Origin of the sequence: Streptomyces polyasparticus (assembly GCF_014493765.1) — a bacterium.
Lineage (GTDB): Bacteria > Actinomycetota > Actinomycetes > Streptomycetales > Streptomycetaceae > Streptomyces > Streptomyces polyasparticus.
The window spans coordinates 55,489-104,446 of the sequence record NZ_JACTVJ010000021.1; the positions used below are offsets into that span (position 1 = coordinate 55,489).

At 65.0% G+C, this 48,958-nt stretch carries 48 protein-coding genes and 2 tRNA genes (1 of these 50 cut by a window edge); 20 read left to right on the top strand and 30 right to left on the bottom strand.

What is annotated here, in order from left to right; genetic code table 11:
* Together H9Y04_RS35385 and H9Y04_RS35390 are read left to right on the top strand one after the other, a co-directional pair.
* Positions 1-24, top strand: partial view of an ABC transporter ATP-binding protein gene (locus H9Y04_RS35385; RefSeq protein ID WP_187818318.1) — the end only. Its footprint begins 1,899 nt before the window's first position; 24 of the gene's 1,923 nt are visible here — the last part of the coding sequence; the start codon falls outside the window, past its left edge; its stop codon occupies positions 22-24.
* Between the two features lie 187 nt (positions 25-211).
* Positions 212-1,648: a DNA phosphorothioation-associated putative methyltransferase gene (locus H9Y04_RS35390; protein ID WP_187818275.1), complete on the top strand. Its 1,437-nt coding sequence runs from the start codon at positions 212-214 to the stop codon at positions 1,646-1,648.
* An 18-nt stretch (positions 1,649-1,666) separates the two neighbouring features.
* On the opposite strand, the gene dndA is transcribed toward H9Y04_RS35390, so the two are convergent.
* On the bottom strand, positions 1,667-2,818 hold the full coding sequence (dndA, locus tag H9Y04_RS35395; protein ID WP_308801537.1) for a cysteine desulfurase DndA: 1,152 nt from the start codon (positions 2,816-2,818) through the stop codon (positions 1,667-1,669).
* 188 nt (positions 2,819-3,006) lie between these two features.
* On the opposite strand from dndA, the gene dndB reads away from it, so the two are divergent.
* Genes dndB through dndE form a run of 4 tightly spaced genes read left to right on the top strand, consistent with a single transcriptional unit; the run spans position 3,007 to position 8,167 of the window.
* Positions 3,007-4,188, top strand: a complete 1,182-nt coding sequence (gene dndB, locus H9Y04_RS35400; RefSeq protein WP_236071866.1) for a DNA sulfur modification protein DndB — start codon at positions 3,007-3,009, stop codon at positions 4,186-4,188.
* The gene (gene dndC / locus H9Y04_RS35405) at positions 4,185-5,783 is read left to right on the top strand and encodes a DNA phosphorothioation system sulfurtransferase DndC (protein WP_187818276.1); all 1,599 of its coding nucleotides are present in this window, start codon (positions 4,185-4,187) and stop codon (positions 5,781-5,783) included. Before dndB ends, dndC begins: the two co-directional genes overlap by 4 nt.
* Positions 5,770-7,797 (top strand): DNA sulfur modification protein DndD, encoded by a 2,028-nt coding sequence (gene dndD / locus H9Y04_RS35410; protein ID WP_187818277.1) that lies wholly within the window; start codon positions 5,770-5,772, stop codon positions 7,795-7,797. The genes dndC and dndD overlap by 14 nt, the downstream gene beginning before the upstream one ends.
* Complete coding sequence (dndE, locus tag H9Y04_RS35415; protein ID WP_187818278.1) at positions 7,787-8,167, top strand: DNA sulfur modification protein DndE; 381 nt, start codon at positions 7,787-7,789, stop codon at positions 8,165-8,167. The genes dndD and dndE overlap by 11 nt, the downstream gene beginning before the upstream one ends.
* A gap of 76 nt (positions 8,168-8,243) precedes the next feature.
* Here the strand turns inward: dndE and H9Y04_RS35420 are convergent, their stop codons facing one another.
* The 12 genes from H9Y04_RS35420 to H9Y04_RS35475 all read right to left on the bottom strand — a co-directional run bounded on the left by H9Y04_RS35420 (position 8,244) and on the right by H9Y04_RS35475 (position 20,789).
* Positions 8,244-8,711: a DNA phosphorothioation-associated protein 4 gene (locus tag H9Y04_RS35420; protein ID WP_187818279.1), complete on the bottom strand. Its 468-nt coding sequence runs from the start codon at positions 8,709-8,711 to the stop codon at positions 8,244-8,246.
* On the bottom strand, positions 8,711-10,765 hold the full coding sequence (locus H9Y04_RS35425; RefSeq protein WP_187818280.1) for an AAA family ATPase: 2,055 nt from the start codon (positions 10,763-10,765) through the stop codon (positions 8,711-8,713). Before H9Y04_RS35425 ends, H9Y04_RS35420 begins: the two co-directional genes overlap by 1 nt.
* Positions 10,762-10,926: a hypothetical protein gene (locus tag H9Y04_RS35430; RefSeq protein ID WP_187818281.1), complete on the bottom strand. Its 165-nt coding sequence runs from the start codon at positions 10,924-10,926 to the stop codon at positions 10,762-10,764. The genes H9Y04_RS35425 and H9Y04_RS35430 overlap by 4 nt, the downstream gene beginning before the upstream one ends.
* A gap of 38 nt (positions 10,927-10,964) precedes the next feature.
* Entirely contained in the window at positions 10,965-12,911 is a 1,947-nt protein-coding gene (locus H9Y04_RS35435; protein ID WP_368858444.1) for a DNA phosphorothioation system restriction enzyme, read from the bottom strand.
* Between the two features lie 197 nt (positions 12,912-13,108).
* On the bottom strand, positions 13,109-14,923 hold the full coding sequence (locus H9Y04_RS46270; protein ID WP_214661953.1) for an Lsr2 family DNA-binding protein: 1,815 nt from the start codon (positions 14,921-14,923) through the stop codon (positions 13,109-13,111).
* A gap of 307 nt (positions 14,924-15,230) precedes the next feature.
* Positions 15,231-16,967, bottom strand: a complete 1,737-nt coding sequence (locus H9Y04_RS35445) for an ATP-binding protein (protein WP_187818283.1) — start codon at positions 16,965-16,967, stop codon at positions 15,231-15,233.
* 190 nt (positions 16,968-17,157) lie between these two features.
* Positions 17,158-17,694 (bottom strand): hypothetical protein, encoded by a 537-nt coding sequence (locus H9Y04_RS35450; RefSeq protein ID WP_236071868.1) that lies wholly within the window; start codon positions 17,692-17,694, stop codon positions 17,158-17,160.
* A gap of 282 nt (positions 17,695-17,976) precedes the next feature.
* Complete coding sequence (locus H9Y04_RS35455) at positions 17,977-18,282, bottom strand: hypothetical protein (protein WP_187818284.1); 306 nt, start codon at positions 18,280-18,282, stop codon at positions 17,977-17,979.
* Positions 18,279-18,485 (bottom strand): hypothetical protein, encoded by a 207-nt coding sequence (locus tag H9Y04_RS35460; protein WP_187818285.1) that lies wholly within the window; start codon positions 18,483-18,485, stop codon positions 18,279-18,281. Before H9Y04_RS35460 ends, H9Y04_RS35455 begins: the two co-directional genes overlap by 4 nt.
* Before the next feature lies 1 nt (position 18,486).
* Positions 18,487-19,533 carry a major capsid protein gene (locus H9Y04_RS35465; RefSeq protein ID WP_187818286.1) on the bottom strand — a complete coding sequence of 349 codons (1,047 nt, stop codon included), beginning with the start codon at positions 19,531-19,533 and terminating at the stop codon, positions 18,487-18,489.
* Positions 19,534-19,560: 27 nt separating this feature from the next.
* Complete coding sequence (locus H9Y04_RS35470) at positions 19,561-19,971, bottom strand: head decoration protein (RefSeq protein WP_187818287.1); 411 nt, start codon at positions 19,969-19,971, stop codon at positions 19,561-19,563.
* A 101-nt stretch (positions 19,972-20,072) separates the two neighbouring features.
* The gene (locus tag H9Y04_RS35475) at positions 20,073-20,789 is read right to left on the bottom strand and encodes a hypothetical protein (protein ID WP_187818288.1); all 717 of its coding nucleotides are present in this window, start codon (positions 20,787-20,789) and stop codon (positions 20,073-20,075) included.
* Between the two features lie 333 nt (positions 20,790-21,122).
* Between H9Y04_RS35475 and H9Y04_RS35480 the strand changes: the two genes are divergently transcribed.
* From H9Y04_RS35480 to H9Y04_RS35490, 3 genes are all read left to right on the top strand, one after another.
* Positions 21,123-21,260: a hypothetical protein gene (locus tag H9Y04_RS35480; protein WP_187818289.1), complete on the top strand. Its 138-nt coding sequence runs from the start codon at positions 21,123-21,125 to the stop codon at positions 21,258-21,260.
* Between the two features lie 254 nt (positions 21,261-21,514).
* Positions 21,515-22,474, top strand: a complete 960-nt coding sequence (locus H9Y04_RS35485) for a hypothetical protein (RefSeq protein ID WP_187818290.1) — start codon at positions 21,515-21,517, stop codon at positions 22,472-22,474.
* Positions 22,475-22,553: 79 nt separating this feature from the next.
* The gene (locus tag H9Y04_RS35490) at positions 22,554-23,735 is read left to right on the top strand and encodes an MraY family glycosyltransferase (protein ID WP_187818291.1); all 1,182 of its coding nucleotides are present in this window, start codon (positions 22,554-22,556) and stop codon (positions 23,733-23,735) included.
* A gap of 20 nt (positions 23,736-23,755) precedes the next feature.
* Here the strand turns inward: H9Y04_RS35490 and H9Y04_RS35495 are convergent, their stop codons facing one another.
* Together H9Y04_RS35495 and H9Y04_RS35500 are read right to left on the bottom strand one after the other, a co-directional pair.
* Complete coding sequence (locus H9Y04_RS35495; RefSeq protein WP_187818292.1) at positions 23,756-24,010, bottom strand: DUF6332 family protein; 255 nt, start codon at positions 24,008-24,010, stop codon at positions 23,756-23,758.
* A 188-nt stretch (positions 24,011-24,198) separates the two neighbouring features.
* The gene (locus H9Y04_RS35500) at positions 24,199-25,875 is read right to left on the bottom strand and encodes a hypothetical protein (protein ID WP_187818293.1); all 1,677 of its coding nucleotides are present in this window, start codon (positions 25,873-25,875) and stop codon (positions 24,199-24,201) included.
* Positions 25,876-26,102: 227 nt separating this feature from the next.
* Between H9Y04_RS35500 and H9Y04_RS35505 the strand changes: the two genes are divergently transcribed.
* Genes H9Y04_RS35505 through H9Y04_RS35535 form a run of 7 tightly spaced genes read left to right on the top strand, consistent with a single transcriptional unit; the run spans position 26,103 to position 32,066 of the window.
* On the top strand, positions 26,103-26,435 hold the full coding sequence (locus H9Y04_RS35505; RefSeq protein ID WP_187818294.1) for a hypothetical protein: 333 nt from the start codon (positions 26,103-26,105) through the stop codon (positions 26,433-26,435).
* Positions 26,436-26,455: 20 nt separating this feature from the next.
* Entirely contained in the window at positions 26,456-26,767 is a 312-nt protein-coding gene (locus tag H9Y04_RS35510) for a pore-forming ESAT-6 family protein (RefSeq protein ID WP_187818295.1), read from the top strand.
* An 11-nt stretch (positions 26,768-26,778) separates the two neighbouring features.
* The gene (locus H9Y04_RS35515) at positions 26,779-27,162 is read left to right on the top strand and encodes a DUF6507 family protein (RefSeq protein ID WP_187818296.1); all 384 of its coding nucleotides are present in this window, start codon (positions 26,779-26,781) and stop codon (positions 27,160-27,162) included.
* Positions 27,159-29,549: a hypothetical protein gene (locus H9Y04_RS35520; RefSeq protein WP_187818297.1), complete on the top strand. Its 2,391-nt coding sequence runs from the start codon at positions 27,159-27,161 to the stop codon at positions 29,547-29,549. Before H9Y04_RS35515 ends, H9Y04_RS35520 begins: the two co-directional genes overlap by 4 nt.
* Positions 29,550-29,558: 9 nt before the next feature.
* Positions 29,559-30,203, top strand: coding sequence for a hypothetical protein (locus tag H9Y04_RS35525; protein WP_187818298.1), 645 nt, complete (start codon positions 29,559-29,561; stop codon positions 30,201-30,203).
* Positions 30,204-30,647: a hypothetical protein gene (locus H9Y04_RS35530; RefSeq protein ID WP_187818299.1), complete on the top strand. Its 444-nt coding sequence runs from the start codon at positions 30,204-30,206 to the stop codon at positions 30,645-30,647.
* 27 nt (positions 30,648-30,674) lie between these two features.
* Positions 30,675-32,066, top strand: coding sequence for a DUF6177 family protein (locus H9Y04_RS35535; protein ID WP_187818300.1), 1,392 nt, complete (start codon positions 30,675-30,677; stop codon positions 32,064-32,066).
* 46 nt (positions 32,067-32,112) lie between these two features.
* Here H9Y04_RS35535 and H9Y04_RS35540 read toward each other — a convergent pair whose 3' ends face one another.
* The 13 genes from H9Y04_RS35540 to H9Y04_RS35600 all read right to left on the bottom strand — a co-directional run bounded on the left by H9Y04_RS35540 (position 32,113) and on the right by H9Y04_RS35600 (position 41,951).
* A complete protein-coding gene (locus H9Y04_RS35540; RefSeq protein ID WP_187818301.1) occupies positions 32,113-33,585 on the bottom strand; it encodes a terminase large subunit domain-containing protein in 1,473 nt (490 codons plus the stop codon).
* A complete protein-coding gene (locus H9Y04_RS35545) occupies positions 33,582-34,127 on the bottom strand; it encodes a hypothetical protein (protein ID WP_187818302.1) in 546 nt (181 codons plus the stop codon). Before H9Y04_RS35545 ends, H9Y04_RS35540 begins: the two co-directional genes overlap by 4 nt.
* A 69-nt stretch (positions 34,128-34,196) precedes the next feature.
* Positions 34,197-34,376: a hypothetical protein gene (locus H9Y04_RS35550; RefSeq protein WP_187818324.1), complete on the bottom strand. Its 180-nt coding sequence runs from the start codon at positions 34,374-34,376 to the stop codon at positions 34,197-34,199.
* Positions 34,373-34,588, bottom strand: a complete 216-nt coding sequence (locus H9Y04_RS35555; RefSeq protein ID WP_187818303.1) for a hypothetical protein — start codon at positions 34,586-34,588, stop codon at positions 34,373-34,375. Before H9Y04_RS35555 ends, H9Y04_RS35550 begins: the two co-directional genes overlap by 4 nt.
* Entirely contained in the window at positions 34,585-35,046 is a 462-nt protein-coding gene (locus H9Y04_RS35560) for a VRR-NUC domain-containing protein (protein ID WP_187818304.1), read from the bottom strand. The genes H9Y04_RS35555 and H9Y04_RS35560 overlap by 4 nt, the downstream gene beginning before the upstream one ends.
* 238 nt (positions 35,047-35,284) lie before the next feature.
* Positions 35,285-36,193, bottom strand: a complete 909-nt coding sequence (locus H9Y04_RS35565; RefSeq protein ID WP_308801545.1) for a ParB/Srx family N-terminal domain-containing protein — start codon at positions 36,191-36,193, stop codon at positions 35,285-35,287.
* Positions 36,190-37,548, bottom strand: a complete 1,359-nt coding sequence (locus tag H9Y04_RS35570; RefSeq protein WP_187818305.1) for a putative antirestriction adenine methyltransferase — start codon at positions 37,546-37,548, stop codon at positions 36,190-36,192. Before H9Y04_RS35570 ends, H9Y04_RS35565 begins: the two co-directional genes overlap by 4 nt.
* A gap of 190 nt (positions 37,549-37,738) precedes the next feature.
* Positions 37,739-37,810 (bottom strand) — tRNA-Gly (locus H9Y04_RS35575).
* 129 nt (positions 37,811-37,939) lie between these two features.
* Positions 37,940-38,116 (bottom strand): hypothetical protein, encoded by a 177-nt coding sequence (locus H9Y04_RS35580; protein WP_187818306.1) that lies wholly within the window; start codon positions 38,114-38,116, stop codon positions 37,940-37,942.
* 32 nt (positions 38,117-38,148) lie between these two features.
* Positions 38,149-38,502, bottom strand: coding sequence for a DUF488 family protein (locus H9Y04_RS35585; RefSeq protein ID WP_187818307.1), 354 nt, complete (start codon positions 38,500-38,502; stop codon positions 38,149-38,151).
* Positions 38,503-38,764: 262 nt separating this feature from the next.
* Positions 38,765-39,772, bottom strand: a complete 1,008-nt coding sequence (locus H9Y04_RS35590) for a ParB/RepB/Spo0J family partition protein (RefSeq protein ID WP_187818308.1) — start codon at positions 39,770-39,772, stop codon at positions 38,765-38,767.
* Between the two features lie 572 nt (positions 39,773-40,344).
* A complete protein-coding gene (locus H9Y04_RS35595) occupies positions 40,345-41,259 on the bottom strand; it encodes a recombinase family protein (protein WP_187818309.1) in 915 nt (304 codons plus the stop codon).
* Between the two features lie 497 nt (positions 41,260-41,756).
* The gene (locus H9Y04_RS35600; protein WP_187818310.1) at positions 41,757-41,951 is read right to left on the bottom strand and encodes a hypothetical protein; all 195 of its coding nucleotides are present in this window, start codon (positions 41,949-41,951) and stop codon (positions 41,757-41,759) included.
* 275 nt (positions 41,952-42,226) lie between these two features.
* On the opposite strand from H9Y04_RS35600, the gene H9Y04_RS35605 reads away from it, so the two are divergent.
* The gene (locus tag H9Y04_RS35605) at positions 42,227-43,759 is read left to right on the top strand and encodes a site-specific integrase (protein WP_187818311.1); all 1,533 of its coding nucleotides are present in this window, start codon (positions 42,227-42,229) and stop codon (positions 43,757-43,759) included.
* Between the two features lie 175 nt (positions 43,760-43,934).
* Here H9Y04_RS35605 and H9Y04_RS35610 read toward each other — a convergent pair.
* Positions 43,935-44,008: transfer RNA gene (locus H9Y04_RS35610), tRNA-Thr, on the bottom strand.
* A gap of 286 nt (positions 44,009-44,294) precedes the next feature.
* On the opposite strand from H9Y04_RS35610, the gene H9Y04_RS35615 reads away from it, so the two are divergent.
* Positions 44,295-44,810, top strand: coding sequence for a SigE family RNA polymerase sigma factor (locus H9Y04_RS35615; protein ID WP_187818312.1), 516 nt, complete (start codon positions 44,295-44,297; stop codon positions 44,808-44,810).
* A 156-nt stretch (positions 44,811-44,966) separates the two neighbouring features.
* Positions 44,967-46,358, top strand: coding sequence for a hypothetical protein (locus H9Y04_RS35620; RefSeq protein WP_187818313.1), 1,392 nt, complete (start codon positions 44,967-44,969; stop codon positions 46,356-46,358).
* Positions 46,359-46,460: 102 nt separating this feature from the next.
* Here the strand turns inward: H9Y04_RS35620 and H9Y04_RS35625 are convergent, their stop codons facing one another.
* Positions 46,461-47,294, bottom strand: a complete 834-nt coding sequence (locus tag H9Y04_RS35625) for a TetR/AcrR family transcriptional regulator (protein WP_187818314.1) — start codon at positions 47,292-47,294, stop codon at positions 46,461-46,463.
* A 179-nt stretch (positions 47,295-47,473) separates the two neighbouring features.
* Between H9Y04_RS35625 and H9Y04_RS35630 the strand changes: the two genes are divergently transcribed.
* Positions 47,474-48,826 carry a lipase family protein gene (locus tag H9Y04_RS35630; RefSeq protein WP_187818315.1) on the top strand — a complete coding sequence of 451 codons (1,353 nt, stop codon included), beginning with the start codon at positions 47,474-47,476 and terminating at the stop codon, positions 48,824-48,826.
* Positions 48,827-48,958: the final 132 nt, after the last annotated feature.

The following is a 48,958-nucleotide window of genomic DNA, read 5'->3' on the forward strand; positions in this document are numbered from 1 at the left end:
GTGGCTGACACCTCAAGTAGTTGACGTGTAAGCGGCTTTGAGTAGAGCTGGGACCAGGAGGGCTCAGGGATCTCCTGGTCCCAGGAGTCCCACGGACCAATCTCGCACTGCTGCGCCGATCTCCTTGAAGGTGCCATCTTGGCCAACTCGGCCAACTCGGCCAACTCGCGTGACTACTCTGCCATTAGTACGCGAGACGCAGCGAGGCTCGATGCAGCAGACCTGGAACAGTGATCGCCGCCGTACGGCAATTGGCCGCGCTGTCCTGTCCGTTCCCGCTCGCCAGGCGCTCGCCGACAGACAGCTCACCCCAGACCGCACCGTCCTCGATTACGGCTGCGGCCGTGGCGACGACGTCCGAGCGCTGGAACGGCTTGATTGCACGATCGCCGGCTGGGACCCGTACTACCGATCCGACGTCCGTGCGGAGCCCTCATCCGTAGTCCTGCTCACCTACGTGTTGAACGTGATCGAGGATCCTGCAGAGCGTCGAGAGACCTTGAAACGGGCATGGGAGCTCGCACAGACCGTCCTGGTCGTGTCCGCCCGATTGACCTGGGAGAAATCCAAGGTCCGCGGTGAGGCGTTTGGCGATGGCCTTCTCACCAGCCGCCAGACGTTCCAGCACCTCTATGGCGCCAGCGAACTGCGCTCCTACGTGGAAGAAGTGACGGGTGCGCGAGTCGTCTCGGCAGCACCTGGCATCGTCTACGCCTTCAAAGACGACACAGCCCGACTGGGTTACCTTGCGCAGCGCATCGTCCCCGATGCTGAGTGGCTCGCATCGGAGGACACCGCATCTGCCATCACCGCGCTCGTTGACTACGTGGAGCGGCGGGGACGTCCGCCACGGATCGACGAGATGCCCCGCTCGACCGCGGAGCTCCTCGCGCACCTCAAGCCGAACGAACTCAAGCGGCTTGTCCGTGACTCTGCAGACTCGGACAAGGTAGCCGCAGGCGCCAAGCACACAACGCTAAACACGCTTCTCTACCTCGCGGTGGAGCTCTTCAACGGTCGTGGCCCGTTCAGCAGCCTTCCGTCGAGCGTGCAACTCGACGTGCGCGCATTCTTCACGTCGTACAAAGAAGCCTGCCAGCGCTCGGATCGACTCCTACTGAAGCTCCGTGACGACACCTACATTCGAGGCGCAATGAACGCCTCGGCGATCGGCAAGATGACGCCCACAGCCTTGTACGTGCATCGGCGCGCCTTGGACCGGATGCCAACAGTCCTGCGGCTCTATGAGCACTGTGCGTCCATCGCCGCTGGCCGGCCGCAGGAATGGACTGTAGCCAAGCTCAAGCATCAGGGGCGAGCAGTGTCCTGGCTGGACTACCCGGACTTTGACAAGGACCCGCACCCGCGCATCGTCTCCTCGTACATGGTGGATCTCCAGTCGCTGGAGACCTCGCACATGTCGTACGCGAAATCAGTGAACAGACCACTCCTCCACCGCAAGCACGAATTCCTTGCGCCTGACGACCCAGACGTTCCGCGCTACGTCCGTCTCACAGACTCTGAACTGCGAGCCGGGCTCTACACGAACCCACACCTGATCGGCACCGAGAACGGGTGGGAGGCGGAGCTCATCAGGTGTGGACGCGAATTGAGGGGGCATCGTCTCGTCCGGCGCTCCACAGACTGACCCAGCTGGGGAGAAGGGTCAGGCACCGCTGGGCTGCATCCGGACGATCATCGCCGCAAGCTGCTCGGGATCGAAATCAGCGACTTGGCTGGGGAACCACGAGAAGCGCAGCCCGTTCGTAGCAACTTCCTCCGGTAGGCCCATCGCCGTCAGGACGTGGCTGGGGGTGTAAGAGGCGCTGGTGCATGCGGACCCGGTTGCCACTGCGACCTGATCCTTCAGCCGCACGATCAGTGCCTCGGCGTTGAGACCGTCGAAGGTCACGTTCAAGATGTGCGGCACGGAGTGATCGGCATCTCCGTTGACCTGGAAGCGGGTCTTGCCGAGCGCTGTAAGCATCTGCTCACGCATTGCGAGTGCGTCCCGCTCCCAGCGGGCTTGCCCTTCGTGGAAGATCTTGGCTGCTTCATAGAGGCCCATGATCAGAGGGACGGCGAGCGTCCCGGGGCGGAGCTTCCGCTCTTGGCCACCACCGAACATGATCGGCTCCAGCGGGACCTTGTCCCAGCCACGTCGTCGCGTCACCAGCGCCCCGACCCCCTTGGGCGCGCCGATCTTATGTCCGCTGATGCTGATCAGGTCGATCGGAGCCTGGAGATCCTGCGGAACCTTCGCGTACCCCTGTGCCGCGTCCACGTGCAGGAAGGTGGGCGTCTCCCGCAGCTTCTCGGCGAGCTCCGCAACGGGCTGGATTACACCCGTCTCGTTGTTCACATGCATCAGGGAGACGAGGAGGGTGTCCGGCCGCAGCTTCTCCAGCACGGCCTCTGTGGAGATCCGGCCGGAAGGCCCGGGCTCAAGGAAGTCCACCTCGAATCCCTTGCTCTGCAGGTGCAGGAGGGGCTCGATGACTGCTTTGTGTTCGATCGCGGAGGTGATGATGTGGCGGCGCTGGTGCTTCTCGCCGTAGGGGGCGATTCCGAGTAGAGCGATGTTGTTGGACTCGGTTGCCCCGCTGGTGAAGATGACCTCTTCGGTCTTGGCCCCCACGGTGCCCGCCAGGAAGGTTCGCGCCTCCTGCACCGCCTTCTTCGCGCGCGCCCCGTACTCGTGGGTGCGGCTGCCGGCGTTCCCGAAGTCTTCGGTCATCCAGTGGAGCACCACGTCAGCGACCCGAGGGTCGACGCGCGTCGTTGCTGCGACATCCAGATACGCCACCAAAACAGTCACCCAATCCTTAGACGTTCTACTGCGACTGTGTACGTCAATCCGTTAACGTACACGGGTGCCGTGGTAACGCGCAGCAGGCTTCGCGCGTACGTCAACAACGGAAGTGGTCTGCCTCATACCCGCGGGTGACAGTCGCCTACGCCGCCCCGCCACGCTTGATGCGCGCTGTAGACACCTATGTACGTCAAATGACGGTCACTACGCATCGCGAGTACGTTAAAGTCGCCGAAGTGGAGAACGAGACTGTGGCAGCTGAGACCCGAGTCGTCTCCCCGCGTACATCCATGGGGTTCGAGTACACATTTCCAGCGATTCGCGGCATTCAGGCGGGTCGAGAGTTCTATGTCTCGATGTGTCCGCTTCGCCTGATTCCGAAGATCTTCATCTTCGACGAGGACGAGCTATCCCCGGAGCTACGCGCGCAGCGCATCCTCAACAAGGGGCGCCTTCCCGCCCTGTCCAAGTACATCCTGGACAACCCGAACGACTACATCTTCAGCGCTCTGACGGCTTCCGTTGACGGCGACATGACGTTCGAGAGCCACAGTCTTGACGGCGTCGGCTTCCGTGCAGGACAGCTCCGCATCCCCATGGAAGCTCGGTTCCTGATCAACGATGGTCAGCACCGGCGTGCCGCCATTGAACTCGCCCTGAGGGAGAATCCTGACCTGGGCGAGGAGACGATCGCCGTCGTCTTCTTTCACGACGCAGGGTTGGCTCGTTCTCAACAGATGTTCGCCGATCTCAATCGGCACGCGGTCCGACCGGCACGCTCCATCGGCGTTCTCTACGACCACCGGGACGCTTCCTCGCAGGTCGTCCGCGAGATGATCAATCGCTCGAGCATCTTCAGGGGCTACGTAGAGATGGAGAAGAGCAACCTCTCTGCCCGCTCTCGAATGATGTTCACCCTCAGTGCCCTCTACTTCGGGACTCAAGCCCTGGTCCAAGGGCTGGAGATCGAACCCGAGGAAGCCACCGATCTTGCCCAGTCCTACTGGGAAGCGATCGATAGGACGCTGCCGGAGTGGGGTCAGGTCCGCAGTCGGGAGCTCTCAGCGACAGAGATGCGCCGCGACTTCATCCACAGCCACGGGATCGCCCTCCACGCACTTGGGCGCATTGGTAACTCCCTGTTCCGGGAGTCCACATCGCCCTCCAAATGGAAGAAGCAGCTGGCTCCTCTGAAGAAAGTGAACTGGGCTCGGGCGAACCCTCATTGGGAAGGACGAGCCATCGTCGGCGGACGCGTGTCGAAGAGCCATCAGAACGTGACCCTTACCGTGAACTACCTGCGTAACCACCTGGGTTTGAGCCTCAGCCCTGAGGAACAGCGAGTGGAAGACGCATATCTGCGAGGCGAAGCATGAGCACTCCGCTACCTCTTGGTATCCCTTCCGTCCGGCGCTTGCCGTTCGACGGACGGTCGATGGACGAGGTGACGACCGAGCTGACCGACGAGGTCCGCGAGCTGTACACGGCAGATGAGGTCCCCTGGGTCATTGGCTACAGCGGTGGCAAGGACTCAACGGCTGTCCTTCAGCTCGTATGGACGGCGCTCAAGGCGCTGCCGGCCGACAAGCTGACCAAGACGGTGCATGTCATCAGCACGGACACGCTGGTCGAGAATCCTGTGGTGGCCGCGTGGGTCACAACCTCTCTGGAAGCGATGGAGAAGGCCGCGGCCGAGCAGGGCCTCCCTATCGAGCCGCACCGATTGACGCCCGAGATCAAGGACACCTTCTGGGTCAATCTCATTGGCCGTGGCTATCCAGCGCCGCGCCCCAAGTTCCGTTGGTGCACCGAACGCCTCAAGATCAAGCCATCAAACTCCTTCATTCGTAGCGTTGTTGCTGCCCACGGCGAGGCCATCATGGTCCTCGGGATCCGTAAGACGGAGAGCCAAGCCCGGGCCCGCGCAATGGAGAAGCACGAGAAGCGCCGCGTCCGGGACCGCCTGTCGCCCAACGCGAATCTCCCCAACTCGCTCGTCTACAGCCCGGTCGAAGACTGGACGAACGACGACGTCTGGGAGTACCTGATGCAGAAGCCCAATCCCTGGGGCTACAACAATCAGGACCTCCTCAGCATGTATCAGGGGGCGTCCGAGGACGGAGAGTGTCCGCTGGTCGTGGACTCGACCACGCCTTCCTGCGGCTCCAGCCGCTTCGGCTGCTGGACGTGCACCTTGGTCGAGCAGGACAAGTCCATGACGGCCATGATCCGAAATGACGAGGAGAAGGAGTGGATGCTGCCGCTCCTAGAGCTGCGAGACAAGCTCGACTCTCCTTTCGGTTTCGTTGAGGACAAGAGCGACCCTGACTTCCAGCCTGGAAAGAAGATTCCTCACCCTCGGCCCGACAGGCCAGCGCGTGACTTCCGCCGGATGAACGGCCAGGTGAACCTCTTCACCCGGCGCAGCGATGGCGAGGACGTGGTCGTCCACGGCCCGTACCTTCAGAAGTTTCGAGAGAGCTGGCTCAAGGATCTCCTCGACGCTCAGACTTGGATCAGGGCCCATGCACCGGAGCACGTCCGCAACATCGAGCTGATCACGTTGGATGAGCTCCACGAGATCCGTCGGATCTGGGTCTTCGACAAGCACGAAGTCGAGGACAGTCTGCCGCCGATTTACAAGGCAGCCACAGGCGACGAGTTCCCCGGTGGTCCGCTCGACGAGCAGCTCGTAATGGGCGCTGACGAGATGGAGCTCCTGAAGCAGGTCTGCGAAGGCGACGAACTCCATTACGACATGGTGCGTGAGCTGCTCTCTGTCGAGCGCAGGTACCGGACCATGACCCGGCGTTCCGGTCTCTTCCAAGCCCTCGAAGCCGCGGTACAAAAGGGCTTCTACGAGGATCGCGACGACGCATTCGCCTTCGCTCAGCGCAAGAAGCAGTGGCGCGAGGACGTGGCAACCAACCCGACCTTCGACGAAGAAACCGACATCGATGCTCCTGCGTAAGATCACCCTCGAAGAGTTCGGGGCGTACCGAGGCAAGCAGTCACTCGACCTGAGCGTGAAGAAGAACAAGCCGATCGTCCTGATCGGTGGTCTCAACGGGTGCGGTAAGACGACGCTGCTCGACGCCATCCAGCTCGCGCTCTACGGCCCCCGGGCCAGATGCAGTGGCCGGGGCAACAAGGCATACGAGACCTTCCTCCGAGAGAGCATCAACCGGCAGCACGATCCGGCCCGTGGCTCGTCGATCACCCTGGAGTTCACCATCACGGTGGACGCCAAGGAGCACTATTACAAGGTGATCCGCAGCTGGCGTACCAGCGGCAAGTCGCTGAAGGAGTTCCTCAACGTCTTCGTCGACGAGGACTATGGCAACAGCGCTGTTCCGTCGCAGCGTTCCCAGTCAGACCTCAAGTACAACCGACTGCTCAGCGAAGGGTGGTCCGATCACGTAGAGGACCTACTCCCGTTGGAGGTCGCTTCCCTGTCCTTCTTCGACGGGGAGAAGATCGAATCACTTGCGGACCCCGAACGCGCCGCTTCGGTCATCGAGTCGGCGGTGCACTCCCTGCTCGGCGTGAGCACAGTCGAGCAACTTCGCACGGACCTCTTGGCCCTGCAGCGTCGTCAGAAGCTCTCCGACGAAGAGCAGCATCTGATGGACACCATCCATGCCCATGAGCGTGAAGCCGCCTCTGTACAGCAGGACTTGGATGTCGCCGCACAGGAGCGTGTGGCGCGTTCGAAGGATCTTCGGAAGGCACAGCGGGACCTTGGTGACCTAGAGGCAGCGTTCAAGAACGAAGGGGGCGGACTCTTCGAGCGTCGACTTGAGCTTGATGAGGCACGAAAGCGAGCAGCTAAGCAACTGGCTGATGTCCGTGCGTCACTGCTGCAGCTCGCCGCAGGCCCGCTCCCCTTCCTGCTCATGGGAACGCAGGTGAAGGACCTCCGCAAACAGGCCAAGCAGGAGAACTCGGCCGCTGAGGCAGGCCAAGTTCTCGCCGTCCTGACTGAACGAGACGATTGGCTGCTCAGCCTTCTGCCCGAGACCACTCGGGGAGAGGTCATGGCGGAGCTTGAGCAGGACAGGGCCAAGCGTTCGAAGTCGACTGCTCTGAAGGTAGATCTCGACCTTCCTCACGACGCCTTGGCCCAGCTCTCCGTGCTGGACGAGGTTCTCGTGCGCGACAAGAAGCGGGCGACAGAGCTACTGGAGCAGGCGGCCGCTGCTGCCGAGGAAGTGGACCAGCTAGACAGGCAGCTTGCCGGCGTCCCCGAGCAGAGCAAGGTGGAGGCTCTCCAGCTTGCTCGTGACGAACAAGTTCATGTAGTCGCTCGCATTCAGGACAGCATGGCCCGCGACGAGCAGCGGATCACAGACCTGAAGCGACGCCGCGAACACGTTGCTGCCGCGCTGGAGCGAGCCCACAAGAACTTCGTACAGACCAAGGTCAAGGCCGAAGAGGTCGAGCGCATCATCAAGTACGCGGAGAAGGCCCGCGGAACGCTGGAGCGATTCGGAGAGGCCCTCCTGCAGCGACACATCAGCCGCCTGGAGGTTGCAGTTCTGCAGAGCTTCAAGGACCTCATGCGGAAGCGCGGACTTGTCCACGACCTACGGATCGACACTGACAAGTTCACCCTCACACTGTCCGACGCCGACGGCGAAGCGATCGACCCTGGGCGACTCAGCGCGGGCGAGAGGCAGCTCTTGGCTGTTTCCCTCCTCTGGGGACTGATGAAGGTTGCAGGGAACCGTCTGCCCAGCGTCATCGATACCCCGCTAGGACGCCTCGACAGTCGTCACAGGGAGCACCTCGTTGACCGCTACTTCCCGTATGCCAGCGATCAGGTCCTTCTCCTCTCCACCGATGAAGAGATCGACGAACATCTGCTGGGCCGGTTGAAGAAGTACGTCGCTCACACGTACACGCTGGCCCACGACGACACGGACTTCACCACCAGAGTGGTTGAGGGCTACTGGTGGAACTCAGGAGTCACACATGTCGCTTGACAACGTTCGGCTCTCTCAGCCGGCAAAGGACCGACTGGTGCGTCTGAAGCGCACCACAGGCATTACGCAGTGGAATGTCCTGTGCCGCTGGGCACTGGCGCTGTCACTCAAGGATCCGTCGACGCCCCTCGTCAAGGACATCGTCACGGACTCCAACGTCGAGATGACGTGGAAGACGTTCGCGGGGCAGCATCGAGACCTGTATCTCGCTCTCCTCAAGCAGCGCTGCGTTGTTGACGGTGACGAGCCAACAGATGAGAACGTGGCCAAGGCCCTCACTGTGCACCTGCACCGCGGGATCGGCTACCTCGGTGGGCACAAGGAGATGACTCGGATCGAGGGGCTCATTCGATCCGCGGTTTCCGCCTGAGGCTGGTCTGCTACTACGTGGACAGGGGTGGGGAGCAGCTTGCCGCTGCTCCCCACCCCTGTCGAATACGTTGCAACTACCAGTCCAGCGAGGCCGATTGCATCAGCTCCATGACGTCGCTCTGTCGACCATCGGGAGCGGTCAACGAGTCCATTACCAGTGTGCTGATGATCGCCACGTAGTCCTTGCCGCCGCTCGCGTTGACCTCGCCTTGGATGAAGTTGAGACCGCCGTTGGCGTACTCCTCGAAGATGCGGACTCTCTCGGGCTGCCGCTCATCACCGAGGATCTTGGGGTCATCGGAGTCCTCCACCACGGCGAGCATGTCCATCAGCACGTCCCCGTAGGTACGCGCTTCCATGATCGCCAAGCGGATTGGCTCCCCCGCCTTCTCGAATGGCTCTCGCTTCCCCTTCTGCCGCCCGAGCATTGCAGCAAACATGAGAACTTCGACCATTGAGTTGAACGGTGCATCCTTGCCCGTTAGGGCTCCGAGCAGTTCTTCGTGAGCGGCCGGCCGTCGGAAGCGATCTTCGTAAGCCATCAGACAGCTACCTCTTCCAGGACAGTGTGCTCGAACTCGCCGTGCGAGACATATGGGACAGCGCGGTTGTTGATCTCGATCGATTCCTGCGCGGCCGCGGTGTTGGGAGTGACCGTCCGAAGCACGTACATACGCGTTGCCGACCCTTGTAGGTTCGCCATCACTTCGCCGCGCGCCTGGGAATTCGACAGGAGAGTGACGATCTGGGACGTGAGCTTGGGCAACGCCTGCGAGATCTCCTTCTGGTAGGTGAGGTCCAAGCTGCCGAAGGGCGCGTCCATGACGACCGGGTAGATGCCACCTTCGCCCAGGATGTCCTCGCTGCCCTTGGACTTGCGCTGGTAGATCAGCTTGGCGATCTCCGAAACTGCGCCCACGAACGACAGGCCGAGTACCTGGTTCTCGCCGGTGCTTCGGATCGCGGCGCCAGCAGACGACGTCAGGTGCAGTTCAAAGGCTTCGTTGAGCTCGGGCTCATAGGACTTGATGAAGATCCGCGAGAAGACCTCCTTGACCTTGGCGTCAAGCTCCGCTCGGACCTCCTCCGTCTTCAGCTCAAGTGCTTCCCGGAAGGTCTCCAACACCTCGTTGACAAGGTTGACCTGACGCTGAACCTTCCTCGAAGCTTCGTCCGCGGACTGTGCGGACCGGAACTGCCGTTTCACTTTCTCGATCTCTGACGTGAACTCGGCAATCTTGTCTTCGAGGCGCCGGTGCTCGGTAATCCCGTCCACGCGCTTCTCGTCGAAGTCCTTCCGCTTCCGCTCCAGACGCTGAACGTCCTCGACATTCACGTCCTGGAGCTGGCGGTCGATGTCGCTCTTCTCCTCTTCGAGACGCTTGATGTCCTCCTGGCAGTTTTGGATCTCGACGGCCGCCTGCCGGAGGTCATTGAGCAACGTCTGCCGAGCCTCGTCCAGGTGCTTCATCTGTCCGCTGACGTACATCCACCGAGCTTCGACGTCCTGGAGCCCAGCGTTGTACCGACGCTTGTCCAGCTCGGCATAGGCTGGGCTACCCTCCGGCACCGGAGTGCCACACATGCACGTGCCGTCCTCGATCAGCCCGTCGATGAAGTCCCGCTGAATACCGGCGGGTAGCTCGCGGCGCTCCCTCATAGCCTCGGCCAGGCTGATCACTTGCGCATCGATGCCAGCTGTGAAGGCGAGGAAGCCGCTCTTCGCGAGGATTTCACGCTTGCGCGCGTACCTGGCTGCGAGCTGACCGTTCATGTCGTTGATTTTCCACTCAAGCTTCTTCCGCGCATTCTGCAGCGGCTTCGACTCAGAGTGGCTACGTAGGGCCTTCTCCATCTCCAAGACCTCGCGCTCGTAGCTGCTGATCTCCTTCGAAATCTGCAGCGCCCGGACGCGGGCGTCAGCTTCCTGCTTCTCCAGATTCTCTTGGTGTTCTTGGAGCTGCTGCAGGCGCTTGTCGCCTGACTTAGGAAGTTCTTTGGCGAGCTTCCGTGCGGCGGCCGGGAGATGCTCGGAGATCGCGCGCTCCATCGGCTCAAGGTCCATCAGCGTTTTGATGGCCTGCTTGACCTCGTCGTTACTCTCTTCACCGGAGAACATCTTTTCCATGCGCTCACCGTTGAAGAAGAAGAAGCGGCGAAGCCCTTCGGGGAGGATCTTTTCAATTCGGTCCTGCCCGTTTGCGACGGACTTGCTCTCGCCGTTCCTGATTTCAGTGAGGGTCACAGGAGCAGGAAGCTCAATCTGGTCGTCACTGTTCTTGACGGTGGAAACTTCACGCAGTGCGGAAAACACAACTCCAGCGTGCTCGAATTTGAGCTCAACCGATGCGCTTACCGAACTGCCAAATGGAGTCTCGGACCATTTCTGGTCGTGGATGACTCGGTGCTGCTGTTCGACATCATCCGAGAATTTTCCGTACAGCGCCCAGGCGAACGCATTGAGGAGCGTTGTCTTCCCCGCGCCATTGTTGCCGAAGATGAGGACTGCAGGTTTGCCGTCTTCAACGTTCAGATCGAGGATCTGATCTCCATAGAACGCCCGAAAGTTCTTGAGCGTCAGCTTCAGGAGCTTCACTTAACGATTCCCTTCACGGCCGCCACTATGTCGTTGACGATGGCAGTCGAGTTCCGTACATGGAGATACTCGCGCTCGAGATCGATCACACGCTTCGCGAGCTCCATGCCGTCGGGTGAAAGCTTGTTCAATACGTCCTGTGCAGTCTTGCTGTCACTCACGGCGACTCCCTCTGGTGTGGTGCGTATATGACGGTGGATTAGATGTCCAACAGCCCGTATCGAATGCGAAGTGGGCGAAGGATATCGAGAGTCTCTGCCTCGTTCTCCGCAAGGTGAGCAAATTCAGTTACCCGCGCGAGCTCCCGAGCAACCATTCCTCGCTCGGTGTTGTCTCGCATCTCTGCCACGTCCTCTGGAGGAACAACGATGAAGTCGACAATGTCCGCCACGGACTTTCCCGGTGACTGACGGAGCACTCGTCCGCGGCGTTGGATGAACTGACGAGGGTTCGTCGAGCTGGCGAGCAAGTAGGCCGTGCGGGCCGCAGGTACATCGACCCCCTCATCCAGACACCGCATTGAGGCGACGACCTGCAGCTTGTTGTTCGCGAACCGTTCCAGCACCTGCCGCCGTTCCACGCGCTTGGTCTCCGCCGTGTACCGAGCAGCCGGCATCTGCAGCTGGTTGCCAACGAGGTCCAACGCCTGATCGATTTGTGCAGGTTCTTCCGGTGCGCCGGCCTCGTAAGAGAGCGGGTGCCGTCCTTCCGCACAGTAGAGAAGTTGGTGCCAGTCGCCTCTGCGCTTCTCGATCTCTTTCCTGAGGGCGGGCAACTTGGCGCGGGCGTGCCCCAGAAGGTTGGAGCGTTTGCGCAACAGCGCTCCCAACGCACTGTCTTCATCTGCTCTTTCCGACCCCTGCTGCGCTGCGAAGATTCTCGCGATCTTCTCAGTGATCTCTACGTACAGCTCGGTCTCTTCAGCATCAAGCTCAACGATCACTGGTGTGTACGTGTACCGGCACAGGGCGCCGGCCTTGATCGCCTCGCCGATCCCCATCTCGAAGACCACATCGCCGAAGTAGTCCGTAAGGGCTGCGGTCCCTTCGTCATCGAACCAGCGTTCCGGCGTGGCTGAAAGCCCGAGGCGGAATTCGGCGTTCTCGGGCAGTTTGGAACTGATGTGCTTGGCGCCAAGGTTGTGAGCTTCGTCTGCGATCAGCAGAAGTCGACCTGAGTAACGGCTCAAAATGTTTTGAAACGCGGTGTCGCCGAACGTCTTGTTAGTGGTAATGACCACGCCGCCCTGACTTGTTCCGAGAGCCAGAGAATCCAAGAGATGTGATGCTCTTCCGAACCATGACGCCGTTGACTCATACGCTCGGACTGGGGACACCCCGAACCATTCGATATCCTTTGCCCACTGGTCAACCAGGTGCTGGTAGGGAGCGACGACCACGGTCAGAAGCGGCTCACCAGTTTTGTGCAGCATCTTGGCTACCTGGGCTCCCGCTGATAGCGCCGTGAGAGTCTTTCCAGTCCCAGTGGCCATCCGGAGGATGCCACGGCCGCTCATGGCAAACCACCTACCGACGGCCTGCTTCTGATACTCGCGAACTTGCAGCTCGGCTGGGATGGTTAGAATGCCAACCTTGGACTCGGATGTGATCGTCACAGGGGCGCCGTTGTAGTCCACGAGCTCTGAATCGCCAAGTTCTGCAGCCATTTGATGGCTGCGCTCAACGATTTTCTTTGCCGCGTCCGTGAAAGGGATCACTCGAAGAGTAGTCGTTCGGTCTGCCCAGAGATCGTCGAAGTGCCGGCTGATACGGAGTGCCCGTTCGCGGCCCCTCTCGTCCCAGCTGCGGAAGACTTCAATAGACTCGAAGTTACCGATAAGTCCGGACAGAGTCTCGTTTGCGCTCCCTTTGAACGCCACCAGATCGCGATCGTCGCGGAAAACACCGATTTTCTCGTGGTACATTCCAACGCGATTACCAGAAGTGACGTAGGCGAGCTTAAAGTCAAGGCGCCCTTCGGCCACGAGGTTGCCGAGCTTTCCCAGTCCGCGAGCGGCTCGGGAATCCTCGATTGCGCGCTCCAAATCTCGGATGGCAGCCTTCTCGAGAACGGATCGCAGCTCGTATCCTGCCTCGATTTCTGCGACGTCTTCAGGCAGAAGGTAAGGGGAGGCGATGATACGCATAACCCCACCGCGCCGTACGAATTCATCAACCCCCGCTCCGATTACGGCGAGAACCGAGGAAGTGAAATAGCCGACGGCGCGATCGTATGAACGCGAAACGGACAGGGCGGGAACGTAAAATTCATCAACGACGCTTCCGCGGTCGCTTCGGTACTCTCCCGCCAAGTCGGCATAGCGGAGAGAATCTGAAACACTCACTAGAAGTCCAATCCTAGATCTCGTGCAAGCTCCCTGCCGGCGGCGGGACTGGTCTTACGGGTCCCATTGCTTGATGAATCGTGACGCTCATCATCGTAGTCATCTGACAAGCGTCGAACGATCCCACCTTTCGAAGTGAAGGGGTATGTCGACATAGTTTGGCGCAGAGATGCTTCGTTGATGGAAAACGAGCGCGTTAGCTTCCGAATCAGGACGTCGCTGGCGACGCTGCCTCCGGCATCGTCGACTTCTTCGGCAACGAGGTCCTTCAGACTGGTGTATGGACGCAACTCCCAGCTGGCGAGTGCCCACGAATCAATGTCACTCCGTGTGAAGGTCGGGTCCGCTGCGAGTTGAATCTTCAATGATCTTTCATTTACATCGCTACCCATCCGCTCTACCAGGCGAGCTGTTAGTAGTGGATGTTGCGCCTCGCTCAGAACTGTGTGCGCGCGCGCCTTGAGGGTCCCGCGCCGAGGGTTTGGTGCCACAGGTCGCGCATTTTCGGTCTGCTCCGGACTTGCGTCCACTACTAGCCAGCCTGCTTCAGTAGCCTTGGCGTTGAGGATCCGCTTCACGGTCTCGCGGGCGTGGCGCGGAAGCGGAATATCTCCGATCAGTAGTGAGCCGAGCGTTGCGTAGGGGTCGATCTCGCTCACTGCCGATGCCAGGTCATTCAATTCTTGCGAAAGGGACCTTTGGTGTCTGTCAACCGCCCCTGTATTGGGTTGAGAATCCGTCGGTGCACAGGATTTCATGGCGTCGGCGTAGGCGTCTTGGACTACCTGCGGAATGCGTCCTCGAATTCCAACCGTATATCCATTGCGGCGTGCCCATGAGCGAATGTCCGATGCGCTGGAATTTTCATTCCGGGGTGATATATCGAACGTCGCATTGGGCTCGCTGTCTACTTTCGTATCGTTTTGAAATTGGGCGGAACCCTCCTGGAGGGCTAGCTCCTGAATGCTAAGCTGTCCGTTGCAATGCTCTAGTCCGCAATGCGCAAGCCAAGCGGCAAGCGATTTCGAATCCCAGTCTTGCGCATCTAGAATCATCGAAGCCGATCGAACTGAAAGTACCTCATTGGGTTCGAGATTTAGAGACTTTAGTGTTTCGCTGCGCTTGTGGTTCAGATCTCCGGAGTAAACCCACTCGCCTTCGGTGCTGACTCCTCGCAGTGCCGAGAGCGGCTTCAGGGAACTCGTGTCGCTGTCGAGGATTTCGTCCGCAAGCCAGGGGAGTTGCGTTAGGAGCGAATCCTGCAATATAGGGTTTCTCGTAGCGCGATCAAACGCCGCAATGGCCGCATCGAGGTTGACTGATTCCAACATGGCATTCTGAAGTTTGCCCGGAAGGGCTTCTGCGAGTTCAGCCACTCGATCCCGCAGGCACCTGTGCTCGGCCGCGAGGCGGTTCATCGCATTCTCGTTGCGCCCGAGCGCATCTTCGGATAGCAGGATGCCCTGTTCCCTGATGTCCAGACTTTCGTACCACTCGGTCAGCGCCCACCCGAAAGCGCGTGCGGGATCCCACGCACTCAGGGTGGCGGCCCGCAGCAGAGCTCCGACTATGGCGGTTACTTGTTTTTTCGGAATCCCCCGTGTGCTCTTTAGAGACGCAGGCGTTTCTTCGTGGAGGTCGCCGACAGTCGAAAGTCTGCAGCGATTGAGTGTCGCCATCGTTGCAGTGTCCAAGCCGAGTGAAGCCAACTGAAAATCATTCGGCGCCTCAGGAATCAGTGTCCCAATGGTCTTGTTCGGGATTTCCCCATGGGATGCGACGATCGAACCGAATTGTTCGAATACGGCATCCATTGAGGAGCGCCTCGAGGCAGTTGCGAGCGGGCTCTCTCGAACCCACCACTGCGCAGGCCCACCTAGCCGCTGAAGCTCCAGAAGCGCATCAGTCCAGAGATGCTCTACCCAGGGGAAGAGCTGGACCCACGTGGCGCCCTGCTGGTCAACTGGCTGCACCGACACTCCCTCACTCCGTGGCCATCTAGGCCACGATCCGCCAAAATAGCTCGACGCTTCGCTCGACATGGAAGGCGAAAGTCCCGACACCGCAGGGCGGAGGGCCCTGAAGGTGTGCCGCGGCCTTGTGCCCTCTGCAGAGCGGCGACTACAGGACGTCCTTGATCTTGTTCATGTAGAGCTGGGTGAAGCTTCCCCAGTGCTTCCGAAGCTCCGCATACTGCTCGTCGGGCGTCCCGTGCTGCGTCTCTGCCTTCGCGTAGGCCACGATGAGGAGTGTGATCGCTTCGAGTGCTCGCTTGGCGGTGGACGACGCCTTTCCGCCGGCGCCATCCCCGTTCGATCCGTCAGCGAGGGCCCGCAGTGGTTCGTACATCTCGCGGTAGAAGGAGTGTCGTTCGTTGAGGCGGATCAGGGTTTGCTCACCGAGGTGGGTGAGCTCGAACATCTGGTCACCAGGGAAATCGACAGTCTCGATCACGAAAGGAAGCTGCGAGATCTCCTGCGCGTAGGCCGCCTTCTCCTCTGCTGAGTCGGCCTTCCCCGCGTCCTTGGCCATGTCGCCGTAGGCACGCTCCTTCTCGGCGGGCGTGGGCACCGACTTCACCCGAGATTTCGGCATGGTGTGGTCGGCCTTCTTGACGGCCTTGATGATCGGAGCGTGCTCCCCGGCGTGCTCCGCGCGCTCCCTGTCCTGCTGGCCCCAGATTCGGGCCAGTTCAGCTCGTGCGCCCGGAATGATTCGCTTGGCGAGATCGCGCAGCGTCGTGCGCAGCTCATCGGCTGGTACGGCGCCTCGCTTGACGTTGCGGACTCCCATGAGACGGTCCAGTTCAGGGGTGAAACGAACCTCGAATCCAATGAACCGGTCAGGGGTCTTCACGCCATCCGGATAGAGGCGAGCTACGGGCGTGTAGCTGATCTCCCTCTCATGGCGCAGGAAGCTGATGGCTCCCTCGTTCTCGGGCAGCCGCAGTTGCTTCGCCATCCCATCACCACCGGATCCCTTGTGCCGGAGTACCTCCGGGGGCGCAAGAGTGATCGTCACGTGAACCTTGTGCTGCGTCCCTTCGACAGAGACCTCGTCATCGAAGAAGACCTGTGGTGCGAAATGGTGCTGTCCGCCAGGAAATGCGGCATTCGCGGTTCGACGGAGATGCTCGGCCAGTACGTGGTCGACCCAGGTGCCCTGGTGACGGAACGTGGGGTCGTGGGGTCGGAGATCTAGGCCATCGACGGTGATGCGGATCCCACCGGAAAGGAACTCGCGGAAGACCCGCGAAAGCTCCTTGTTGAGCTCATTCCGAACATGGTCCGGAGTCGTCCGGCCGTGACCGTCCGACACTCGATCGATCTTGGACCACAGGACCAGTGTTCCCGAACCCTCAGGAAAGTAGGCGAGCAGGTGCGCGGGGAGGGGTTCGTCATCCGGCGGGGCAATCCCGATCTCGTTTCCCACCTCCTCTTCTCGGACCGCATCGCTGAGGTCGAAGAAGACGTGGCGGATGCGATCAGTGCCTTCCACGCGCGACCACGCATCCATGCGCATGGCCACACTGAGCCCTGCGAGCTTGGCACCCACACCGAACTTCCCGATCGTGTCATTCGACATGAACCGAGTGGAGAACCCGAGCTGCAGGTAGTGGTGGAGGGTTTCCTCTTCCATCCCCTTGCCGTCATCGATGATGGCGACCTGCTTGATCACCTTCTTGCGGGCGACCTGGCCTTCTTCGGTCACGATCTGAATGTGATTGGCCTTGGCCTCGATGCTGTTGTCGATGACCTCCCCGACGGCCGACGGGAAGTTGTGGCCGGACTCCCTGAGGCTCATCAGAGCCTGGCCGGAAAGGACTACGGGGATGGGCTGGGGTTCGATGTCGTTCATGACTCTGCTCCTGACGATCCGCGTGACGCGGTAGACGTCCTGTATGTGGGGTTCGGTCCGCAGTCAGGTTTTGCCTGGCTGCGGCGTCTAGGACTAGTGAGTGGCGGGGGTGACCAGGGCTCGGTGCAGTCACCCCCGCCGTACCGAAATGCACGGCTGCCGAGAATGCCCGGGCTGCCGTGTCAGTCCTCTATGACTCGGAGGTGGCCAGCGTCTCGGCGTAGATCCGGAGCGCGCGGCGTGCGCGTTCGACGGTTGCTACCGAGACTCCGGCCCGCTGTGCCGTTGCCGCCGCAGTCTCACCCTGCAGAATCCCCCTCAGGCACACCGGGCCGTGGGTCCCAAGGGCGGCGGCGTAGCTGCTGAGGTTCTGGATGAGTTCATCCGCTACGGCGAGCTCTTCCGGGGTCACGTAGGTGATCAACTCGGCGTTGACGGAGCCGTCAGGCGCGTAACCCACCAAGCGGCGGTGGCGCGCATCGGCGAGGGGCCTTCCGGCTGCCGTTTCGCGGGAACGCTGCTGTGAGCGGCAGTTGGTGCGGCGCGCATCACGCAGGAGGTTGCGGCAGAGGTAGGTCGGGTTTTCGGCGGCGCGCTTCTCGCCGAGGGCCAAGTTGAGCGCGGTATCGATCTGGTCCTGGAACTCCGCGGTACGAGGCCCGGACTTCTGGAGCTCGTACAGGCGGCACATCGCGTCGATCCTCACGTGACACAGCTGGAGCTTCATAGCTCCCCTCCCGGTGCCCGACGGCTGTACGGCGGGCCCACATAGGTTTGACCTGCTGTCCCTTTGGCCCTCGTCGCCGTGTGGTCGACTCGGGCATCAGCAAGTACCTGCAAGGTAGCCCACCCCACTGACATCCGTCTGCGGAGTGGCCTCAGTGTCAATGGGACACCGAAGGCGGCAACTCCCTCACGGTGACCGGAAGTTGTCGGAAGTTTTCGTCCGTCACTCAGTGCACAGGTCTATGCGGCGGGGTATTCCGTCCGGTTGCACTGCCGGCCGATCTCACCGCGCGGGGCGTCTGACCAGGAATGTCGGCCTGGGCGGCGGCGGAGTGATCTTCTCGGCCTGCTCCAGAGAGACCAGTTGTCGCTCCAGCGCCCTGACGTTCTCGACGTTGCTCACCGTTGCGACCCCCTGAACGGTGACGGTCAGGGGGTCGGCGATCAGCATTGCCCGGCGCTCGCGGAGCACCTCAATTGCGACGGCCGTGAGGCTTCCGAGGCGACCATGACGGACTTCGAGCTCGCTGCGGGGGACTGGGCCCAGCTCGGAGGTCAGGTATGCGTAGTCATCGGCGGTGAGAGTCACGAGGGCGCCGACTTCGTACGGCGTGGTGGCGAAGTCTCGGGCTGCCAGGCGTCGGGATGGGTGATCTGCTTGATGATGTCGGGGTTCGAGACTTCTGCTCCTGGAGCGAGGAGCAGGGGCTGCTGCGTCGCGGGGTCGATGACAAAGACTGCGGCGGCCAGGCAGCGAGGTGGAGTTGGTGCCTTGGGGGAGCTCGATGCCATGTCAGAGCACCTTCGCCGTGATGTGGATGTCCGGCACGTACAGCACGGGCATCGCCACCGCCGCGCCCTTCGTCCAGACCTGGACCGGGTCGTCCTGGTGGCCACGCGTAATGACGATGCCCGGCGCGTCCTCTCGGAGGAGTGCTGGGTTGCCGCCGGCGGACAAGACCAGGGACTCAGCTGTGACGCCGTACTGGGTCTCCGCCCAGGATTCCGGGTTTGGTGGGATGAGGATCCAGCGGTCCTCGGGGATCACGCGCTGGTACGCGTCGTCGACCGAGACCTGGACGTCGTAGATCGTGATCGGGGGCAGGTTGTAGCGGGCGCGGACGACGTCGACCTCGTTCGGGGCGAGGACCGCCGTCGGAGTCGTCGAGCCAGCGACGCTGCCGTAGTACGCCGCTCTGTAGGCGTCGTTCGCCGCGAGGACCGCGCGGGCCTTGTACGAGGTGATTACGCGGGCAGGGAGCGGGGCGCCGATCGAGCGGAGGTACTCGATCCAGCGGAGTTCGTCCGCGATCGGGTCGCTCGTCGGGTCGGACCAGGGCTTGGCGGCTGTGGGCTTGTTGGCCGCGGGGACGTCGAAGTCGGCTTCCAGGTGGAGGCCGTTCTCGCCGTTGAGGGTGAAGATGCCGTCGACCAGGAGGTCGCCGGCGGCCAGTTCCATGCGGTTGTGGATCGATTCGACGTGGCGCTCGATGTCGTCGTAGAGCAGCTCGACGAATTCGGAGGAGTCGGCGCCGCGGGACGTGTCGAGGAGGATCTGCTCGAGTTCGCCGACGATCAGCTTCTGGCCGAGTGGGGGCAGCATGCCCTCGGTGATGATGCGCTCGGCCTGGCGGCGGGCGATGGTGGTCTGGGCGTCGTACGCGCGGAACTTCGCGGCGTTCACGCGTCGCTTGCTGCTCTTGATTCTGAACTTGACGGAGTTCAGGCGGCGTTCGGGCATGACCGTGCGCGTCAGCTCAAAGTCCGCTGGAGTCGTGATCGTGCGGGCGAAGGCGTTGATGTCCGTCGCATCGATGTCGCGTAGCAGTGTGTCCAGCATGGTGGGTCTCCGACCTTGGCTCGCCGGCTATACGAAGTGGATCTGCGCGGTGGACTGGGTGACCGCGGTCGGGTCGAGAGCGCACGGGAGCTGGGCCGCCGCTACGACGCCGTGCCAGTGCAGAGATCCGGCGGCTCGGCGAGAGCCGGGGGTGAAGTGGATCTCGGCGAGCAGCACGCCGGCGAAGACCTCGCGGCCGTCGCAGGCGTCCGTGTCCCAGGGGCCGTACAGGCCGGTCGTGGTGATGCGGCCGAGCGGGATGCCAGAGGTGAAACAGGAGCGGGGCTGCGTCTCGTGGCCAGGGGTGTAGTGCTCGCCGACACGGAAGTGGGTGATGTCCAGAGTGATGCTGAGCGCGGCGTTGAGACCGTGGCGGGAGATCAGCCAGGGGCGGTCGGCGGTGATGTGCTCGTGAGTGATGGTCGGCTGGAGGTCCATGGATGTCCTTGTGAGATCGCGGTGCGTACGGGGAGCGGAGCGCTGTTGTCCGTGATCTCGATGAGGTGGGGGCACGGTCCCCGCGCTGGTCGTGGCGGCCGTCAGGAGCCAGTGGTCAGGTGTCCTCGGCGGCGCGCCATGTCGAGTCCAGCGGTACCTGGGCGGGGAGGGGTGCCGCCGGTGCGTGCTGGTGTTCCCTTGTCCGGGCTGCCCGAAGGGGGCGCGGTGGAGGGCTGCTGCCCGAAGAGTTCGGGGCGGCGGGACTTCAGACGTTCGGCCGCCTTGCGTAGAGCGGCATCATCGTCGGCTTCCTCAGAGGCGCGTGCCAGCAGGACTGTTGCGTCCTCCAGCTCCGTACCCGTTGATCCGAGGCCGACCAGCGCCGAGCGGCGGGCGGCATCCCGTTCACGTGTGAGGGCTTGTGCCTCGCGCTCGGCGGCCTGCTGTTCGCGGACGGCGAGTTCCTGTTCGCGGCGCTCGAGGTCGGAGAGCCGTGATTGCTCGGCCTCGCGCTGGCTGTGTACGAAGTCCTGGAGCGCGCGAGCGTTGTCGAAGCCGAGCTGGGACAGGAGCTCGCGGATACCGGCGCGGCGGCCCTGATCCTTCTCGCGAGTGAAACGGCGGGACAACTCGTCCTGAGAAAAGCTGACTTGATCCGTCGGGGGTGGTGGTGTGTTGGAGGAGGCTGCGGGATCGCCGTGCTGTTGCTCGCCGGGGTCTTCGGCGGAGGCGCCGAGAATCGGCAGGACCGGGCGTCCGTCGCGGCGGTAGCCGAGCGGGGCGAGGGGGAGCGGCGGCCGTGTCGGGCGCGCGTTCATGGGCACGGTCTCCTTGCCCAGCCGCCCCCGCGCCGGCGGAGTCTAAACCTAATGGGGGCTGGGTGTGCCAGTTGTTGCCACTCGTGATGCTGTGCCACGAGCGCTGAGCGGGCGGGCCCACATCTTCGTGCCGACAGGGTGTCGGCCCCGCACTTCCGAAGCTATGGCGAAGTCGGCGTGCGCTTGGGCGACGGCTTCGGGGTACGCCTCCTGCTTCTCGTGCTCAGCGAGCGCGCGGTAGGCCGACATCGGGCAGGGCTTGTTGTTCGCGGCCCGCATCGACGGAGGTCGTCCCGCATGGGGCGGTGAAGGGTGCAGGCGGGTAGCCGAGAGGTGGGGCTCGGGGAGGTGTCGGCGGTGTACTGCCGCCGCCCGACCCCGCACTCTGCCGGTTACGGGTATCTGCCCGCCCAGCAGCGCGACTTCGGACTCAGCGGCGTCCTGACCAACCTGTGCGCCGCCTCTACGTGAGCCACTTGCTCACCGTGACGGATCTGACGGACCGGGAGTGAGAGGGGATCCTCCCGAGGGGCGTCTATCCCCATTAGTTGGTGAATTGGCAGCGAACGGTGGCGATCTGTCGGGCCGTCACGTGTCGAAGGTCCTGTTTTGGGTGCGACATGCCGATGGTCGCTTCGATTGATTTGCCTCTTATGTGAGGGTCGCGTCGAGTCCGGTTCACAGGGCCGGTCTTCTGTCACGCATCTCGATAGGGAAGCCCGTACATGAAGCGTTCGAATCGAATAGCCAGCGCTGTCCTCACTCTTGGGGCCGCCGCGACCGTTGCAGCTCTCGTGCCGGCGACTGCGGTCGCCGCAGATGGCGATGCGCCGACGCGGTTCACCACCGTCGAGTCCAACACCCACGGCGGCCTCGCGCCGGAGCTTGAGGGCAGCGGGATCGCTGCGGGAGATGACGTGGAGTCCTTCGTGCGCGAGCTCGAGAGGATCTCCGGGCTGCAGGCAGGGACGCCGTCCGCCGACAAATACGAGGACGTCGGGCAGGTTCTGCGCGTCGAGCTGTTCGACAAGAGTGGCGAGCTCGCGGCCGACGTGTCGCGCGTGAACGCCGGTCAGGACGTGCCCGCTTCGCTCCTCAACAGCAACGAGGCACCGAAGATCGAGCGGCTGAGCACCGGTAGTGAGCTGGCGACGAGCCAGGACGCGGACGGCGCCTCGGCCGCGACGCTGTCCACGAGCGGCCAGCTCACGTACTTCGCGTCGGTCGCGGAGGACGTGAAGTCGTTGAAGGACCTTGCCTCGTGGGCCCGTCAGATGGACGACCGACAGGGCGACAAGGTGAACGTCACGATGCAGGACCCTGCAGCCGAGTACGGGGTGCTGGCGAAGCCGTCGTGCTCGGTCTCCAAGAACAAGCCGTGGAAGCACGGTGGTGCGATTAAGGCCCAGGTCGGCATCAGCTGCAACCAGCGCGGCACCGCACGCGTGGGCAGCTATGTCGAGCAGTACCGCGGAGCCGGCATCTGGCGGCAGAAGGCTTCCAAGGCCGAGGAGCGCAAGAACGTCAGCGCGCTCAGCGTGACGTCATCGTGGACGTGCGCCAAGGGCACCGGTAATCAGCTCTACCGCAGCGCAATCGGCACCCGCCAGCTGAAGAACAGCAACGGGTCATGGTTCGGCAGTAACCGGTCCTACGGCCCGCAGTACCGCGTCACCTGCGGCTGACCAGCAAGTTCCCTTTGCGGCGGGGCGCCTTGCGGCGCCCCGCCGCTCGCGGTGCCTACCTCAAATGGACTGAGCCTTCGTGCGGGACTATCTCCTGACGCTGTGCGTCGTCGCTGCGGTGACCTTTCTCCTCACCGGGCCGGCCAGAACCTTCGCCCTGGCCATCGGGGCGGCCCCGGCGGTGCGCGCACGCGACGTTCACCGCCAGCCGACCCCCAGGCTCGGCGGGATTGCCATGTTCGGCGGCCTGTGCGCGGGCTGGCTGGTCGCCGCCCATCTCCCGCATCTGGCCGACACGTTCACCCGCACCCACGAACCTCAGGCACTGTTGGTTGGCGCCGCAGTGATCTGGCTGATCGGCGTGCTCGACGACCGGTTCGAACTCGCCGCCGTGGTCAAGTTCGTCGGTCAGCTCATCGCCGCCTCGATCATGGTCGCGGGAGGACTGGCCATCCTGTGGCTCCCCGTCCCGGGCGTCGGCGCCGTCATCCTGAACGAACCCCAAAGCACCTTGCTCACGGTCGCCGTGGTCGTGGTGACGATCAACGCGGTCAACTTCATCGATGGGCTCGACGGCCTCGCCGCGGGCATGGTCGCCATCGCCGCAACGGCCTTCCTGCTGTACTCCTACCGCCTTTGGTACGGGTACGGCATCGAAGCGGCTCAGTCGGCGGCCATGTTCAGCGCGGCCCTGGTGGGGATGTGCGTCGGATTCCTTCCCCACAACAGCCACCCCGCGCGGATCTTCATGGGCGACTCCGGCTCCATGCTCATCGGGACGGTGTTGGCCGCCTGCTGCATCTCCGCCGTCGGGCAGGTCGACCCGGATGCGCTGGCGCAGAGCATCAGCCGCGCCGGAGACACCACCGAGATCATGGCGCCCATCTACATTCCCGTGCTGCTGTCCCTGACCGCCATAGCTGTCCCCGCGATCGATCTCGTGCTCGCGTTCATGCGGCGCACCTGGCGCGGGCAGTCCCCCTTCACAGCGGACAAGGAGCACCTCCACCATCGCCTGATCCAGATCGGCCACTCTCACCCGAGAGCCGTGCTCCTCATGTACTTGTGGACCGCGCTCCTGACCTTCGGAACAGTCGCGATCGCCGCACGTCACACCGCCCTGTGGACCATCATGACCCTCATGGCCTTGTGTGCCGCGGGAATCGTGTTCCTCACGCGGGCTCGCACGCTGCCGTCTCTGCCACGCTGCATGGCACCACTCGTCCCGCCGCGATTCCGGCGGTCGAAGCGCAGATCCTGACCTGGCACGGAAGTTGGGCGTCAGTGCCCCAGACGACGGTTCGCATCAAACCGCAGCAGTACCCGCACGACGCGCCAGATACCCACCGCCACCGCCAGCACTGCCCCCACCACCAGCAGCACCTTCCCAGCGGGCGCTGTGACACCGATGGCCAGTGCCGGAATGAGCAACACACCGAAGACCAGCACCGCGAGCGCAGCAGCCGTGACCAGGGCGAACATGATCTCCACCGTCATCGCGTCCTTCTCCCAACGCGACTCACGCCCCATATCCATGTCCGCAAGTGTCACATAACGGGTGACAGAACAGTTCGTTCCCAGCTCCTAACCTGTACCCCCCGCTGGAATGCCCGCCGGTCCCGATCAGTTCAGACACAACCACGGCCCCGGCACTGCCCGAACCCTTGAAGTGGACCGTGCCGGAATAGCGTCATGTCTGGTGGAGGTGCCCTGCGGGCTGCACATCAGCGCGCGCGTGCGGAGGTTGTCCGCTCGTGCCGGGTGCGATGCTCGTCGTCCGGCCCTTCATCTGCGGCGGCGCTCTCCTCGTCGAAGAGCACCGACTGCCGGACCGCAGCAGCCTCCTTCTCAGCCAGGATGAGCTGCAGCTCCTGGGCGGCGTCCTCGATGGGGAACCCTCCTTCGGCCAACATCCGCAGGCCGGTCTCCAACGAGAGCACACCTGCCTGAACCCCGCGGGTGACCAGGTCGAGTGTTCCGGCCTGGTCGCTCGGCAGGTACGAGCCGAACGCCACGTCGGCCCGCGGATTGCTGCTGGCGGGCAGGACTCCGCCTGCCTGGTACAGGCGCATCACCATCTTCAGCAGCAGCGGATACTTCGCGGCACGTGCGAGGCGCATGGAGCGAACCATCGCGTTGAGTGGGCCGAAGCTCAGGCGCATCGCGTAGCCGGACGGGACTTGCGACGGGTCGACGGTGCCCAGCACGCTGCCGGGCAGTCTGGAGACGACGGACAGGCGGTCGCGCAGGACCTCGACGTACGAACGCATCTCAGCGAGCTGCGCCGATGTATCCACTGTGCTGAGCTGACCGCTGTCACCCAGCGGCCAGACCATGCCCGGCTGGACCTGCACGGGCAACGGCTGTCCGGTCTTGCGGTCGGTTGGGAGCCGGGCGCCGGAGAGACCGATGATCGGCGATCCGGTGGTGGCCGCTGCACGCTGGCTGTCCGTGTCCGCTGCGCCGAGGTCGTCGAGGAGCTGGGCGGCGGTCATGAGGCTGGACTGGCCAAAGTGTTCGGGGCCGGTGATGGTGTTGGGGACGTGGACGATCGGGATGAAGTCCAGCTGCAGGTCGAGGCGGTTCAGGAGGTCGCCGTCGGCGTTCGTGCGGAAGCGGGCGTGCTTCAGCGAGAGTGCGTCGATGCCCTCGGCTCGGTTGACGTGCTCCAGGTCCCACTCGGCGTCCGTGAGATAGCAGGTCCGGTCGCTGGGCTCGGTTGACCACGGGTAGCGGCGGCTGCGGGGATCGCCGTTGTCTGAGATCGGGCCCAGCTCGTATGTCACACGGCGCAGCGTGCTGCGTTGTCCGGCCGCGGGGCCGGCCGGCACTTCCCATGCGAGATGTACGCGCTCGGGATAGTCGTCGGCGCCGAGGCCGGCGTCGGTCAGGACGGGGAAGTAGAAGCCCGGGTCGATGGTCTGCAGTACGGGCCGGTTCTTGAGCCGGGACCAGGCGACCAGATACACGGTGTCGCCGAGCAGCACGGCCGTACGTTCCGCGTGCTGCATCCGCATCCACAGGTGTTCGGAGTCCGCCCACTCCTTCAACAGGGTTTCGCGCTCGCTACCGAGGTCTGAATCCTGCTCGGCTGTGCCCGGCAGCGTGATCTTCTGCGTCTCGCCCAGGAGATGGGACAGCGTCTGGTTGACGATCAGCGCGGGATCGCCGTACTCGCGGCGGTCGGCTCCGTCCTCTCCAAGCAAGGCTGCTGCCTGGTTCGTGTCGTAGGCGGCCAGCACGGTGTACGCGGCGAGTCGTCGACGGTCGGTTTCCGGCACCCATGCCGCACCGGCGTGACCGGGAAGCCGTCCGGTGCGACCGTCGGCCGCCTCCTGGAACGCAGGCTTGTACGCCAGAGCGCCCCAGGTATCGATGATCAGTTGCTGCCAGCGCCGCATGCTGTCTCCCGATCCGCTGCAGGGCGGCGCAGCTTAAGACATTCGGGCACCGTGGGTAGCCCTCCAGAGCGCGGACCGAAACGTGATGACCGTCATGGCTCTTTGGCTCAGAAGGGGTTGCGTGTGCAATCTGTCCCAGGACAGGATGATCACCCCTCTATGGAGGGTGATGTATACGCGTACAGGCTCGCTGCTTTGGCGGGCCTGGGCTGACGTCGGGGGCGTACGTGAAGTTCGATATGGGCGCGACGGTGCTGTCGAATCTGCAGTCGCAGTCGCAGGGTTCGAGTGATGATCTCGGCTCGTTGATCCGCCAGTTGGTGGCCGCGGCGCAGCCGCTGGAGGGTCGTTTCAACGGCTCAGGTAAGGCCGCATTTGACTCATTTAAGAATAACTCGGACGAAATTACTGCAGCGTTGAACGGCGCTCTCTCGGCGATCCTTGGTGGTCAGTCGGGGATGGACTCGTCGTTCGTTACGGGTGACACGGAGTCGGCGGACAATGCCCGCTCGAACATGGCTGCTGCGAACTTCGACGCCGCTCGCTTCGGCGGCCGCTGACCACGGGGGACTCAAGACTTATGGCTGGCAATGCTGACCGTCGCTCGTACGACATGGCCGCGTCCTCGGACGCGCAGGGCAACATCCAGGGCGTCATCGCACGCCTGGAGCAGGTGATCGGGGAGCGGGACCGGCAGGTGAAGGCGGCGATGGCCGACTTCCAGGCGGACGGTGTCTCGGACTCGTACCACGACAAGGAACTGCGCTGGAACCGTGCGTCCAGCGAGGTCCGCACCATCATCCAGCTGCTCAAGTCGACGCTGGAGAAGAACGACGGCACCGCGCAGCAGACGCTGTCGCGCGCGAAGGCCGCCGTCGACTCCATCGGCTGAGGCGGCACGCTATGACGGGGTGGGACATCACGCCCAGCGGCGTGGACTCGGTTATCTCTTTGGTGCGGGATTCCGCCGACAAGATGAACAAGGGCATCGCCGAGTACGGGGTGGGCCTCAACGGCGCCGCACAGGACGCGGGCACGCTCGCCGAGTCGTCGGACGCTACCGGCGGCCTGGTGGCGCTGGCGTTGGCGCAGTTCGCCGAGCACTATGAGGTCGACACGGTCTCGATGATGCTGAGCGCTGCCGCGTCGGCGAACGGGGCGATCGACGCGACGAACGCCTACATCAATGGGGACCTTGAACAAGCCTGGAACGCCCAGCGCCAGGCCGTGCTCGGCCCGGACGTGACCGGGTTCCTCGCTGGACTGCGTAGCAAGGGCGGCAAGTGATGCACGACATCATTAGCCCTGGCGGGATACCGCACTACACGGGCAATCTCACGGCGCTCGACGAGCACATCGGGAAACTGAAGCACGCCGCGCGCAGCGTCCGCGAGCACGGTGGAGACGTCGATACCCGCTTCCAGGGCCTGGACGCCTACTACAAGGCGCCCGAAGCCGGACAGTTGTTGATGTCCACCCAGCCGGTCCAGGAGACGTCGTCGTCGTTCGCCGACAGCCTGGAGACGGTCGCCTCGGCGCTGAGCGCCTACCGGGACGAAATCGGCCCGCTGGTCGTGAAGCTGGAGCAGCTGCGCGCCTCGGCCATCGGCTTCGTCCGTGAGGTGACCGGCGACAACGGCGAGATCCAGGACTTCTCGCGCGATCAGGCCACGGTCGACCGGCACAACGGGCTGATCACGGCCGTGAACAACGCGATCGCGGCCTTCCAGAAGGCAGAGACCGAAGCCGCCAGCAAGATCACCGGTACGTTCGGCGGCACCCAGTGGGTGATCAACGACGGCAGCGGTGAGCAGAAGAACGCCTACGGCGCCACGGCCGACCTGCTCAACAAGGCCGAAGAACTGCCCTGGGGACGCCCGGCGCACCACTCGACGTGGCCCTTCCATCTCGACTACCACCTGAAGGACTTCGGCGAGGGCCTGATCTTCGACAACATCATCGGCTCCGCCGAGGGCCTGGTCACCCTGCTCAGCCCCGGTGAGGAGGGCGATCAAGTACGCGAAGGACTCGGCAAGGCGGTCCTGGGCAGCGCCAGCCTGCTCGCCGACTTCATCACCGGCGACAGCGACAAGAAGAACTCCGCCTGGGACAGCGACGCGTTCGAGGGCAACGAGGACACTGCGCGAGCCTTCGGCAAGTCGTTCCTCGCCTGGGACCAGTGGGAGGACCACCCCGGTCGTGCCGCATCGACCATCGTCTTCAACGCGCTGACCCTGGGCGCAGGACCAGCCGGTATCGCGGCCAAAGGCGGCGCGGCAGGCAAGGCCGGAGCCGGGGCGAGAGCCGCGGGCATCCTGGCCAAGACCGGCGAGCTCATCGACCCGATCGGCGCGGGCGCACGCGCGGTCGGCGCGGCAACGCGCAGCCTGCCCAAGATCGCCGACGTCGCGGCGCGCATCACCAGCTCCACGGCCGCGATCGCCACGCATACCCCCGAGATTCCGCACAGCGTGCTCAACCTCCCCGACGGATCCGGAGTGCGCGTCGAGAACGGCGAGTTCATCCCGAAGAACCCCGACGGCAGCCCCAACACGGCGCCCCCGGCCCGGGAGCCCTCGGCCGCGCAGCGAACCGAGCCAGTCGAGCCGCCGCGGCAGCGCGAACTCGTGGGTGCGGGCGCACTTGCGCCCGAAGGCGCAGCCCGGGCCAATGGGCTCGACGCGGGTGCGCAGGGAACCAACAGTCCTGGGGAGGCCCCGTCGCCTGGTGGACGCGCGGATGACCTCGCGGGAGGGCCATCGGCCAGCCACGACGCTCCCGGCGGAGGCGCCGACGGGCCCAGTGGTAGTGCGGGTGGCGGCCTCGATGGGGTTGGCCACGCCGACGGCTCGGGCGCCGGTCACGGAGACGGGGCCTCCCCAGGGCACACCGACTCGTCCTCGATTGGGCATGGTGACGGTCCAGGAGTGGGCGATGGCGGCGGAACTGCGGGCCCTGGCATTGGTGACGATGGCAGCAACGGGATCGTGCCGGGCGTCGAACCGAGCAGGTACGGCGTGGTACCTGACCAGGCTGCCCAGCCTCAGACAGGTCCGATGCGCGCTGAGCAGGAGGCGGAGATCGTCGCCGAGCTCGACCGGCTGAAATGGGAGCCAGGCGACAAGGATGCCCTGGTGCGGTCCTTGCGCAAGGACCCCTTCGGTGCCGGCGTCGCAGAGCACATCGCCAAGGGGCACCTGCGCGAGGCCGAGAACTACAGCAAGATTCTGGAGAACGCGAAGAAGGGACCGAGTAGGAGCGACCCACTCGGCAGCGAAGTACCGGGCGTGTACGCGGCGATGAATATTGCTACGGAGCTGCAGGACCGTGGAGCCAGCCGCGTTGGGTTTGAACTCGGAGACAACACCACGGACTACGACCTCGACATCTATTCGCGAGACGCGGATGGGCAGATCGACTATGCCTACCAGCACAAGAACCTTCAGAGCGTCACAGGTGTCAAGAGGCACGCTGCGAAGTCGGCCGCGCAGCTGCTCTGGGAGCCGAAGCGTGCGGGTGTCGTGGTCATGGACGTGCACAATTCGATCTCGACCATGAAGCCCGGCCTCGTCAGCCTCATCGAGCGGCAAGTAGAATTGCAGGGAGTAACTTTCCTGCTGCGCTTTGAGGATGGAGCCATCACTGTTCCGCCCAATGGCTCCATTTACCCTTAAGGAACTGCCATGACTACCCTTTTGCGGGCTCCAAAGGAATGCGGCTCGTGGTTCTGGGACCTCGAGGAGACCGCCCCCACTGGTATCGCGTCCGCGCTGACTGTGGCGTCGAACATGGTGCGAGTTCTGCAGCGGCACGACCTGTTGACCCCGCGCAGGCTCGAGTACGACTGGTACATGTCCGGTTCTGGGCACACAGGCGTGAGGAGCACACTGCTCCTCTTCACCCCGCTCGACGATCACGAGCTGCCAGAGAAGGTTCTGGGAAGTCGCCCCGCGGCTTTCCCTTCGGCAGAGATTCAGGAAATCCGTGTAATCGGATCCGGCGAGTGGATTGATGCCGATGGTGTCCTGCGCACAGAGCCGCAGTTGGTAGACCTCTCGGTAACGACCGATGAGTTCGGCCCCATGGCCTCGGTGTCCGTGCATCACGATGTCTGGAACTGGTTCGATTTCACAGGGAACCCGCATCCTCAAGTGCAGCGCAAGAATGCGCCGCGGCTTGCAGAGGCCCTGGCGGAACTGAACTCACTGCTCGGTGTTGAGGCAGACCCCGGCGAATCGACCTACTTCGGAAGTGCTGTTGGCCTCGGCGTCAGCACGCCCGATGCTGACGAGAATGGCCTCGGGCCAAACTTGACCGACAAGCTGTAGGTGAACGCGTTCACAGGGGTGCCTGGCTGGGAGACGCTATACGACAGGGAGGTCACCCTCGTATCTGCAGGCGAGGGGGTGGCGGTTGGCCGGCTCACCGGTCGATGGGCGGGTGTCTCCTACTCAGTTCGCATCGAGTACCGCGGCGAGGGCTCGGAGCACACGTCGTCCGACTTCTTCACGGCGCTCGCCAGGGTGCGCGACGACCTGCAGCGTGAGGGCCTCAAGCCAGCCGTTCAGGGGGCTTGCCGAGACGTGTACCCAAGCAGGATGGCGCTGGAAATGGGCGGCGGGCGCCGGGCCTACCGGTGGCCAACTGAGGGGCGCCCGGCGATCGTGGACATCTTCGCTGCGGTTCCCGAAGCCGACTATGACCAGCTGGCCACTACGTCAGAACAGAGTGACCTCAACGACGAGCGGAGAAGGCGCAGAAATGAGCGATGAGCAGGTTCTGCTGTCGGAGAGACACCGATGACCCAGGACGTCATCGCCCTCACACCGCATATGCCGGACACCGAGACGCTGCTGGCCGGCCTGTTCGCCGGCGGCCCTGAGCTGCGTCTGGGGCAGGCAGCGGGCGGAGCCGTCGCGCAGTTGTGTGCTGCGGACGGACGCGCTCTCGTGTCGATTGAGGCACCGCTCTACGTACAAGTGCCAGGCGAGGCGCAGAGGTTGCTCGGCACTCGAGCCGAGAGCCCGCTGTGGTGGACCGAGGCCCGAGCAACCACGAGCGTGCCGGAAGCCGCGCGGCTCGCTGGATCCATCGCGGGGAGACTGAAGTCCGTATTGGGCGGGGAGACCTGGCCGCCGGAGACAGAGCACACAGAGGTCGTCACGGTCGACGAGGTCGAATCCTCCAGTGGTGAGGAGGCCCTGATAGGGGTGGACATCCTGACCGACAAGGCGGCCGTGGTCATTCAGGACAGGCCGCTCATTCCTGCGATGACCTGGCTCGTCGACCTTCTGCGCACTGCCGCCGAATCGGGCCGGAAGCTGCAGCTCGTCACACCGCCCGGAGCCCGGCTCACTTTTCCGATGCGCAGCGTCCTGCAGCGCATGGGCGCTAGCTGGGTCGTCCGCGACGCCCAATGCGGCTACTACGACGGGCTCGACGGCGCTGTACTGCAGTGGCAAGACGGGCAGTTCGCCGTTGCCGACGGAGAGCCCGAAACCGCCGATGCCTTCACGGTGGCGGCCCCGGGCGGCAGCGACCACCAGCTACTGCTCTCCGTACGCACCATTCAGCCTGCCACCGGCGAACTCGTTCTCGGTGGAGGGTTGGAGACCGCCTGGAAGGTGCTGGCCGGCGGGCTACCCGCAGGCTGGTCCCCATCGGAACCTCTAACGCAGCCGTGGTCACCGCGACAGCTCACCGAAGTGGCTCGTCGTCGCGCTCAACAGGGGGTGCCTACATGGCTCGTGGTCATCGGCAGCCCAGAACAGCCGTCCATCGCCACCGTCCACGTCACGCACACACCGGCCGGAATCGAGGAGCGCTTCACCCTCGCCGTCGGGTACACATCCGACCAGACGCCGCCCCTGGAGCTACTGGCCGAGCTGGCCGAGAGCCTCGCAACACGGCATCACCTTGCCACAATGCTTTGTCAGCTCCGCCGTGCCCGCGCCGACCTGACGACACCAGCACACCGCGAGGAGCTCCCTCTGCCGGTCTCTTTCACCCTGGGGCCGCAGGCGGTGCGTGACATCGGCCTGGATCAGGCGCGTCAGCTCTCCAACGGCTTTTCCCCGGCCGAACTGGGACCAGCCGTAAGCCCGGCGCTGCACTTCACGGTCGGCGACGGAACGGACGCCGCGGCATGGGACCGGCTTCAGGAACTCAACCGGTGTCTCAAAGCCGGGTAGTTCCGCAAATTGGATGATCAGCGGGTGGCTGCGCTCGGCGGTGAGCTCAACGACGCCCCGCCAGCCGCCCATCCGTCGGCCGCGACGGAACACCCGGTACCGACGAGTCCAGGAACAGATCCGTCAGCGCCCACACCGCCGAGTCGAGCAAGTCCGGTGACTTCTCCGCATGGTCGCTCGTTCCCACGTACGTCGTCATCTGCTCCTCCAGCAGCGCGTACGTACGGGGCGGACCGACGTGGCTGACACGCGACTGCTCGTACAGCATCGCGACGGGAGCGGCGCGGGCCCGCTTGTTGCGGGTCGCGTGGACGATGCGCCACTGGACCGTCGGGTCGACCTCGGTGAGGAGCGCCGGGAGGTACTCGCCGCCGTTGTTGGCCTCGATGACGACGCAGTCGGCTTGGTGCTCGTGGAACAAGGCGGCAGCGCGGCACATGGCCGCGGTGGGCGTGTAGCGATCCTGCTCGGTGTGCAGGAGGTAGCCGCGGGGACGGCGGTCGCCGTACATCTGCTCCAGCGGGTAGGAGCGGCCGGCCACCGTAAACGCCGTGAAGTCCGCGTCCTCGGCGGTCGTGACGGCAGGATCCACGGAGAGCACCACGCGGTCGAGCGGCGGGATCGCGGGCGGGGCAACACGAAACCCCTCGACCTCGAACATCCACTGCTTCCACAGGGCGCCCTCGACATCTTCGAGCAGCACGCCGTCGAGCTCCTGCCGTCCGAGACGTGTGCTGCCGTACTCGGAGTCGAGTTCGGCGAGTGCGGCGGCGGAGAGGTTGGCGCGGTTGTCCTCGGTGCGGCCCGTGGTGAGGATGACGCCAGGGCGCTGAGCCGTGGACGTGCGGCCGCGCTCGACCAGGCGGCGGATGTGGGGGAGTGGCTTGGGGGTGGTGGAGATGACCACCTGCGGGCTCGGTGCCTCGCGCAGGCAGAACCAGAGCATGTCGTATACGGATTGGGCGGTGTGCCGGTTCCAGGCGGCGTACTCGTCGAGCCAGCCCTTGTCGAAGGCGAAGCCGCGGAGGTTGTCCGGTGTCTCGGCGCCGAAGCCGTAGATCGCGGAGCCGTTCTTCAGGCGGAGGGTCGTCAGGCCGTTGCCCGGGCTGTAGCGGCGGATGTCCTCGGGAGGGATGACCGCCAGCAACCCGGACTTGGGGGACTCGAAGCAGATCTCCTTGACCAGGGTCGCGTTCTTCGCGACGACTGCGATCATCGTGCCTGGGGTGGTGGCCCACGAACGTACGGCCTCGGCGGCCGACTTCGTCTTGCCCCAGCCACGGCCCGTCAGCATCATCCAGGCCGTCCAGTCCCCGTCGGGAAGTCGCTGGGCAGCGCGGGCGTGGTGGTGGAGCCAGCCCTCGTGGGGGAGGCCGTCGCAGCCGTGGTGGTCGCAGGACCACCGACGAGCTGCCCGAGCGTCGGTCTCCAGGAGTGCGGTGACCTCGGCCTGTAGCTGGGCGTCTGAGAGAGCGGCCGGCTGCGGCAGATCAGGGAACGCGCGCCTGGAGTCGGTCACTGAGCTTCGCCGTCCAAGGTGCCGATACGGGCTTCCAGCTCGCGGCGGAGGTGTTCCATGCGGGCCCGTCGCTCCTCGTCCGTCAGTCCGGTCACATCCGTCTCGTCGGCGGTCGAGGGGGCGTGCGCGGCGGCCTCGGCGAGGTCGATCCCGTATGCCTGACGTTCGATACGTACGGTGACCTCCAGCCAGCGGATGACGTCGGATGGCGTGAGGCGGGCCGGGTCGAACTGCTGCAGCTGGGCGACGAGCTTGGCCTGTGCGGCGGAGGCCAGTCGGGCATGGCGGCGGGCGACTTCGCGGGCAGCCTGCAGGCGTTCGCCGCGCCAGAGGCGATCCTGCTCGCGATCCCATGCCTCGGCCCGCTGTACCCACCTGTGCGCCGCTGACCAGCGCTCGATCAGGCTGCGGGCCTTGTGGAGCATCCCGGTGACCTTGCTGATGCTCCGGGACAGACCGAGGTCGCGGTAGCAGGCAAACGCCTCCCACGCGGCGGCCGACTCACCCGGCTGCCGCTCCCACTCCTCGGCCCGTTCCGTCATGACCAGTAGCCGCTCCTACCTTCCGCCCTCCATCAAGTCGTCTGTCTGTTCCGTCCGTTGGCAGGCCGGTCATTCCGAGGTCTGCAGAGCCGGGTCCAGGAGGCCGAGCTGATCAAGCAGGGTCCGCAGGTCCTCGTGTCCGTCCGCGCGGGACGCGACGTACAAGGAGGCTCGCCGCCGAACCTCGGTTGGCAGTGGTGTCACGGACAGCGTCCGCTGCCAGTTCGCGTTGTCCTTCGCGAGGTTCAAGGGGCGGGCTCCTCCTTCGCGGCCAGCATCAAGTCCTCTGGTTCCAGACGTCCTTCGAGGAGTCCTGCGAGCTGGTCGGCCAAGCGGAACGGCTCGTCGGCCAAGTGCTCGGTCAGGGCACGTGCCAGCCGGGCCCCTGCGCGATGCACGGTGACCAAATGGTCGATCTCGGCGTGCAGGCGGTTGAGCTCCTCGGCATACGGACTGCTCATGCCGGCCTCCGGAAGTTCGGCGGCAGGACGGCACGCTGACGTGCAGGGCCGAGAACGCGAAGGACCGTGTGGAGATCACAGGGCCGCCACAGTGCGACCTCGAAACCGGAGTCGGAAAGATGGGTCAGCCACACCCGCTGTGCAGGCCGGATGCGACCGCTGTCGGTCTTGAACTCGACGAAGAGGGTGCGGCGTTGGTCAGCGTGCCCGAACACCTCGTCAGGCCAGCCGGCGTCGGAGCGGCGCGAGTCAGCCGTGTGGTACTGCAGCTGCCATCCGTACCGGGTGGCTATCTCGCGCACCTGGCGGCGCCACTGCTCCTCGCTCGCACCACGTGCACGATCCCCTGACGCGGCTTCGCGAGGGAAGCGCTCGGCTTCGAGCCGGTCGAGAGGGCCGTACCGCTCCTTGAGGAGCTTGGCGTACAGCAGCTGTTCCGCGCGCACGGCCGCATTCATACGTCGGCCTCCACACGGCTTCCGTCGTGGCGGTACAGCAGGCGATAGCCCGTACTCGTAGGCCGCATCCGCTCCAGCAGGATCCGCACCGTATGACCGATGCGACCGCCAGGAGCAGGTGACGTCAGGACGACGCACTGTGCGTGCCGGGAGGAGACGGCCCGTACCTGCAAGGAGCGACCTACGTACGGCTTGTGGTTGTCGACCCAGATCTGGCCAGGCCGAACGTCGGGGAGCGTCATGTGGCCGCTCCGGCGAGGTAGTCGGCAGCCCACAGCTCCAGAGCATGCCACCGCTGCCCGGCCTCGATCTCCCCGTCCCGCTCCATGCGGTCGATGGCCCGCTGAACGACCGCGGCGGCATCGGCCGGCATGGTGCGCGTCGCGAGCACCGTCTCGATGGGCGCGCTGCCCTTCCGTGCAGCCAGCTGCTCGTCGGGGTCGTACCAGCCCTCGGCCAGCTCACCGAGGTGTCGCTCGACGACGGCCAGAAGGATCGCGAACGCGGCCGCCACGTTGCCGATGTTGTGCGCGCCCTTCACCGAGTCCAGGGTGTCCAGGACCCCTTCGTACTGCTCGATCCTGGCCAGCCACCGGGCATCAGCGGACGCCGTCTTGCGTGCGGCCTCCAGGGCCTGCTCGGCGGCGGCCTTCTCCTCCGGCAGGAACACGATCTGTACGGTCGCGAAGTCCAGGTTGGCCTCGGCCAGACTCGGCACGCTGACGTCTTCGAGGAGCTCCAGCGTCTTGTCGTCCAGCCCGGAGTACAGCCGCAGCGAGACGTCCTCGAGTTCGTCGTACAGGGCCTTGAGGGTGGCCGGGTCGTCCTCGCCCGTGATCGCGTTGTGTGACAGCTGAAGCGCGATCTGCCGCTGCCGGGGCAGCGGCTCCGCGATCTCCATCCACCAGATTCGGTCCAGGCCGGCCTCGATGGCGGCCTTCGTGCGGTGGTTGCCTGACAGGACGATGCGCCGACCGGAGTCGGCGTCGTTCCACACCAAGGGCGTGGAGGTCAGGCTCCCGTCCTCACGGATGTTGGCGACGAGCCGCTGGAACTGCTCGTGCCGCATGAACCGCGCGTTCACATCCAGGAGCGTCAGCTCACGCGGATCGCCCTCGACCATGCTCGGTTGGAGCGCCTCACTCACTTCGAACTCCCCTCGGGTTCCTTGAGTCCTTCGGCCTGACCATGCCGCTCGCACCACTGCGCGAAGCCCTCAGCGAGGGACCATCTGCCCAGCTCAGCGCCGTAGTCGAGCTGATAGCGGTAGGCCGGATCTGCTGAGTCCTTACGGGTGTTCAGACGCAGCAGCCCGCGGTACTTCATCGAGACCGGTCGCTGCGTGAACGCAGTCGTGTTCAGCCGGGTCAACCGGGTGTTCATTGCCCGCTGGGCCAGGAACTGGGCCTCCGTCGAGAGCGCCGCGTACAGCACGAGCTTCGCCAACCGTCCGTACGAGGTCGGGGCGACGGGGAAGTCAGATAGCAGGTACACGTTGTGCGGGTCGAACTTCGGCGTCGAGAACGCGAAGGCCCCCACCACGATCCCGTCGACCAGCACCGCGAGGGCCATCGTCGGCGTGCCCGGCCGGATGTTGTGGTTCATGTACTGCGAGCGCAGGGTCGCGAACTGACCCATGGTGAGCGGCGCGAGTGACAGCCGCTCACCGAGGCGCTCCCCGGGAGCGAGCCGTGGCGCCTTCACGGTCTCCAGCCGCTGGCTCGGCCGCACGATCCGCGACCGAGGAACCGACGAGTACACGTTGATCGGCACGCCTCGATTCGCCGTCTGCACCTGGCCGCGAAGATGCGGGGCCAGGTCCTCTACATCGAAGTGGAGGCCGAGCACCCAGTGGGGCCGGTCGGTGATGCGCTCGACGAGCGTCTGCTTCGCCGCGTCGTCCAGCGTCGGATAGTCCGGCGCCGGCCACTCCAAGTGCTTGTCGAGCGCGGCGAACTGCGACTCGTAGTCCCCGGCGAAGAACGGCGGGAACGCCACGACGGGTGCACTGTCCGGGACCTGCTCGGCGAGCCACTGGTTCACGTCCATCGGGGCGTACGAGGCCAGTCGCAACGGCAGAGCTTCAATTCTCTCGACCGTCTTAGCATGCAGCTCGGGGAACTGCTTTTCGTAAGCCGCCAGCATCCGCCCGTAGTACGGATGCTCATCGCGCCCGAGCCACTGGAAGAAGCGGGACCCGAGCAGCACCGTCGCGAGGGTCCCGGCGCGGCCGTCCATGTACTGGTCGAGCCACGCGAGTTGGCCTGCGGACTCGGACCGGAGTGTGATGGGCAGTTCCTGCCCGGCGAGGTACCAGCCGATCGCCGACGAGTAGAGCTGGACGTCGCACCCGTGGAGGCGGAAGCCGGAGTCGTGCAGGACGCGCTCGATCGTGAAGTTCCCGGAGCATCCGACGTAGATCTCTGCGGCCTTCCCGGTCCAACTGCCCGTGTGTTCATGGATGATCGCCCGCAGGTCGGCGGGGATGGATCCGTGGAACACGTGACCTCCCGCCGAAGCGACTTACTTGGATAGTTGGTTGCTTAGAAGGCGGGATGCCGGCCCGGAGGGGCAGGGGGCTGGGCCTGCCGTGCCGGACCGCCTGGGAACCAGGAGGCGCGGGGGACGCCTGGAGGGGTTGGTTCCGGGACTGGTCGGCTCCGCACCACAAACCCGTGCGGACGCATCCTCGAGCGCCGGGCCCGACTCGAACGGGCTCCTCCCCACCGGGGGCGGGGCGTGCTGCCAGGTGCACTACCGGCGCGTGGTGGCACCTGCCCTTGCGGGCAGGCCCTCACCGACATCCGAACGCTATCAGACGGAGGACTGTCTCCACGGATGGTGCGCGCAGAAATCCGCGCGCACCATTCATGTGACCTGGGGGTGCAGGCCGCTATTCCTCGCCCGCCTCGACGAGACTCAACAAGTCCACTGTCCCGTATGGGCAGTTCTCGACTGCGGTGGATCTGCGGGACCTCGGGCGCGCGGTGGCCGGTGCTTCGAACAGCTCGCCCTGGCCGGGAGGTGAGGGCTTCGGGTCGGGCGCCTTCTCGAAGTCTTCCTTCGTCATCTCGACCCAATTGCGTCCTGCTGGTCGATCGTTCACATCAGCACCCCTTGCTCGAACGCCGGCCCCAGCGGGCCGAGCTCCCGGACCTGGGCGCCAGTCCGCTCTTGCCACCAGTCGGCGAACATCCGACGGTGGCACCACTCGCCGACCTGCTCCAGGTCCTCGAAGCACAGCAGTACGAGCCGCAGGTCCCCGCTCTCGACCGCGATCTCCTGGAAGCGTGAGGCGAATTGGTCAATCCCGTGGCCGTCGAGCTGGGATCGGTAAGCCGCCTCGAACTCGGCGCGCGGCGACTGGAAGTACGTGCGTGCCGGAGCCAGCTCGGGCACTCGGTGCTGCAGTTCATACGGCAGGGTCCAGCGCGGTGGGGACAGTGTGATGCGCACCGGCGTCCCCATCGAGGTCTGGAATCCTTGGTATCTGTGCGTGAACAGTGAGAACAAGCTCAGCCTCCCTGCGTTTCACTGGCGAAATTTTGTGACGATATAATTCTATCGACCTGAACTTTGCTCGCCAAGTGTGCTCATTCGTGGCGGCCTGTGGGTGGTGCCCCACTTCCACCCCGCTTTCGCCCCTGCGCTCGAGCGGCGGTACGCGCATAGCCGGAACCTGAACTGGCCCCGGCCGTACGCGCTGACGCGCAGTCGATCAGGCGGCCTCGCCGACACTCTCAGCGAGCTCTTCGGCAGCCTCTGCCAACTCGGCCTCCGTGGGCTCTGGCTCGGTCTCCTCCTCGACCTTCAGCTCGGGGCGTACGTCCAACTGCTTGGCCTCGGACATCGCCTTCGCCTTGCGCAACTTCTTCACCGACTCCGCGGCCGCCTTGCGTACGCGCTCGACGGCTTCGAGGTGCTTGCCCACCTCGCCCTCGAAGAGCTCGGCCAGCTCACTCGGTGTCTTGCTCGCCAGTTCCTGCAGGAGGGCGCCGGCGCGCTCCACGTGGTCGACCTTGGTCTTCGCCTGGCTGCGCGCCTTGGCCTTCTCTTCCTTCTCCTTCTCCGACAGCTCCTTGTCCGAGAAGAAGCCTTCCTGCTTCTCCTTCATGCGCATGGCCTGTGCGAAGGTCGAGGCGTCGGTCTCCGACTTGAAGTCACCCTTCATGTACCGGGTGACCGCCGCCTTCTGGTTGGCAGGGGTGAGCCGAGAGAGGTGCCAGGCGAAGTCCGGCTTGATCTTGCCTTCGGCAACGAGCTCCGCGATGTCGGTGGTCAGGTTGAGCAGGTCCATGCGCCACCGCACGTAGTCGGCGGTCTTGCCGAACATCTCCGCGATGCCCTGCGACCCGTACCCGAACCCCACGAGATCCGCGTACGCCTGCGCCTCCTCCATGAGGGTCATGTCGGCGCGGCCGATGTTCTCGGAGATGCCCATCACGAACGACTTCTCGTCGTCCACGCAGGAGACGACCTTGGCCTCGATGGTCACCGCGCCCTCGATCATCTGCATCGCCCGCCACCGGCGCTCCCCCATCACCAGCTGGAACTTGTCGCCGGCCGGCCGGACGACCACCGGCTGCAGCTGGCCGACCGAGCGGAACTGCGCGGCCAGCTCCTCCAGCTTGGCCTCGTCGAAGAACTTGCGCGGCTGGTCCGGGCTGGGCTCGATCTCGTCGAGCGGGATGTCCATGACCTGTGTCGTGTCGCTGTCGAAGTTCATGTGGTGTCTCTCCTCGCACTCTCAGGACTCAAAGAGGTGTTCTTTGAGGTGATGACATCATTTTATTGTTCAACAACTTTCACCGTCAAGTGTTCTCTATTCAATTGCTTGGATTGATCGCGGCCTCGTGGGGCAGGTGCGCTTGGCGAGATAAGTGAAGGGTGCGCATAGGGTTCTTACATTGTCTCCACGGATGATGCGCGCAAAATAAGAGGATCGCCTTCAGGGTGGGCCTCTATCTCGACATCGCCGCCGCCAAGCACCTTCAACAGCTCGCTCAAGTCGAGTCCCCCGTCTGTGACTTCCGCCCAATCCGTCTCGTCGTGCGTCGCACCGTTACGTGCCGACGAGCCGCGCCGCTGCACCGTTGCCGCTCCTGCGCCCAGGCGTGGGTCATGCCCACGCTGCGGTCCGTCGCTCGGCAGGTCAGGGCGCGCAGGACGATGCCGACGGCATTCATCGGATGCGCTACCGAGCGATGGGGCGTCAGGTTATGCCTCGCCAGTGGCCCGGTGCAAACAGTTGTGCGGGCCTGTCGAGATCCCGAACCACCTGCGCCGTAACGGGATTGGCTACCTGTAGATGATGTTGAAGCGCTGCTCGTCGAACTTGTTGGAACCGCGCTTCGTGGCAGGTTCCACGCGCACCTCGCGGATGACCAGTTGTAGGAGCGCGCGACGCTGCTCGTTGCCGGACGTGTTCGCCCACCAGTCGCTGAGTCCCTCGATGGTCAACTCCGGGAGCTCATCGAGGTACTTGGCCCGGCGCAAAATCGCCAGGACGTCCTTGCGGGTCTGGTCGAGGCTCGACTTCGCGAGCCGGTACTCCTCCATCGTCAAGCTGGTCGCGCCGAGCGCTGCAGCCAATTCCCGCTTCCGCTTGTCGAGTTCGGGAACCTTCTTTGCGGCCGCTTCGGCCGCAACCTGGAGGTCGTCCCGCAGCTTGCGGAGCTTCTGGAGCGTGGAGGGCCTCTCGAGTCGGGCCAGGGCGCGCGCGGAAACGTACTCGTCGAGCGGCGGCGCCGAGATCCAGATCTTCCCGCAGCCGTCCGCCTCGCACTGGTAGCCGCGGGCGCCCTTGGAGCTGGACCGGGAAACAAGCTCGGAGCCGCACGGGTCGCACATCGCGATGCCGCAGGACAGCAAGTAGGCGCGCTGCGGGACTTGGCCGCGCTCCCTCTCCTTGAAGTAGCCGTCGATCGCCTCGAAGAGTTCGCGTTCCATCAAGGGCTCGGCGACACCGGATACGAGCTCGTCGTCCGCGTTGCGACGGAGCCCTGCGATCGCGGGATTGCGCAGCCGCCGTCGCAGTGTGGTCGGGGCCCAGGGGCGCCCCGACACCGTCGGTCCCGCTGTCTTCGTCATCCACTCGGCGACATCCCCGAGAGTGGCGTCCTCGTCGAGGAGCTTCCGGGCAGCGGCGATCAAGTACTCCGCTTCATGCGGAATCCTCGTCACACCATCGCTCTCGTGGCCGTACGCCCTCATTGCCCTCTCCAGCCCAACTTCCCCCACCCAACTGGACAAAGGGTACGACAGGTCCCTCCACTGTCGTCCCTAGATGACACCTCGCTGCGGGGCTGATGCCGGGAGTCCGGCACCTATTGTTGGGACTGTAGTGACCATCCGGGGGGAGCGTCCAACGATCGTTGGACGCACCTCTCGCTGGTCGCCGAGGGGCCGGAATCCTGCAGGTCAGCCCGCGTATCACTGGTCGCACCAATGTCGCCGTCGTATCTGGTGTCACGCTCCGCGAAGACTGCAGGTAGGAGGTGCGCGTCATGGCGCGTCATGGGGTGACGCGCATAACTTGACTAGTGAAGCTGGTTAAGTCGCTAACTGGCTTTCGGCCTGACAAGTTGACCCCCATGCGTGATACACATCACGCATGGGGCGAGTGTGATCGCTATCCCGGGATTGCTGTTGCGCGGGCCGGGTTGAAAGCTGGACACACCCGGCCGTATTGGGCAGGAGTGCGGTGAGTTCTACGGCTGCACACCCAGGGCCCTCCATAGATCCGCCGTGATCACGCGCTTCACGTTGGAATAGGCGTGCACCGGCACCGGAAACTCGCCCGCCTTTACGAGTTCGTACGTCGTGTTTCGCCCGAGCCCGAACGCCTTGCCGGCGGTCAGTACGTCGATGGTGACTGGCAGGGCCAAGAGTTCGTCGCGAGTCATCGGGGCCTCGCCGCCGACTGCAACGCGGGGCTGGCTGAAAAGTATCGATCGAGCACGTTCGGGCACTCCTGTTCTGCCCCCGCGCCTCCCGGATCGCCTCGGTGGACTCTAGATTCTCCTTCAAGCGGCGGCAAGATCGCCGGTTCATCCATGCTGAACTATCCACTGTCTCAACGTATGATCGCGCACTTGGCTTCACCGTGTCCGCGTACTTCTGGAGGGGATCAATGAAGGGCTCCATCTATAAGCGGTGCACTACTTGCAAGGGGCCGCTCGTGGACGGCGAAGGCAGGCCGATCCTCAACGAGGACGGGACCCAGAAGATCGGCGAACTGGGCACCCAGTGCCCGGCGTTGAAACAGCGTGACCACGGCAGCTGGTACTACTACCTCGAACTGCCGGCCGGGGTGGGCGGCAAGCGGCGCCGAGCTCGCAAGGGCGGCTTCGCAACAAAGAAGGCAGCCGAGGACAAGGCGCAGGAGATCCTGGATCTCGCCCGTGCGGGCGTCGAGGTGCTGTCCGACGAGACTGTCGGGGAGTATCTGCGGCGCTGGCTGACCGGCAAGCAGCGGATCAAGAAGTCCACGAGTCACAGCTACGAGGACTACCTCCGCCTGTACTTCGTCCCCCACCTCGGGCACATCAAGCTGAGGGACCTGCGCACACGCCATATCGAGGTGATGTTCACCGAGATCCGCAAGGAGAACGAACAGCGCCTCGCTGACCAGGAGGCGGCGGATCGGGCCCGCGTAGCCGAGCATGCAGCCCACAAGGCGTGGCGCGACGCCCACAAGCCCCGCCCGCCGGAGCTGCGCGCTCGCTGGAAGGCGGCACAGGCCGAGCTCAAGGAAGCGTTGGCCAAGCCGCGGCGCACCACTGAAGCCGGGACGCAGGACCGGATCAAGCGCGCCCTCAGCTCGGCGCTGGAGACCGCCCGGAAGCAGCGGCTGATCACCGACAACTGGGTCGCGTACGTCGAGCTTCCGTCCTACCGCCCGCCCAGGCCCATGGTCTGGACGGCATCCCGCATCGCCGCCTGGCAGCAGACCGGCCGCAAGCCGGGTCCGGTCATGGTCTGGCGTCCGGAGCACACCGGCCGGTTCCTCGACTCCGTCGTCGATGACCGCCTCTACCCGCTGTGGCATCTCATCGCATTCCACGGCCTGCGTCGCGGGGAGGCGTGCGCGTTGTCATGGCGCGAGGTCGATTTCGACAGCGGCATCATCCGTATCACGGAGCAGATCGTCGCCGTCGCATACGAACCCCACGAAGGCACCCCCAAGAGCGACCAGATCCGGGACATCACTCTCGACGGGGAAACCCTGGAGCTCCTCCGCTGGTGGCGAGCCCGACAGCTGGTCGAGCGCTCCGAGTGGGAGCAGAAGCATGAAGAGAACCCAGGGCAGTGCGGCCCGTACGCGGACTCCGGCCGCGTCTTCACCCAGGAGGGCGGAGCCGTCTACCACCCGCAGTTCTTCTCGGACCGCTTCCGTCGCCTCCACGTCAGGGCCGCGCTGCCTCCGGTCCGGCTTCACGACCTGCGTCATGGTGCGGCCACCATCGCTCTGCTCGCCGGTGTCCATATCAAGGTCGTCCAGAAGAAGCTCGGGCATTCCTCGATCAAGGTGACGGGGGACATCTACACCAGCGTCCTCGAGGAGGTCGAGAAGGAGGCTGCAGAAGCCACGCTCGCGGCCGTCCCCCGAACGCGCAGGAAGATGTTCGAGAATCCAGCGCCCGAGGTGGACGGAGATCGTGGTGCACGGGATGACCCGCAGGAAGGACAGGCTGAAGAAGTGGCCGCCTGAACGACGGCTCTCGGCCCTCGTGGACGGCCCGCCCCTGCGCCGCGTCCCCGATCTGTCCCCGGCGGACGCTCATCGCTCACGCAAGTCGTTCTCACGGCGTTCCCAGGAAGCGCCGCGAACCACCCGGACATGAAAAAGCCCCAGGTCACGGCGAGTGAGTCCTGGGGCTGATCCGAGCCGCCTTCGGGATTCGAACCCGAGACCTACGCATTACGAGTGCGTTGCTCTGGCCATCTGAGCTAAGGCGGCGCCGCGGGTGATGTGTACGAGTGACGTACGAGAACCTCTCCCTGTGGGAAGAGGTTCGCATCAGCAGCGAGGCCAAGTCTACAGGGTTAATCCGAGTGCCCTCGACCAGCCCGGGGTGAGGGCCGGCCCCAGGGTGAGGACCGGCCAGGGGGTGAGGACCGGCAGGGATGGGGACGTGCCCGGAGGCAGGACCAGCCCGGAGGCAGGACCAGCCCGGAGGCAGGTGAAACATTTCCGGCGCTCGTCGCATCACATAGGTAAGGGCACGGCAGCGGATGGGGAGGGCATGCGGCGGTCGGGGGAGTGGGAGCAGGCGTATCTGGAGTTCGCGGAGGCGAGATCGCGCCAGCTGTATCGGTCGGCCTGTCTGCTGACCGGCGGGGACACGCATCTCGCCGAGGATCTCGTGCAGGAGACCCTCGGGCGGATGTACCTGGTCTGGGGCCGGGTCGCGCGGATCGGGAATCCGGCGGGCTATGCCCAGACCGTTCTCGTACGGAGTTATCTCGCGCATGCCCGGCGGCGCAGCAGCGGTGAGCAGCCGTCGGCTGTGCTGCCGGACGGGCCCGGGTGGTCGGAGGGGGACACGAGCCTGCGCCTGACGTTGCTCGACGCCCTGAAAGGGCTGTCGGCCAAGGACCGGGCCGTGGTGGTCCTGCGGTACTGGGAGGACCGGTCCATCGAGGAGACCGCCGACGTGATGCATGTCAGCTCCGCGGCCGTCCGCACCCGTTCCACGCGGGCGCTGGCGCGGCTGCGGGAGCTGCTCGGTGGGGGGATCGGGGAGTACGCGGGCCGCTGACCGCCCCGCATCCCGCGGGCCGTCGATCGTCCCGCAACGGCGGGCGGGTGGCCGTCCCGCGTCCGGCGGGCCGGTGGCTGTCCCGCAACTGATGTCGTGGCGCGGCCGAGCCGTGCCCGCTCGCCTGAGCGATAGCGGATATTGAGGGGATTTCGGATGTCTTACGAGGATGAGTTCGGCGAGGCGCTGCGACGTACCGGCGAGGAGTTCAGCACGGACCAGCGGGCGCTGGTCGAGGGCGGGCACGAGCGCGGGCGGCGCATGGTGCGCAGACGGCGGGCGACGGTGTTCGGCGGGGCCGCCGCGGTCGTGGCCTTGGGCGTGACGAGCGCGGTCGTGCTGCCGGGCATCGGCGGGGACCCGCTGCAGTCCGCGTCTCCGGCGGGAAGCGCGGAGAGCGCGCAGGGCGCGGACGGGTCGGAGAAGGGGAAGGCCGTACGGGACGGTGAGAGCGCCGACTCCGAGAAGGACACCAGGGAGGGCGGGCCCGCAGGCGGGCATGTCCGTGCGGAGCAGCTGATCGCCACCCTCAAGTCGCTGATGCCGAAAGGGCAGTTCAGTGAGGAGACCGGACTCGGGACGGAATCCGGTGCGATCCCGCATGCCAAGGTCGTCTTCGATGACGGCAAGGGGAAGGCTGCGGTCGGGATCGGGTTCAACCGGCTCTCAAAGGCCGAGGTCCAGTCAGGCTTGGTCAAGGACATGACCACCTGCCCGGACGAGAATCTGGTCCCGTACGACGCATGTGAGGTCAGCACGCTGTCGGACGGGTCGCGGCTCATGACCTTCAAGGGGTACGAGCACAGCAGCGACAAGGGCGGCACCAAGTTCTGGCAGGCCGTCCTCGCCTCACCCGACGGCCACGCCATCGACGTGGGCGAACGGAACGCCCCCGCGGAGAAGGGGTCGGCGGTCACCCGGCCCGAACCGCCGCTCTCCATGGCGCAGTTGAAGGACATCCTCACCTCCGAAAAGTGGGATGCGGTCTTCGCGGCCCCGCGGGTGGAGGGGACGGCGAAGCCCGGCAGTGAGGGCGCGGACGCGGGCAAGGACGGCTCCGGCAAGGCTGACCCCGGCAGGACCGATCCCGGCAAGGGCGGCACCGCGGGGAACGATGCGCCTGCCACGCCGGACGGGCAGGCGGTCCGCTCCACGCTTCTCGCCCTGCTCCCCGCCGGCGTGAAGGTCACGGCTCAAGGCGGCGACGGCGAGTACGCGTACGTCGTCGTCGACGACGGCAACGGCGCGAGCATGATCCAGATCAATGTGCAGCCGAACATGGACGACGTCCGCGGCGAGCTGTTCGCCGGAGCCGAGGAGCTTCCCGACGGCACCGTCTACAGCTGGCGCGAGAGCGACGGTGACAAGGGGGTCGCGGGCACCGTGATGTGGACCGCCGACACCCTGCGCCCGGATGGGCTGCGCGTGGTGGTCAGCGCCTTCAACTCCGGTACGCAGCATGACGCGCCGTCCCGCAAGACCCCGGCCCTCACGGAGGAACAGCTCAAGGCCATCGCCACGAGCGCGAAGTGGGCCGAGCTGCAGTAGGGACACCCGTAGGCAGGGGGATCCCCGCAGGCAGGGGTATCCCCGCAAGCAGAGGGGTGCCGACAAGTAGCGGAACACCCGCAGCGGCGGGCGGATTGGCGGCTACGTGCCCCGTTCCGCCCGCCGTCGCGCTTCCGTCGCCGTGCCGAAGCCGACGAGCAGCCACAGCGTGGTGAGGTCGTCGATGAGTGGGGCGGGGTCCGCTCCGGGGTGGGCGTCGAGCCACTGCAGCACCACCTCGCCGGTGCCGCCGGTGACGAACGCCGCGGCGGTGCCCATGAGTTCCTCGGCGCCGGGGATGTCGCCGCAGATCTCCCGCGACACCTCGACGATCTGCCGGCTCGCCGTCCGTACGATCCTGGTCCGCTGCCGTGAGACCTCCGCCGAGGCGGACACCGGCCCGTACAGGACCCGGGCCCGCCGTGGATCCGCTGCGCAGTGCAGGACGAAGCCGGTGAGTCCGGCCCGTACGCGGTCGGCCACCGGGGCGTCCCTGACCGGCTCGTGCGCGGCGGCCACCGCCTGCCGGACTTCTTCGGCGATGAGGTCCACGGTGGCCGTGGCCACGTCGTCCAGGCTCGCGAAACTCTCGTAGAAGTAGCGCTTGTTGAGGCCCGCGTGCCGGCACAGGCTCTCCACCGTCGCCGCGCGCCACCGGCCCGTGGCCATCAACTCGACGGCTGCCTCGACGAGTTGGCGATGGCGTATGGAGGAACGGCTTTCGGCCGTGAGGCCTCCGTAGTCGCGCGGGCTGCTGTAGTCGCCCGGCCGGCGCGGGCCGCCGGGATCCCGGTGTCCGGCCCGCTCACGAGAGCCGCCCTGCGCGCCGTGCACGCCCTGTTCGACCTGTGCGCCCTCCGCACCCTGTGCACCCTCCGCACCCTGTGCACCCTCCGCACCCTGTGCGCCCTGCGCGCGATGCGTGCCTGCCGTCATGCGGCTCATCGTTTCATCCACGGCTCGAAGCCGATACGTGCGCGGCCACTGCGGCGATCGCCTGCAGCCCATGCGTGCGCGATCCGTTGACGACCCGTATACCCGTCAGTAACCTCCGGTAACGCGTTCGTACCAGATCCACGTCAGCACGTTCCCCGTTCCATGAGCCGAGGAGCGCCATGCCCCGCAACGTGATCCGCTCGCTTGCCGCCTGTGCCACCGCCGCAGCGCTGGCCCTCACCACCGCACCCGCCGCCCAGGCCGCCCCCGCGGTGTCCGCGCAAGCGACGGCCGACTCCTTCTACACGTATACGGGGAGCACGCCGCTCGCTTCGTATACGCCGGGAGCTGTGCTCAACACCCGAACGTTCCGGTACCAGTTGGCCGGTCTGTCCACCCCGGTCCAGGTGACCCAGATCCTGTACCGCAGCACGGACGCGCAGGGCCGCCCGTCCGCCAACGTCACCTCGGTGCTGCGCAGTCCGTACGGGGACGGCCGGCGGGCGGTGTCGTACCAGTCCGCGTACGACTCGCTGAACCCGGAGCACGGACCGTCCCGCGCGATCGCCGGGAACGCTGCGCCCGGCGGCGGGGTGCTCGCGCAGGCCGAGACCGCTCTCATGCTCCGCTACGTGCTGGCCGGTTACACCTTGGTCATGCCCGACACCGAGGGCCAGCAGGCGAACTTCGCGGCCGGTCCCGAGTACGGCACGAACACTCTGGACTCCCTGCGCGCCGCCGCGAAGGTGCCCGGCTCGGGCGTCGACAGCGGTACCCGCTTCGGCCTCATCGGCTACTCCGGCGGCGCGATCGCCACCCACTGGGCGGCGGCCCTCGCGCCGCGGTACGCGCCCGACATCAACAAGAAGCTCGTCGGCTTCTCCGAGGGCGGGCTGCTCGTGAAGCCCGCGCACAACCTCAAGTACGTGAGCGGCAGCAAGATGTGGTCCGGAGTGATCCCCATGGCGGTCATCGGCATCGCCCGCTCGTACGGCATCGACTTCACGCCCTACTTGAACGACTACGGCGTCGAGGTGATGAAGAAGCTCGAGCACGAGTCGATCCTCGCCGGCTGGTCGCACGCGCTGAGCAGCGGCGGGATCAGCTGGGAGGAGATGGCCAAGCCCGCCTACAAGGACCCGAATTCGATCCCGGAGTTCGTGACCGCGGTGAACAAGGTCAGCCTCGGCCAGGCGCCGACCCCGACCGTCCCCGGCTACATCGTCCAGGGCGACGCCGGGTGGCTCGAGGGCACCAGCGGCAACCCGCCGGGCATCGGGACCGGCGACGGCGTGATGGTCAGCGGCGATGTGCGGGCGCTGGCCCGGCAGTACTGCGCCACGGGCAATACGGCGATCAAGTACCGCCAGTACGACGGGCTCAGCCATGTGGGCGCGGTGCCGCCCTGGGACCTCGCCACGCTCGGCTGGCTCGACGACCGCTTCGACGGCAAGGCCGCGCCGTCCAGTTGCGGATCCATCCCGCCGGGGAACTCGCTCGCGCCCGAGCGGGTGGTGAGCCCGGCGAGCTGAGCGCGACCGGCGAACTCCACGCGCGGGCCGCTCACGTGAACTCCCTTCTCCGGCGGCTCACGTGAACTCCCTTCTCCGGCGGCTCACGTGAACTCCCTTCTCCGGCGGCTCACGTGAACTCCCTTCTCCGGC

Excerpts from the sequence above, each read along its gene's own strand:
- H9Y04_RS35390 (WP_187818275.1), top strand. The coding sequence starts at position 212 with ATGCAGCAGACCTGGAACAGTGATCGCCGCCGTACGGCAATTGGCCGC.
- dndB (WP_236071866.1), top strand. The coding sequence starts at position 3,007 with ATGACGGTCACTACGCATCGCGAGTACGTTAAAGTCGCCGAAGTGGAG.
- dndC (WP_187818276.1), top strand. The coding sequence starts at position 4,185 with ATGAGCACTCCGCTACCTCTTGGTATCCCTTCCGTCCGGCGCTTGCCG.
- dndD (WP_187818277.1), top strand. The coding sequence starts at position 5,770 with ATGCTCCTGCGTAAGATCACCCTCGAAGAGTTCGGGGCGTACCGAGGC.
- dndE (WP_187818278.1), top strand. The coding sequence starts at position 7,787 with ATGTCGCTTGACAACGTTCGGCTCTCTCAGCCGGCAAAGGACCGACTG.
- H9Y04_RS35420 (WP_187818279.1), bottom strand. The coding sequence starts at position 8,711 with ATGGCTTACGAAGATCGCTTCCGACGGCCGGCCGCTCACGAAGAACTG.
- H9Y04_RS35435 (WP_368858444.1), bottom strand. The coding sequence starts at position 12,911 with ATGCGTATCATCGCCTCCCCTTACCTTCTGCCTGAAGACGTCGCAGAA.
- H9Y04_RS46270 (WP_214661953.1), bottom strand. The coding sequence starts at position 14,923 with ATGGATGCCGTATTCGAACAATTCGGTTCGATCGTCGCATCCCATGGG.
- H9Y04_RS35445 (WP_187818283.1), bottom strand. The coding sequence starts at position 16,967 with ATGAACGACATCGAACCCCAGCCCATCCCCGTAGTCCTTTCCGGCCAG.
- H9Y04_RS35450 (WP_236071868.1), bottom strand. The coding sequence starts at position 17,694 with ATGAAGCTCCAGCTGTGTCACGTGAGGATCGACGCGATGTGCCGCCTG.
- H9Y04_RS35460 (WP_187818285.1), bottom strand. The coding sequence starts at position 18,485 with ATGGCATCGAGCTCCCCCAAGGCACCAACTCCACCTCGCTGCCTGGCC.
- H9Y04_RS35465 (WP_187818286.1), bottom strand. The coding sequence starts at position 19,533 with ATGCTGGACACACTGCTACGCGACATCGATGCGACGGACATCAACGCC.
- H9Y04_RS35470 (WP_187818287.1), bottom strand. The coding sequence starts at position 19,971 with ATGGACCTCCAGCCGACCATCACTCACGAGCACATCACCGCCGACCGC.
- H9Y04_RS35475 (WP_187818288.1), bottom strand. The coding sequence starts at position 20,789 with ATGAACGCGCGCCCGACACGGCCGCCGCTCCCCCTCGCCCCGCTCGGC.
- H9Y04_RS35485 (WP_187818290.1), top strand. The coding sequence starts at position 21,515 with ATGAAGCGTTCGAATCGAATAGCCAGCGCTGTCCTCACTCTTGGGGCC.
- H9Y04_RS35495 (WP_187818292.1), bottom strand. The coding sequence starts at position 24,010 with ATGGATATGGGGCGTGAGTCGCGTTGGGAGAAGGACGCGATGACGGTG.
- H9Y04_RS35500 (WP_187818293.1), bottom strand. The coding sequence starts at position 25,875 with ATGCGGCGCTGGCAGCAACTGATCATCGATACCTGGGGCGCTCTGGCG.
- H9Y04_RS35510 (WP_187818295.1), top strand. The coding sequence starts at position 26,456 with ATGGCTGGCAATGCTGACCGTCGCTCGTACGACATGGCCGCGTCCTCG.
- H9Y04_RS35515 (WP_187818296.1), top strand. The coding sequence starts at position 26,779 with ATGACGGGGTGGGACATCACGCCCAGCGGCGTGGACTCGGTTATCTCT.
- H9Y04_RS35525 (WP_187818298.1), top strand. The coding sequence starts at position 29,559 with ATGACTACCCTTTTGCGGGCTCCAAAGGAATGCGGCTCGTGGTTCTGG.
- H9Y04_RS35535 (WP_187818300.1), top strand. The coding sequence starts at position 30,675 with ATGACCCAGGACGTCATCGCCCTCACACCGCATATGCCGGACACCGAG.
- H9Y04_RS35545 (WP_187818302.1), bottom strand. The coding sequence starts at position 34,127 with ATGACGGAACGGGCCGAGGAGTGGGAGCGGCAGCCGGGTGAGTCGGCC.
- H9Y04_RS35555 (WP_187818303.1), bottom strand. The coding sequence starts at position 34,588 with ATGAGCAGTCCGTATGCCGAGGAGCTCAACCGCCTGCACGCCGAGATC.
- H9Y04_RS35560 (WP_187818304.1), bottom strand. The coding sequence starts at position 35,046 with ATGAATGCGGCCGTGCGCGCGGAACAGCTGCTGTACGCCAAGCTCCTC.
- H9Y04_RS35580 (WP_187818306.1), bottom strand. The coding sequence starts at position 38,116 with ATGACGAAGGAAGACTTCGAGAAGGCGCCCGACCCGAAGCCCTCACCT.
- H9Y04_RS35590 (WP_187818308.1), bottom strand. The coding sequence starts at position 39,772 with ATGAACTTCGACAGCGACACGACACAGGTCATGGACATCCCGCTCGAC.
- H9Y04_RS35595 (WP_187818309.1), bottom strand. The coding sequence starts at position 41,259 with ATGAGGGCGTACGGCCACGAGAGCGATGGTGTGACGAGGATTCCGCAT.
- H9Y04_RS35600 (WP_187818310.1), bottom strand. The coding sequence starts at position 41,951 with ATGACTCGCGACGAACTCTTGGCCCTGCCAGTCACCATCGACGTACTG.
- H9Y04_RS35615 (WP_187818312.1), top strand. The coding sequence starts at position 44,295 with ATGCGGCGGTCGGGGGAGTGGGAGCAGGCGTATCTGGAGTTCGCGGAG.
- H9Y04_RS35620 (WP_187818313.1), top strand. The coding sequence starts at position 44,967 with ATGTCTTACGAGGATGAGTTCGGCGAGGCGCTGCGACGTACCGGCGAG.
- H9Y04_RS35625 (WP_187818314.1), bottom strand. The coding sequence starts at position 47,294 with ATGACGGCAGGCACGCATCGCGCGCAGGGCGCACAGGGTGCGGAGGGT.
- H9Y04_RS35630 (WP_187818315.1), top strand. The coding sequence starts at position 47,474 with ATGCCCCGCAACGTGATCCGCTCGCTTGCCGCCTGTGCCACCGCCGCA.